59 protein-coding genes (1 of these 59 running past the window's edge) are annotated in these 56,717 nt (G+C 71.6%); 44 read left to right on the forward strand and 15 right to left on the reverse strand.

Annotated elements, in window-relative coordinates; genetic code table 11:
* Together BLV96_RS32800 and BLV96_RS32805 are read right to left on the reverse strand one after the other, a co-directional pair.
* A protein-coding gene (locus BLV96_RS32800; protein ID WP_086678295.1) for a cytochrome P450 crosses the window boundary here: on the reverse strand, window positions 1-1,178 show its 5' portion. Its footprint begins 46 nt before the window's first position; 1,178 of the gene's 1,224 nt are visible here — the first part of the coding sequence; the start codon lies at window positions 1,176-1,178; its stop codon lies beyond the left edge, outside the window.
* A gap of 33 nt (window positions 1,179-1,211) precedes the next feature.
* The gene (locus tag BLV96_RS32805) at window positions 1,212-1,907 is read right to left on the reverse strand and encodes a TetR/AcrR family transcriptional regulator (protein ID WP_086678304.1); all 696 of its coding nucleotides are present in this window, start codon (window positions 1,905-1,907) and stop codon (window positions 1,212-1,214) included.
* Between the two features lie 143 nt (window positions 1,908-2,050).
* Between BLV96_RS32805 and BLV96_RS32810 the strand changes: the two genes are divergently transcribed.
* From BLV96_RS32810 to BLV96_RS32860, 10 genes are all read left to right on the forward strand, one after another.
* A complete protein-coding gene (locus tag BLV96_RS32810; protein WP_086678303.1) occupies window positions 2,051-3,427 on the forward strand; it encodes a replication-associated recombination protein A in 1,377 nt (458 codons plus the stop codon).
* Window positions 3,428-3,670: 243 nt separating this feature from the next.
* Window positions 3,671-4,048: a VOC family protein gene (locus BLV96_RS32815; protein ID WP_086678294.1), complete on the forward strand. Its 378-nt coding sequence runs from the start codon at window positions 3,671-3,673 to the stop codon at window positions 4,046-4,048.
* 26 nt (window positions 4,049-4,074) lie between these two features.
* Complete coding sequence (locus BLV96_RS32820) at window positions 4,075-4,920, forward strand: NAD(P)-dependent oxidoreductase (protein WP_086678293.1); 846 nt, start codon at window positions 4,075-4,077, stop codon at window positions 4,918-4,920.
* A 907-nt stretch (window positions 4,921-5,827) separates the two neighbouring features.
* On the forward strand, window positions 5,828-6,214 hold the full coding sequence (locus BLV96_RS32830; protein ID WP_086678291.1) for a DUF948 domain-containing protein: 387 nt from the start codon (window positions 5,828-5,830) through the stop codon (window positions 6,212-6,214).
* Entirely contained in the window at window positions 6,211-6,516 is a 306-nt protein-coding gene (locus tag BLV96_RS32835) for a hypothetical protein (protein ID WP_086678290.1), read from the forward strand. Before BLV96_RS32830 ends, BLV96_RS32835 begins: the two co-directional genes overlap by 4 nt.
* Before the next feature lie 73 nt (window positions 6,517-6,589).
* Complete coding sequence (alaS, locus tag BLV96_RS32840) at window positions 6,590-9,250, forward strand: alanine--tRNA ligase (RefSeq protein ID WP_086678289.1); 2,661 nt, start codon at window positions 6,590-6,592, stop codon at window positions 9,248-9,250.
* On the forward strand, window positions 9,243-9,743 hold the full coding sequence (ruvX, locus tag BLV96_RS32845) for a Holliday junction resolvase RuvX (RefSeq protein ID WP_086678288.1): 501 nt from the start codon (window positions 9,243-9,245) through the stop codon (window positions 9,741-9,743). The genes alaS and ruvX overlap by 8 nt, the downstream gene beginning before the upstream one ends.
* Entirely contained in the window at window positions 9,740-11,929 is a 2,190-nt protein-coding gene (gene mltG / locus BLV96_RS32850) for an endolytic transglycosylase MltG (RefSeq protein WP_086678287.1), read from the forward strand. The genes ruvX and mltG overlap by 4 nt, the downstream gene beginning before the upstream one ends.
* Entirely contained in the window at window positions 11,919-12,773 is an 855-nt protein-coding gene (locus BLV96_RS32855) for a shikimate dehydrogenase (RefSeq protein WP_086678286.1), read from the forward strand. The genes mltG and BLV96_RS32855 overlap by 11 nt, the downstream gene beginning before the upstream one ends.
* Before the next feature lie 59 nt (window positions 12,774-12,832).
* Entirely contained in the window at window positions 12,833-14,077 is a 1,245-nt protein-coding gene (locus BLV96_RS32860) for a GrpB family protein (RefSeq protein WP_086678285.1), read from the forward strand.
* Here the strand turns inward: BLV96_RS32860 and BLV96_RS32865 are convergent.
* Both BLV96_RS32865 and BLV96_RS32870 read right to left on the reverse strand, forming a co-directional pair.
* On the reverse strand, window positions 14,064-14,723 hold the full coding sequence (locus BLV96_RS32865) for a TetR/AcrR family transcriptional regulator (RefSeq protein WP_086678302.1): 660 nt from the start codon (window positions 14,721-14,723) through the stop codon (window positions 14,064-14,066). The two genes, BLV96_RS32860 and BLV96_RS32865, sit on opposite strands and share 14 nt — an antisense overlap.
* Window positions 14,724-14,748: 25 nt before the next feature.
* Window positions 14,749-15,168, reverse strand: a complete 420-nt coding sequence (locus tag BLV96_RS32870; protein ID WP_086678284.1) for a hypothetical protein — start codon at window positions 15,166-15,168, stop codon at window positions 14,749-14,751.
* A gap of 96 nt (window positions 15,169-15,264) precedes the next feature.
* Between BLV96_RS32870 and BLV96_RS32875 the strand changes: the two genes are divergently transcribed.
* Together BLV96_RS32875 and BLV96_RS32880 are read left to right on the forward strand one after the other, a co-directional pair.
* Window positions 15,265-16,458 carry an endonuclease/exonuclease/phosphatase family protein gene (locus BLV96_RS32875; protein ID WP_086678283.1) on the forward strand — a complete coding sequence of 398 codons (1,194 nt, stop codon included), beginning with the start codon at window positions 15,265-15,267 and terminating at the stop codon, window positions 16,456-16,458.
* A 4-nt stretch (window positions 16,459-16,462) separates the two neighbouring features.
* Window positions 16,463-17,398, forward strand: a complete 936-nt coding sequence (locus BLV96_RS32880) for a D-2-hydroxyacid dehydrogenase family protein (protein ID WP_086678282.1) — start codon at window positions 16,463-16,465, stop codon at window positions 17,396-17,398.
* A gap of 186 nt (window positions 17,399-17,584) precedes the next feature.
* On the opposite strand, the gene BLV96_RS32885 is transcribed toward BLV96_RS32880, so the two are convergent.
* The 5 genes from BLV96_RS32885 to BLV96_RS32905 form a co-directional block, all read right to left on the reverse strand.
* A complete protein-coding gene (locus BLV96_RS32885; protein ID WP_086678281.1) occupies window positions 17,585-19,066 on the reverse strand; it encodes an alpha/beta hydrolase in 1,482 nt (493 codons plus the stop codon).
* Window positions 19,063-19,878, reverse strand: coding sequence for a serine hydrolase domain-containing protein (locus tag BLV96_RS32890; protein ID WP_086678280.1), 816 nt, complete (start codon window positions 19,876-19,878; stop codon window positions 19,063-19,065). Before BLV96_RS32890 ends, BLV96_RS32885 begins: the two co-directional genes overlap by 4 nt.
* Before the next feature lie 74 nt (window positions 19,879-19,952).
* Entirely contained in the window at window positions 19,953-20,219 is a 267-nt protein-coding gene (locus BLV96_RS32895; protein WP_013224593.1) for an HPr family phosphocarrier protein, read from the reverse strand.
* Window positions 20,220-20,259: 40 nt separating this feature from the next.
* Entirely contained in the window at window positions 20,260-21,495 is a 1,236-nt protein-coding gene (locus BLV96_RS32900; protein WP_086678279.1) for a PTS transporter subunit EIIC, read from the reverse strand.
* A complete protein-coding gene (locus tag BLV96_RS32905; RefSeq protein WP_086678278.1) occupies window positions 21,492-22,280 on the reverse strand; it encodes a GntR family transcriptional regulator in 789 nt (262 codons plus the stop codon). The genes BLV96_RS32900 and BLV96_RS32905 overlap by 4 nt, the downstream gene beginning before the upstream one ends.
* 242 nt (window positions 22,281-22,522) lie before the next feature.
* Between BLV96_RS32905 and BLV96_RS32910 the strand changes: the two genes are divergently transcribed.
* Entirely contained in the window at window positions 22,523-22,762 is a 240-nt protein-coding gene (locus tag BLV96_RS32910; RefSeq protein ID WP_167379806.1) for a PTS sugar transporter subunit IIB, read from the forward strand.
* A complete protein-coding gene (locus tag BLV96_RS32915) occupies window positions 22,759-23,214 on the forward strand; it encodes a PTS sugar transporter subunit IIA (protein ID WP_086678276.1) in 456 nt (151 codons plus the stop codon). Before BLV96_RS32910 ends, BLV96_RS32915 begins: the two co-directional genes overlap by 4 nt.
* A 72-nt stretch (window positions 23,215-23,286) precedes the next feature.
* Here BLV96_RS32915 and BLV96_RS32920 read toward each other — a convergent pair whose 3' ends face one another.
* Window positions 23,287-23,721 carry a QcrA and Rieske domain-containing protein gene (locus BLV96_RS32920; RefSeq protein ID WP_086678275.1) on the reverse strand — a complete coding sequence of 145 codons (435 nt, stop codon included), beginning with the start codon at window positions 23,719-23,721 and terminating at the stop codon, window positions 23,287-23,289.
* 105 nt (window positions 23,722-23,826) lie between these two features.
* Here BLV96_RS32920 and BLV96_RS32925 point away from each other — a divergent pair, with 105 nt between their 5' ends.
* From BLV96_RS32925 to BLV96_RS32970, 11 genes are all read left to right on the forward strand, one after another.
* On the forward strand, window positions 23,827-24,195 hold the full coding sequence (locus tag BLV96_RS32925) for a hypothetical protein (protein WP_086678274.1): 369 nt from the start codon (window positions 23,827-23,829) through the stop codon (window positions 24,193-24,195).
* A 4-nt stretch (window positions 24,196-24,199) separates the two neighbouring features.
* The gene (locus tag BLV96_RS32930; protein ID WP_086678273.1) at window positions 24,200-24,712 is read left to right on the forward strand and encodes a sigma-70 family RNA polymerase sigma factor; all 513 of its coding nucleotides are present in this window, start codon (window positions 24,200-24,202) and stop codon (window positions 24,710-24,712) included.
* Entirely contained in the window at window positions 24,709-25,350 is a 642-nt protein-coding gene (locus BLV96_RS32935; protein WP_086678272.1) for an anti-sigma factor family protein, read from the forward strand. The genes BLV96_RS32930 and BLV96_RS32935 overlap by 4 nt, the downstream gene beginning before the upstream one ends.
* Before the next feature lie 198 nt (window positions 25,351-25,548).
* A complete protein-coding gene (locus tag BLV96_RS32940) occupies window positions 25,549-26,487 on the forward strand; it encodes a prepilin peptidase (RefSeq protein WP_091389833.1) in 939 nt (312 codons plus the stop codon).
* Window positions 26,488-26,535: 48 nt separating this feature from the next.
* Complete coding sequence (gene aroC / locus BLV96_RS32945; protein ID WP_086671141.1) at window positions 26,536-27,723, forward strand: chorismate synthase; 1,188 nt, start codon at window positions 26,536-26,538, stop codon at window positions 27,721-27,723.
* Entirely contained in the window at window positions 27,720-28,241 is a 522-nt protein-coding gene (locus tag BLV96_RS32950; RefSeq protein ID WP_208608379.1) for a shikimate kinase, read from the forward strand. Before aroC ends, BLV96_RS32950 begins: the two co-directional genes overlap by 4 nt.
* Before the next feature lie 8 nt (window positions 28,242-28,249).
* On the forward strand, window positions 28,250-29,359 hold the full coding sequence (aroB, locus tag BLV96_RS32955; protein WP_086671263.1) for a 3-dehydroquinate synthase: 1,110 nt from the start codon (window positions 28,250-28,252) through the stop codon (window positions 29,357-29,359).
* A complete protein-coding gene (gene aroQ / locus BLV96_RS32960) occupies window positions 29,356-29,787 on the forward strand; it encodes a type II 3-dehydroquinate dehydratase (protein WP_086671145.1) in 432 nt (143 codons plus the stop codon). The genes aroB and aroQ overlap by 4 nt, the downstream gene beginning before the upstream one ends.
* Window positions 29,784-30,698, forward strand: a complete 915-nt coding sequence (locus BLV96_RS32965) for a GNAT family N-acetyltransferase (protein ID WP_086671146.1) — start codon at window positions 29,784-29,786, stop codon at window positions 30,696-30,698. Before aroQ ends, BLV96_RS32965 begins: the two co-directional genes overlap by 4 nt.
* Window positions 30,695-30,817 carry a hypothetical protein gene (locus BLV96_RS51315; protein WP_279627563.1) on the forward strand — a complete coding sequence of 41 codons (123 nt, stop codon included), beginning with the start codon at window positions 30,695-30,697 and terminating at the stop codon, window positions 30,815-30,817. The genes BLV96_RS32965 and BLV96_RS51315 overlap by 4 nt, the downstream gene beginning before the upstream one ends.
* A gap of 156 nt (window positions 30,818-30,973) precedes the next feature.
* Window positions 30,974-32,455, forward strand: a complete 1,482-nt coding sequence (locus tag BLV96_RS32970) for a glycoside hydrolase family protein (protein WP_086671148.1) — start codon at window positions 30,974-30,976, stop codon at window positions 32,453-32,455.
* A 20-nt stretch (window positions 32,456-32,475) separates the two neighbouring features.
* On the opposite strand, the gene BLV96_RS32975 is transcribed toward BLV96_RS32970, so the two are convergent.
* Window positions 32,476-33,033 carry a B-4DMT family transporter gene (locus BLV96_RS32975; RefSeq protein ID WP_086671149.1) on the reverse strand — a complete coding sequence of 186 codons (558 nt, stop codon included), beginning with the start codon at window positions 33,031-33,033 and terminating at the stop codon, window positions 32,476-32,478.
* A gap of 63 nt (window positions 33,034-33,096) precedes the next feature.
* On the opposite strand from BLV96_RS32975, the gene BLV96_RS32980 reads away from it, so the two are divergent.
* Genes BLV96_RS32980 through nusB form a run of 3 tightly spaced genes read left to right on the forward strand, consistent with a single transcriptional unit; the run spans window position 33,097 to window position 35,247 of the window.
* Window positions 33,097-34,185 (forward strand): M24 family metallopeptidase, encoded by a 1,089-nt coding sequence (locus BLV96_RS32980; RefSeq protein WP_086671151.1) that lies wholly within the window; start codon window positions 33,097-33,099, stop codon window positions 34,183-34,185.
* Window positions 34,186-34,228: 43 nt separating this feature from the next.
* Entirely contained in the window at window positions 34,229-34,792 is a 564-nt protein-coding gene (gene efp, locus BLV96_RS32985) for an elongation factor P (protein ID WP_086671153.1), read from the forward strand.
* On the forward strand, window positions 34,792-35,247 hold the full coding sequence (gene nusB, locus BLV96_RS32990; RefSeq protein WP_086671155.1) for a transcription antitermination factor NusB: 456 nt from the start codon (window positions 34,792-34,794) through the stop codon (window positions 35,245-35,247). The genes efp and nusB overlap by 1 nt, the downstream gene beginning before the upstream one ends.
* An 89-nt stretch (window positions 35,248-35,336) precedes the next feature.
* On the opposite strand, the gene bldD is transcribed toward nusB, so the two are convergent.
* Window positions 35,337-35,825 carry a transcriptional regulator BldD gene (gene bldD, locus BLV96_RS32995; RefSeq protein WP_003096372.1) on the reverse strand — a complete coding sequence of 163 codons (489 nt, stop codon included), beginning with the start codon at window positions 35,823-35,825 and terminating at the stop codon, window positions 35,337-35,339.
* A gap of 248 nt (window positions 35,826-36,073) precedes the next feature.
* Here bldD and pyrR point away from each other — a divergent pair, with 248 nt between their 5' ends.
* From pyrR to BLV96_RS33070, 15 genes are all read left to right on the forward strand, one after another.
* Window positions 36,074-36,676, forward strand: a complete 603-nt coding sequence (gene pyrR, locus BLV96_RS33000; protein ID WP_086671157.1) for a bifunctional pyr operon transcriptional regulator/uracil phosphoribosyltransferase PyrR — start codon at window positions 36,074-36,076, stop codon at window positions 36,674-36,676.
* Window positions 36,673-37,605, forward strand: coding sequence for an aspartate carbamoyltransferase catalytic subunit (locus tag BLV96_RS33005; protein WP_086671159.1), 933 nt, complete (start codon window positions 36,673-36,675; stop codon window positions 37,603-37,605). The genes pyrR and BLV96_RS33005 overlap by 4 nt, the downstream gene beginning before the upstream one ends.
* A complete protein-coding gene (locus BLV96_RS33010; RefSeq protein WP_086671161.1) occupies window positions 37,602-38,888 on the forward strand; it encodes a dihydroorotase in 1,287 nt (428 codons plus the stop codon). Before BLV96_RS33005 ends, BLV96_RS33010 begins: the two co-directional genes overlap by 4 nt.
* Entirely contained in the window at window positions 38,888-39,382 is a 495-nt protein-coding gene (locus BLV96_RS33015) for a PH-like domain-containing protein (protein ID WP_086671163.1), read from the forward strand. Before BLV96_RS33010 ends, BLV96_RS33015 begins: the two co-directional genes overlap by 1 nt.
* On the forward strand, window positions 39,379-40,500 hold the full coding sequence (gene carA / locus BLV96_RS33020; protein ID WP_086671164.1) for a glutamine-hydrolyzing carbamoyl-phosphate synthase small subunit: 1,122 nt from the start codon (window positions 39,379-39,381) through the stop codon (window positions 40,498-40,500). Before BLV96_RS33015 ends, carA begins: the two co-directional genes overlap by 4 nt.
* A complete protein-coding gene (locus tag BLV96_RS33025) occupies window positions 40,497-41,663 on the forward strand; it encodes an AAA family ATPase (protein WP_086671166.1) in 1,167 nt (388 codons plus the stop codon). The genes carA and BLV96_RS33025 overlap by 4 nt, the downstream gene beginning before the upstream one ends.
* On the forward strand, window positions 41,660-42,256 hold the full coding sequence (locus BLV96_RS33030) for a DUF4276 family protein (RefSeq protein WP_086671169.1): 597 nt from the start codon (window positions 41,660-41,662) through the stop codon (window positions 42,254-42,256). The genes BLV96_RS33025 and BLV96_RS33030 overlap by 4 nt, the downstream gene beginning before the upstream one ends.
* A complete protein-coding gene (carB, locus tag BLV96_RS33035; protein WP_086671171.1) occupies window positions 42,256-45,570 on the forward strand; it encodes a carbamoyl-phosphate synthase large subunit in 3,315 nt (1,104 codons plus the stop codon). Before BLV96_RS33030 ends, carB begins: the two co-directional genes overlap by 1 nt.
* Window positions 45,567-46,415 (forward strand): orotidine-5'-phosphate decarboxylase, encoded by an 849-nt coding sequence (gene pyrF, locus BLV96_RS33040; protein ID WP_086671173.1) that lies wholly within the window; start codon window positions 45,567-45,569, stop codon window positions 46,413-46,415. The genes carB and pyrF overlap by 4 nt, the downstream gene beginning before the upstream one ends.
* 107 nt (window positions 46,416-46,522) lie before the next feature.
* Window positions 46,523-46,840, forward strand: a complete 318-nt coding sequence (gene mihF, locus BLV96_RS33045; protein WP_003096398.1) for an integration host factor, actinobacterial type — start codon at window positions 46,523-46,525, stop codon at window positions 46,838-46,840.
* Window positions 46,837-47,490: a guanylate kinase gene (gene gmk, locus BLV96_RS33050; RefSeq protein ID WP_208608380.1), complete on the forward strand. Its 654-nt coding sequence runs from the start codon at window positions 46,837-46,839 to the stop codon at window positions 47,488-47,490. Before mihF ends, gmk begins: the two co-directional genes overlap by 4 nt.
* Window positions 47,487-47,756, forward strand: coding sequence for a DNA-directed RNA polymerase subunit omega (gene rpoZ / locus BLV96_RS33055; protein WP_086671175.1), 270 nt, complete (start codon window positions 47,487-47,489; stop codon window positions 47,754-47,756). The genes gmk and rpoZ overlap by 4 nt, the downstream gene beginning before the upstream one ends.
* Window positions 47,749-48,969 (forward strand): bifunctional phosphopantothenoylcysteine decarboxylase/phosphopantothenate--cysteine ligase CoaBC, encoded by a 1,221-nt coding sequence (gene coaBC / locus BLV96_RS33060; protein WP_167379807.1) that lies wholly within the window; start codon window positions 47,749-47,751, stop codon window positions 48,967-48,969. Before rpoZ ends, coaBC begins: the two co-directional genes overlap by 8 nt.
* Before the next feature lie 93 nt (window positions 48,970-49,062).
* The gene (gene metK, locus BLV96_RS33065; RefSeq protein ID WP_167379817.1) at window positions 49,063-50,265 is read left to right on the forward strand and encodes a methionine adenosyltransferase; all 1,203 of its coding nucleotides are present in this window, start codon (window positions 49,063-49,065) and stop codon (window positions 50,263-50,265) included.
* Window positions 50,266-50,372: 107 nt separating this feature from the next.
* Window positions 50,373-52,472 (forward strand): primosomal protein N', encoded by a 2,100-nt coding sequence (locus BLV96_RS33070; RefSeq protein WP_086671178.1) that lies wholly within the window; start codon window positions 50,373-50,375, stop codon window positions 52,470-52,472.
* Between the two features lie 44 nt (window positions 52,473-52,516).
* Here BLV96_RS33070 and BLV96_RS33075 read toward each other — a convergent pair whose 3' ends face one another.
* Both BLV96_RS33075 and BLV96_RS33080 read right to left on the reverse strand, forming a co-directional pair.
* Window positions 52,517-53,845: a pyroglutamyl-peptidase I gene (locus BLV96_RS33075; RefSeq protein ID WP_086671180.1), complete on the reverse strand. Its 1,329-nt coding sequence runs from the start codon at window positions 53,843-53,845 to the stop codon at window positions 52,517-52,519.
* A gap of 83 nt (window positions 53,846-53,928) precedes the next feature.
* Complete coding sequence (locus BLV96_RS33080) at window positions 53,929-55,272, reverse strand: hypothetical protein (RefSeq protein WP_143051066.1); 1,344 nt, start codon at window positions 55,270-55,272, stop codon at window positions 53,929-53,931.
* 57 nt (window positions 55,273-55,329) lie between these two features.
* On the opposite strand from BLV96_RS33080, the gene BLV96_RS49365 reads away from it, so the two are divergent.
* Window positions 55,330-55,791, forward strand: coding sequence for a hypothetical protein (locus BLV96_RS49365; RefSeq protein WP_143051067.1), 462 nt, complete (start codon window positions 55,330-55,332; stop codon window positions 55,789-55,791).
* Window positions 55,792-55,839: 48 nt separating this feature from the next.
* Here BLV96_RS49365 and BLV96_RS33090 read toward each other — a convergent pair whose 3' ends face one another.
* Window positions 55,840-56,646 (reverse strand): lysozyme, encoded by an 807-nt coding sequence (locus tag BLV96_RS33090; protein ID WP_086671186.1) that lies wholly within the window; start codon window positions 56,644-56,646, stop codon window positions 55,840-55,842.
* Window positions 56,647-56,717 lie beyond the last annotated feature (71 nt).

The following is a 56,717-nucleotide window of genomic DNA, read 5'->3' on the forward strand; positions in this document are numbered from 1 at the left end:
TTGATCTGGAACTTCGGCGGCTCACCCGGGATCGTGCGCAGCGCCGGGTAGCGGTCGAACAGGATGTCCAGCGCCACCCGGCCTTCGAGCCGGGCGAGCGGTGCCCCGATGCAGAAGTGGATCCCGCGGCCGAACGCCAGGTGCGGGTTCGGGTCGCGCAGCGGGTTGAACGTGTCCGGGTCGGTGAACACCCGGTCGTCGCGGTTGGCCGCCGCCACCCAGACCATCAGCATCTGGTCCGCGGGTACCGTCGATTCGCCCAGCCGCACTTCGCGCGTGGTCGAGCGGGCCACGGCCGCGAACGGCGACAGGTACCGCAGCGACTCCTCGATCGCCGGCGGCACCAGCGACCGGTCGGCCCGCACGCGCTCGTCCCACTCCGGGTGCGTGTCCAGGCACAGCACCGCGTTGCCGAGCAGCATCGTCGTGGTGATGTGCCCGGCCAGCAGCAGGACGTTCGCGAAGTTGACGACCTCGTTGCGGGTCAGCTTCTCGCCGTCGACCTCGGCTTCGACGAGCTTCGTCAGCAGGTCTTCCCGGGGCTGCTCGCGCCGTTCGTCGACGTGCACGCCCAGGTACTCGACGAGCGCCTTCTGCCCCTCCAGCGACTTCTTGACCGACTCCTGCCGCCCTTCGGTCTGCTCCTTCAGCGAGAACTGTTCCGAAGAGTCGAACAGCTTGTCCACCCAGCCCTTGAACAGGTGCCGGTCGCTCGCGGGGACCCCCAGCAGCTCCGCGATGACGATCACCGGCAGCGGGTAGGCCAGGTCCTCGACCAGTTCGAGCCGGCCGGAAGACCCCGCCGCGTCGAGCATCTCGTTCGTCACCGCGGCGATGCGCGGCTCGAGGTCCGCGACGACCTTCGGCGTGAACGCCCGGCTGACCAGCTTGCGCATCTTGTTGTGCAGCGGCGGGTCCAGCTGCAGCAGGTTGCCCGCCTGCATCTCCTCGAAGTCGACGTCGAGGTCCTGCCCGGCCATCAGCTCCTTCGGCACGAGCCGGGTGGTGTCCGACGAGTACGTCGCCGGGTCGCGGAGCACCTCTTCGGCCTCCGGGTGCCCGTAGACGTTCCAGAACCCGAGGTCGGCGGCGTGGTGCACCCGTTCCTCCGGCTGCTTCCCCCGCAGCCAGAACTGGGATTCGTGGAGTCCCCAGGTGTCCGCTTGTGTGGTGGTCATGTCCGCCCCTTCTTTCCCCTTGTGGCCCCGGGATCAGCCGGGTGCCCTGATGGGATCGTGTGCGTAGATCCCTTGCCGGTAGCCCGAGACGAGCTCCTCGAGCGCCGAACCGAGTTCCGCCGCCACGTCCGCGACCGCCGCGGGGTCGGGTTCCCCGGCCGGCTCGAACGCCGTGCGGATCAGGTGGGCGAGCACCGTCGCCTTCTCTTCGAGCGGGATGCCGTCGAATTCGTCGGAAAGCGTGTCGCCCAGGTAGAAGCCGAGCGTCGCGGCGTTGAGCGCGTAGGTCAGGTTCGGGACGTCCGAGCGGATCAGCCCGCGCCGGAGCATCGCCTCCTCGAACTGCGCGCGCAGCGCGTCCTGCTGCTTGCGCAGGGCGAGGTCGCCGAGCGAGCCGAACATGTCGGCGTTGCCGCGCAGCATCGCCATCACCAGCGGGCGCCGGTGGGTGACGAGGAACGACGCCGAGATCATCCGGTGCGGGAGGATCATGGCCGGATCGGCCCGGATCCGGCCCAGGATCTCGTCGGTCAGGTCGGCCGACTCGCGCATCATCAGCGCCTGGAACAGCAGCTCCTTGTTGCGCCAGTGCAGGTAGACGGTGCCCTTGCCGATGCCGACCGCGCGCGCGATGTCGTCCACCGCCACCTTGCGGTAGCCCATGCGCAGGAGCAGCTCGCCCGCCGCGTCCAGGATGCGGTCGGCGCGCTCGCGGTTGGGATGGCTCATGCGTTCGTCCACCTGCTGGTTCGTTGAGGATTTGACTTGTTGACCGGATTCGCATTTTCGGTCAACCGGTCATCACGACGGTAGCGCCGATCCGGCGACCGGGGCAAGTGGTTCTGTCGGTGCCGTCGGTTAACGTCAACGGTGTGGCACAGGACGAACTCTTCACCGTGAACGCCGACGTGGCCCCGCCACCGGAGCGCACGACGTCGAACGCGGGCGAACCGCAGGCGGATCCCGCCAGCTCGCCGCTGGCCGTGCGGATGCGGCCGCGCTCGCTCGACGAGGTCGTCGGCCAGCAGCACCTGCTGCGCGAAGGGGCCCCGCTGCGGCGGCTGGTCGAGGGCGCCGCGCCGGCGTCGGTGCTGCTCTACGGCCCGCCCGGCACGGGCAAGACGACGCTGGCCAACCTCGTCTCGATCGCCACCGGCCGCCGGTTCGTCGCGATGTCGGCCCTTTCGGCCGGGGTCAAGGAGGTGCGCGGCGTCATCGAGGAGGCGCGGCGGCGCCGGCAGTACAACACCGAGAACACCGTCCTGTTCATCGACGAGGTGCACCGGTTCTCCAAGACCCAGCAGGACGCGCTGCTCGGCGCGGTCGAGGACCGCACGGTGCTGCTGGTCGCGGCGACCACCGAGAACCCGTCGTTCTCCGTCGTCTCACCGCTGCTGTCGCGGTCGCTGGTGCTGCAGCTGCGCCCGTTGACCGACGAAGACATCACGCAGTTGCTCGAACGCGCGCTGGCCGACGAACGCGGCCTCGGCGGCGAGCTGACGCTGACCGAAGACGCGCGCGCCCACCTCGTCCGGCTCGCGGGCGGGGACGCACGCCGCGCGCTCACGGCCTTGGAGGCGGCGGCGGACGCGGCGTCGGCCACCGAGGCGAAGACGATCGACCTGCCCATCGTCGAGTCCACTGTGGACAAAGCGGCGGTGCGCTACGACCGCGACGGCGACCAGCACTACGACGTCATCAGCGCGTTCATCAAGTCGATCCGCGGGTCCGATGTGGACGCCGCGCTGCACTACCTGGCCCGGATGATCGAAGCGGGCGAGGACCCGCGGTTCCTCGCGCGGCGGCTGGTCGTGCACGCCAGCGAGGACATCGGGATGGCCGACCCGACGGCGCTGCAGTCGGCCGTCGCGGCCTCCCACGCCGTCCAGTTCATCGGCATGCCCGAGGGCCGGCTGGCCCTCGCGCAGGCGACGATCCACCTGGCCACCGCGCCGAAGTCGAACTCGGTCATCACGGGCATCGACGCCGCGCTGGCCGACGTGCGCGCGGGGCTGGCCGGCACCGTGCCGCCGCACCTGCGCGACGGGCACTACGCGGGCGCGAAGAAGCTCGGCAACGCCCAGGGCTACCGGTACCCGCACAACGTCCCGGAAGGCGTGCTGGCCCAGCAGTACCCGCCGGACGAGCTGGTCGGCCGCGACTACTACGAGCCGACCCAGCGCGGAGCCGAGCGCACCCTCGCCGACCGCGTCCCGAAGCTGCGCCGGACCATCCGCGGCGAACGGTGAAAGCGGCTTGAGGAGTTCTTGACCCGGCCCCGCACGGCGGGCCTGCGCACCCGGTACGGCCTCGCGCCGCAGGCGACCGTCACGGGTCTCGGCGCGGACGCCGGCGACGCCTGAGGGGGCGGGAAAATCCCCGCCCCGGTCGTGCACCGGTGACCGGCGCACGGGCCCATGATCGGCTTCCGTACACTCCGCTTCCTCGGGGTGGCCCGGAAACCGGGCCCGGCGACGGCAGGAGGCGTGCCCGTGCCCGCGACGCTGCAGTGCATCGTCCTGGATTGTCCGGAACCGGTCGTGCTCGCCCGGTTCTACCAGGCCCTGCTCGGTGGCGAGGTGGACCGGCCGGACCCGCGCTGGCGGGTCGACGAAGACTGGTCGACGCTGCACGTGAACGGGATGGTCCTGGGCTTCCAGCGGGCGCCGGACCACCAGCCGCCGCGCTGGCCGAACCCCGGGTTCCCGCAGCAGTTCCACCTCGACTTCGAGGTGGACGACTTCCGCGAGTCCCACCACGCGGTCCTGGTCAACGGCGGCCGGCTGCTCGACCCCGACCTCGGCGGCCGCGGGTGGCGCGTCTACGCCGACCCGGCGGGTCACCCGTTCTGCTTGCTCGGCGATTACTGAGCGCGTTCCGTGGGCACGTGGAGAGCATGAGCGTCGCGTTTCTCGGAACCGGAATCATGGGCGCCCCGATGGCGGCCAACATCGCGAAGGCGGGCCTGGAGGTCCGGGTCTGGAACCGGACCCGGGCGAAGGCCGAGCCCCTCGCCGACGTCGCCACGGTCGTGGATTCGGCGGCCGCGGCGGCCGAGGGCGCGGATACCCTCGTGACGATGCTCGCCGACGGCCCCGCGGTGGCCGAAGCGTTCGAAGCGGCTTCGCCCGCGTCGGGCACGTTGTGGCTGCAGATGAGCACGGTCGGCCTCGACTGGACCGACCGGCTCGCCGAGCTGGCCGAAAAGGCGGGCGTCGTGTTCGTCGACGCGCCGGTGCTGGGGACCCGCCAACCCGCGGAGCAGGCGCAGCTGCAGGTGCTGGCGTCCGGCCCGGAGGAAGCCCGCCCCAAGTGCACGCCGGTGTTCGACGCGGTCGCCGTGAAGACGCGGTGGCTCGGCCCGGCGGGCAACGGCAGCCGGCTGAAGCTGGTCATGAACGCGTGGGTGCTGGCGCTGACCAACGGCACGGCCGAGAGCCTCGGGCTGGCCCGCGGGCTGGGCCTGGACCCGGCGCTGTTCCTGGAGACGATCGAGGGCGGCGGCCTCGACGTCGGGTACGCGCACGTCAAGGGCGGCGCGATGCTGTCCGGCGAGTACGCGCCGTCGTTCCCGGCGGGCTTGGCGGCGAAGGACGCGCGGCTGGTCGTCGAGGCCGCGGGCGACGACGTCGACGTGGCGGGCGCCCGGGCGGTGCTGGCGCACCTGGAAGCCGCGGTGGAGGCGGGCCACGGCGACGAAGACATGGCGGCGCTCTACCGCGCGGTCGTGAAGGAGCGTTAAAGGAGGGTGGCCACGCGGTCGATCCCGAAAGCCGCGTACACCTGTGAAGCACAGCCCTTCGTAATACCCGCCGCGGCCGCCTTCGCGGTCCGGGAACGGGTGGACCGGCACTTCGACCGCGTCGAGCAGGTCTTCGAACCGCGGGTCCAGCACCGTCACGCCGAGCGAGAAGTCCGTCGCGCCCAGCGCGCGGCACCCGGCGGCCATGAGCCGCGCGTGCTCGGCCAGTGCCGCCCGTTCGAACGCGAGGTTGCCGGTGTCCCGGCCCGCCGTCACCGCGCCGAACAGCGAGAAGTGCGCGAACATCCCCGCGGCGATCTGCTGGGCGCGCACCACCCGCTGCACCGTCGCCAGGCGGACCACGGAAGCCGAAGCGCGCCGGACCGCCGCCTCGAGGGCCAGCCCCGCCGTCGGATCCGCGGCGACCTCGGCGCCGCGGCCGGTCGGGACCACCCGGGCTGGGCCGGCCCGGCCACCGCCGAATGGGTCCCGAGCGGCGCCAGCGGTGAAAGCGCGACCGGCTCGAACGAAGCCGCCGCGCCGATGAGCGCGTCCTCGACGCGGCGCAGCAGCGCGAACGGCAGCGGGCTCGGCGCCGCGAACCGGTCTTCGCGGTGGCCGCGCAGCACGTCCGGACCGGACAGCCGGGCTGCCCGCCGCCGCGCGACCTCTAGCTGGACCGTGGTGAGGTCGGCGCCGGGCAACGCGGCCGGCACGTCGGCCGCCGTGCCGCCCGGCCCGGAAAGGACCCGGCGGCCGGGTCCGTCGTCGTGTCCACCGCCCAGGTGTACCGCCCGGCGACCACCCCGGGCGACACTTTTCCGGCCCGCGCGGGGTGACACGGTCGGGAACCCGGCCAGGCGGTAACCTCACCAGCACCCGAAACCCGTTGATCCGAGGAGGGCCCGTGTCGGCAGGGCAGATCGCCGCGTTGATCGCCGCAGGAGCATTCGTGGTGCTGGTCGTCCTGCTGGCGATCCCGCTGATCAAGCTCGGCAAGACGCTGGACGCGGCCACCGAGGCGATCGAGCGCACCAACAGCAACACCGACCCGCTGCTGATCGGCGCGAACCAGACGATCACCCACGTCAACGCCCAGCTCGAGCGGGTGGACGGGATCACGTCGAACGCGCAGGCCGTCACCGGCAACGTCTCCGCGCTGGCGTCGGTGTTCACCGCGACGCTGGGCGGCCCGCTGGTCAAGACCGCGGCGCTGTCCTACGGCCTGTCGAAGGCGATCAAGGCGCGCAAGAAGAAGAGCGCGCTGAAGGCCGCGAAGAAGGCCGCGAAGTGAAGCGGCTGTTCTGGCTCGGCGTCGGCGTGGTCGCCGGCGTCGCGCTGTCCCGCAAGGCCGCCGAAACCGCTCGTCAGGCCACTCCGGCCGGGTTAGCATCGAACCTGGGCGAGGCCGTGCGCGAGCTGGCCGGCGCCGTGGGTTCGTTCGGCGCCGAGGTGCGCGCGGGCATGAACGAGCGGGAGCAGGAGTTGCACGACATGGTCGAGGAGCGGGCGGGCGTGACCCCGCCCCGAGCCGAGGGGCGCCACGCGGCCGCCGCCCGGCGCCCGGTCCGGCGAGCTCGCCGGGCGGAGGGCTGATCCGGGCCTGCCCGGACCCCTTCCGCCGTCGACGTCCGACCTCGTTCGCAGCCACCAGTACAAGGACTGACCCGTGGACACACACGAAATCACCGATCGTTTCCTGCGCCATTTCGAGAGCAAGGGCCACACGCGCGTGCCCAGCGCGCCGCTGATCCTCGACGACCCGAACCTGCTGTTCGTCAACGCCGGCATGGTCCAGTTCAAGCCGTACTTCCTCGGTGAGGCACCGCCGCCGTACCCGCGCGCGACCTCCGTGCAGAAGTGCGTGCGCACGCCGGACATCGACGAGGTCGGCAAGACCACCCGGCACAACACGTTCTTCCAGATGGCCGGCAACTTCTCCTTCGGCGACTACTTCAAGGAAGGCGCCATCGAGTACGCCTGGGAGCTGATCACCAAGCCCCAGAGCGAAGGCGGCTACGGCCTCGACCCGAACCGGATCTGGGCGACCGTCTACAACGACGACTCCGAGGCGGCCGGTCTGTGGCGCAAGCTCACCGGCCTGCCCGGCGAGCGCATCCAGGAGCGCGACGGCAAGGACAACTACTGGGACATGGGCGTGCCCGGTCCCGGCGGTCCCTGCTCGGAGATCTACTACGACCGCGGCCCGGCGTACGGCCGCGAGGGCGGCCCGGTCGCCGACGAGGACCGCTACATCGAGATCTGGAACCTCGTCTTCATGCAGGACGTCCGCGGCGACCTGAGCCCCAAGCTCGGGCACAAGCCGATCGGCGAGCTGCCGAAGAAGAACATCGACACCGGCATGGGCGTCGAGCGCGTCGCGACGATCCTGCAGGGGGTCGAGAACGTCTACGAGACCGACCTCGTCCGTCCGGTCATCGGCCGCGCCGAGGAGTTCTCGGGCCGCCGCTACGGCGCCAACCACGCCGACGACGTCCGCTTCCGCGTCATCGCCGACCACGCCCGCACCGGCGTGCTGCTGATCGGCGACGGCGTGACCCCGGGCAACGACGGCCGCGGCTACGTGCTGCGCCGCCTGCTGCGCCGCATCGTCCGCTCCACGCGCCTGCTGGGCGTGCAGGAGCCGGTGCTGCAGGAGTTCGCGAAGGTCGTGCGCGACACGATGGGCCCGACCTACCCCGAGCTGGTCTCCGGCTTCGACCGGATCAACGAGGTCGTCCGGATCGAAGAGGAGGCGTTCCTCTCGACTCTCACGAGTGGCTCGCGCATCTTCGACATGGCGGCCGAGGAGACCAAGCGCGGCGGCGGCGACGTGCTGGCCGGCGACAAGGCGTTCCAGCTGCACGACACCTACGGCTTCCCGATCGACCTGACGCTCGAGATGGCGGCCGAGCAGGGCCTGACCGTCGACGAAGAGGGCTTCCGCACGCTCATGAACGAGCAGCGGACCCGCGCGAAGGCGGACGCGGCGGCCCGCAAGACCGGCCACGGCGACCTCTCGGAGTACCGCAAGGTCCTGGAGCAGCACGGCGAGACCGAGTTCCTCGGCTACACCGACCTGCAGGCCGAGGCGAAGGTCGTCGCGCTGCTCGAAGACGGGCAGCCGGTCCGCAGCGTCGCCGCGGGCAAGAAGGCGGAGCTGGTCCTCGACCGGACGCCGTTCTACGCCGAGAGCGGCGGCCAGGTCGCCGACACCGGTGTGCTGCTCGGCGACGGCGTCGAGCTGAAGGTCCTGGACGTCCAGAAGATCGTGCCCGGCCTGTACGTGCACCGCGTCGAGGTCGAGCAGGGCGAGGTCGGCCTGGACACGAAGCTGACCGGCTCGGTCGACGCGCACCGCCGCCTGTCCATCGAGCGCTCGCACTCCGCGACGCACCTCGTGCACGCGGCCGTCCGCGGCGCGTACGGCAAGCGCGCGGCGCAGGCGGGCTCGCTGAACTCGCCGGGCCGCATGCGGTTCGACTTCACCACGCCCGGCTCGGTCTCGGCCGACGTGCTGACCGAGGTCGAGCAGGAGGTCAACGACTACCTGCAGACCAACGTCGAGGTGCAGAGCTACACCACGACCAAGGACAAGGCCCTCGAGCTGGGCGCGGTCGCGCTGTTCGGCGAGAAGTACGGCAACGACGTCCGCGTGGTCGACATGGGCGACTACTCCCGCGAGCTCTGCGGTGGCACGCACGTCGAGCGGATCGGCCAGCTCGGCCTGGTCAAGCTCGTCTCCGACGCCTCCATCGGCTCGGGCGTCCACCGCGTCGAGGCGCTGGTCGGCACGGACGCGCTGAAGTACGTCCGCAAGGAGCAGCTGCTGGTCTCGCAGCTGGCGAACACCTTCAAGGTGCCGTCGGACCAGCTGCCCGGCCGCATCGAGGACGTCCTGAGCCGGCTGAAGAACGCCGAGAAGGAGATCGCGCAGCTCAAGACCCAGCAGGTGCTGGGTTCGGCGGGCGCGCTGGTCGACAAGGCCCAGGAGATCGGCGGCGTGACCGTGGTGGCCGAGGTCGTCCCGGACGTCGACGGCAACGGCCTGCGCGCGCTCGCCTCCGACATCCGCGGCCGGCTCGGCTCGCGTGCCGGCGTGGTGGCGCTGTTCTCGCCGGCCGGGGAGAAGCTGAGCTTTGTCGTCGCGACGACCAAGGCGGCCCAGGACAAGGGCATCGCCGCGGGCAAGCTCGTGCCGTCGTTCGCCGAGAAGATCGGCGGGCGCGGGGGCGGCAAGCCCGACATGGCCCAGGGCGGTGGCACCAACCCGGCCGGCGCGGCCGACGCGGTCACGGCCCTGCGTTCGGCGATTGCCGGCATTGGTTAACCGCGGAAACCGCGGCCCGGACCGGCCGGGAGAGGCCGATCCGGGCCGAGGCCGTCGCCTCGGCGTCGATGTCGGATCGGTCCGGGTCGGGGTGGCGCTGAGCGATCCGGCCCCCGTGCTCGCGTCGCCATTGGTTACCCTCTCCCGCGATGCGACCGACGACAGTGATCTGGACCAGCTGGCCGCCCTCGTCACCGAACACGAGGTGGTCGAGGTGATCGTCGGCCTGCCGCGAACGCTCGCCAACCGGCAGGGTCCGGCGGCCGAGCTGGCGATCGCGTATTCTGAACGCCTGGCCGGGCGGATAGCGCCCGTGCCGGTCCGGCTGGGCGACGAGCGGCTGACCACGGTCACCGCATCCCGCATCCTCTCCCAGCGCGGGGTCAAAGGCCGCAAGCAGCGTGCGGTGGTCGACCAGGCCGCCGCCGTGGAGATCCTGCAGGCCTGGATCGACGCCGCCGCTGCGCACCGCGCCCGGGAGGGAGACCGATGAACGAGCAGCCACCTGAGCCCCCTCGCGGGCGCAGGCGACTCCGCGAACCGGGACCGGCCACGCCGGCCCAGCCCGATCCCCGCGCGAGCGGGTACCAGGAGCTTCCGCAGCCGTCGCGGCACAGCGGCTCCCACGAGCTGCCCCAGCCGTCGCGCCGGGCGCGGCCGGAGCCGGGCTACGACCCGCGCCGCGACGCGCCGCCGGCCGGCCGCCGTCGCCGGCTGGAGCCGCCGGGCACGCTGCCCCCGACCGACGACGACTTCGACCCCCGGGACGCCGAGCGTTCGGCACCGGTGCGCGCCCGCCACGGGCTCGACGACGGTGCCGACGGCCCGCCCCCGCGCCGCGCGGCTCCCGAGCCGGGGCGCCGCCGCGCGGCCCCCGAGGAGCCGCCGCGCCGCCGCCGTCCCGCGCCGGTCCCGGACGAGGGCGCCGACGCGCGCCGTCGCCGGCCGAGTCCCGAGGAACTGGCCGAAGCCGACGCGGCCCGCCGGCACCAGGCCATGCTCGACCTGGAGGAGGCCGCCGAAGCGCAGGCCGCGCGCCTGCGCGGGGCCCCGGACGAAGGCCAGGTCCCGCGGCGCCGCCGCCGGGCCGAGCCCGAGCCGGTCGAAGCCGCCGAACCCCCGCCCGGACGTCGTCGCCGGGCCGAACCCGAGGCCGTCGAGCCCCCGCCCGGACGCCGTCGGGGCGCGCCCGACCCGACCGAAGCCGAGTCGCACCGGCGTCGCGCGGCGCTCGATCCCGACGCCGATCCCCGTCGCGGTGTGCCGGAATCCCCGCGGCGGCCCGTCCAGCCGGGTGACCGGTCCGTCGGCGTGCCCGAACCCGGCCTGGAGCCGCCGCGGCGGCGCCGCCCGCCGCCCCCGCCGGTGCGCGAGGACCCGCCGACCGACATCATCCCCGCGCAGACCGCGCCGGAACCCGAGCACGAGGAGCCCGAAGAGTTCTTCGCCGAGGGCGACGAGTACGCGGAGTACGACGACTACGACGAGGCCTACGAGGACTACGACGACGCCGAGTACGACGAGTACGAGGACGAGCCGGAACAGCCGCGCAAGAAGAAGAAAAAGGGCAAGCGCGCCATCGGCTGGGTCGCCGCGCTCGTCGTGATCGTGCTGCTCGCCGGCGGCGCCTACTACGGCTTCAACAAGATCTTCGGCTACGACGACTTCGACGGCGCCGGCGACGGGGACGTGCTGTTCCAGGTCGACGACGGCGACTCGACGTCGGCGATCGGCGCGAAGCTCGCCACGGCGGGTGTCGTCGCCAGCGGCAAGGCGTTCGTCAAGGCCGGCGAGGACAACCCGAAGCTGGCCCGGATCCAGCACGGCTTCTACGTGATGAAGTCGCACATGTCGGGGGCCAGCGCGGTCGACCGGATCACCGGCACGGCCGCGCGCGTCGGCCAGCTGGAGGTCCGGCCGTACACGCAGTTCGACGACATCACCCAGCCCGACGGCAAGGTCACGCCCGGCGTGTACAGCCTGATGGCGAAGGCGTCGTGCGCGCAGATCAACGGCAAGAGCACCTGCGTGACCGCCGACGACCTGCGCAAGGTGGTCGACAGCGCGGACCTGAAGACGCTCGGCGTGCCGGACTGGGCGATCGAGCCGGCCAACAAGGCCGACCGCAAGGACCGCCGGCTCGAAGGCCTCATCGCGCCCGGCCTCTACGACGTCCGGCCTGGCGCGTCCCCGCAGGAGATCATCGGGCAGCTGGTGCGCAGCTCCACCGAGGCGATCCAGAACGCCGGCCTGAGCCCGCAGTCGACCGGCCCGGGGATGACGCCGTACCAGACGCTGATCATCGCCTCGATCATCGAACGCGAAGCCGTGAAGAACGACTTCGGCAAGCTGTCGCGGGTCATCTACAACCGCCTGGCCATCAACATGCGGCTGCAGATGGACTCCACGGTCAACTACGTGCTGGACCGCCCGACCCTGGCGACCAACGACGACGACCGGAACCGGGCCGGGGCGTACAACACCTACAAGAACGCGGGCCTGACGCCGACCCCGATCTCGGTGCCCAGCGCCGACGCCATCCAGGCGGCGGTGCACCCGGCGGCCGGCGACTGGGTCTACTTCGTCAAGTGCGAGAAGAACGGCCTCTCCTGCTTCGGCGTCACGTTCGACGATCACAAGAAGAACGTCGAGAAGGCCAAGGCGAACGGTGCCTTCTGAGCCCCGGCGGGCCGCGGTGCTGGGCAAGCCGGTGGCGCACTCGCTGTCGCCGGTGCTGCACGGCGCCGCGTTCGCCGCGCTCGGCCTGACCGGCTGGACGTACGAGCGCATCGAGACGGGCGCCGACGAGCTGCCCGGCCTGGTCGAGCGCCTCGGCCCCGAATGGGCCGGGCTGTCGGTCACCATGCCGGGCAAGCGCGCGGCGCTGGACCACGCGGACGAGGTGACGCCGCGCGCGGCCGCGGTCGGCGCGGCCAACACCCTGGTCCGCACGGCGAAGGGCTGGCTCGCGGACTGCACCGACGTCGACGGCGTCACCGGGGCACTGCGCGCGGCGGGCGGCTACGAGCCGTCGCCGGCGGACACCGCGGTCGTGCTCGGCGCGGGCGGCACGGCGGCCGCGGCGGTCGTCGGGCTCGCGGCGCTCGGCGTGCGGCAGGTGCGGCTGGTCGTGCGAGAACCCGCGCGGGCCGGCGAGACCCTCGATGCGGCGAAGCGGGCTTCGCTCGACGTCGAAGTGCTTCGGTGGGCTGACACGGACTTCGCTTCCCTGGGGTCCTCCGCGGTCCTGGTGAACACCGTGCCGCCGGACGCGGTCGTCCCGCACGTGGCCGAGCTGGCGGGGGTCGCGCACGTCCTCGACGTCATCTACCACCCGTGGCCGACGCCGCTGGCCGAAGCGGTCGCGGCGCGGGGCGGCCGGCTCGCGACCGGGCTGGACATGCTGCTGCACCAGGCGTTCGGGCAGGCCGAGCACTTCACCGGGCAGCCGGCTCCGCGCGCGGCGATGCGCGACGCGCTGCGCGAAGCGACCGGGAACCTGCTGCCGCTGCCGATCTCCTGAAAACCGGTTGCGCCGGCCGATATTCTGGCGGACTGCCTTCATGAAGGGGGTCAACCGGAATGACCAGTCAAGAAGCGTTGAGCGAGGCCGAGATCCAGGCGATCTCGGTCGGCGGTGCCGCGCAGCTCAACTCGACCGTCACCCTCGCCGACTACGACCCGGAGTGGCCGGAGCTCTTCGAGCGCGAGGCCGAGCGGGTCCGGGGCGCGCTGGGGGAGCGGGTGCTCGTCCTCGAGCACGTCGGCTCGACGTCGGTGCCCGGGCTGTGCGCCAAGCCGATCATCGACATCCTGCTCGTCGTGCCGGACTCCGACGACGAGGACACCTACGTGCCGGCGCTGGAGGCGGCGGGCTACCGGCTCGTCATCCGCGAACCGGACTGGGAGAAGCACCGCTGCTTCAAGGGCCCGGACACCAACGTCAACCTGCACGTGTACTCGCCCGGCAACGGCCAGACCGAGCGCTACCGGCTCCTGCGCGACCGGATGCGCGCGCACCCGGAAGAGCGGGACCTGTACGCGGCGAAGAAGCGTGAACTCGCGGCGAAGGAGTGGAAGTACATCCAGAACTACGCCGACGCGAAGACCGACGTGATCGAACAGATCCTCGGCCGGGCGCGGGCGGCGCAGTACGACGCGTTCAGCGACGCCTACGCCGACCACGCCGAGAAGAACGTCACGAACGCGCTGTACGACCGGCCCGCGATCCTGGACCTGGCCGGTGACGTGGCGGGCCGGCGCGTGCTGGACGTCGGCTGCGCGGCCGGGCACCTGAGCGCGCTGCTGGCCGAGCGGGGCGCGGACGTCCTGGGCGTCGACGCGAGCGCGGGGATGGTTTCCGTGGCCCAGCGGAAGTTCGGCGACGTGGCGCGGTTCGAGGTCGCCGACGTGACCCGGCCGCTCGCGCTCGAGGCGGGCTCGATCGACGTGATCACGGCATCACTCGTGCTGCACTACCTGAAGGACTGGGGGCCGACGCTCGCCGAGTTCCGCCGGGTCCTGAAACCCGGTGGCGCGCTGGTGTTCTCGGTGCACCACCCGGGTGAGGACTGGCACTGGTTCGACAAGGAGAACTACTTCGAGCTGGAGCTGCTCGAAGACGAGTTCCCGCCCGGGCAGCGGGTGCGCTTCTACCGGCGCCCGCTGAGCTGGACGTTCCGGGCGGTCCGCGACGCGGGCTTCGCCGTCGACGACCTGGTCGAGCCGATGCCGGCCCCGGAGGCGGCCGGAACCGATCCGAAGTGGGCGGAGAACCTGCGGACCAAGCCGCGGTTCCTGTACTTCCGGGCGGTCAATCCCGCTTAGCGAGCTCCTGGACTAGATCGACGATCTCCCGGCTGACCGGGCGGAACACCCGCAGCCGGGAGAGCGCGGCCAGCCGCGCAATCAGCGGGACGCTGCGCTCCACCAGCATCCGGCTGCGTTTCGTGCCGGCCGAGCGGTCGTGGATCCAGTACAGCACCACGCCCATCTGGTAGAGCCAGAGCAGTTCGGGCAGCTGGGCGCGCAGCTCCGGGTCGAGTTTGACGTCGGAGCCGTCGACGACCTCGCGCATGAGGCCGATCGACGCTTCGCGGGCGGCCGAGGAGTCGTCGCTGAACGGGCTCAGCGGCGACTCCGGGTCGGCCGCGTTGACGAAGAACTGCGTGCCGAAGCGGTGGTAGGGCTCGGCGATGTCCAGCCAGCACAGCAGCACGGTCTTCAGCCGGGCCGCGAAGGCGCTTTCGCCGTCGATCCGGGCGCGGCCCTCGTCGAGGTGCCGGCGGGCGATCTCGTCGTAGAAGCCCTGGATGAGCTGTTCCTTCGACGAGAAGTAGTAGTACGCGTTCCCGACGGAGACGCCCGCTTCGGCGGCGATCGCGCGCATCGTCGTGCGGTCGTAGCCGTTCTCGGTGAACAGCCGCATCGCGGTCGTGACGATCAGGGACCGCGTTTCCTCGCTCTTGGCCACGTGCGGCACGTTAGCGCCGGCCACGTCAGGGCGCGGGGAAGGGCGGCACCTGCGGCATGCCGGGGTACGGCATGGGCGCCGGTCGCGGCTCGGGCTTCGGCGCCAGGTGGCGGCGCCGGATGCCGTTGAAGACCAGCACGTTGGTCAGGTGCATCACGCCGAGGATCAGCGCGACGACGCCGACCTTCACCGAGAGCAGCTCGAACACCGCCCGCGCGGTGGCGACGTCGGCGTGGCTGGTCAGGAAGAGCGTCACGAACCCCAGGCTGACCAGGTAGAAGCCGACGACCAGCAGCTGGTTGACGGCGTTGGCCAGGCCGGGGCTGTCGGCGAAGACCTCGGCCAGGAAAGTCCGGCCGTGCTTGCTCAGCGTCCGGGCCACGAGCACGGTCAGCGGGATGCTGATCAGCAGGTAGAGCGCGTAGGCGACGACTACTCGGTCCATGGTTCCTCCTCTTTTGAACGTGTTCAAGAAGCACCGTAGCGCCGTTTTTGAACATGTTCAAGAGGGTAGGGTGGCCGCCGACTGGGAGGTATCACCGTGAAACGCATCGCCGCCGGGTTGACGGCTGCCGCGCTCATCGCACTCTTCGTGCCCGCCACCGCGTCCGCGAGCTTCGGGACCAACGTCCGCTTCGCCACCTTCAACGCTTCGCTGAACCGCGCCGCGGCCGGGCAGCTGGTGACCGATCTCTCGACGCCGGGCAACGCCCAGGCGCGGAAGGTCGCCGAGGTCGTCCAGCGCAACCGCGCCGACGTCCAGCTGATCAACGAGTTCGACTACGTGCCCGGCAACCGGGCCGCGGACCTGTTCCGGAAGAACTACCTCGCCGTCGGGCAGAACGGCGCGAAGCCGATCGACTACCCGTACGCCTACACCGCGCCGGTCAACACCGGCGTCCCGACGGGCTTCGACCTCGATCGCGACGGCACCGTCGGGCTCGGCAACGACGCCCAGGGCTTCGGCACCTTCGAAGGCCAGTACGGCCTGCTCGTGCTGTCGAAGTACCCGATCGACCTGGCGCACGTCCGCACGTTCCAGAAGTTCCTCTGGAAGGACATGCCGGGCGCGCTGCTGCCGGACGACCCGGCCACGCCGGCGCCGCACGACTGGTACCGCCCGGCGGAGTTGAACGTGCTGCGGCTGTCGTCGAAGTCGCACTGGGACCTGCCGCTGAAGATCGGCCGCTCGACCGTGCACTTCCTGGTCTCGCACCCGACGCCGCCGAGCTTCGACGGCCCCGAGGACCGCAACGGCACCCGCAACAACGACGAGATCCGCTTCTGGGCGGACTACGTGACCCCGGGCAAGGGCCGCTACATCTACGACGACCGCGGCCACTTCGGCGGCCTGGGCGCGTCGGAGCGGTTCGTGGTGGCGGGCGACAACAACTCCGACCCGCTCGACGGCGACAGCGTCCCGGGCGCGATCGAGCAGCTGCTGAACGCGCGTCGCGTGATCCAGACGCATCCGGGCAGCCGTGGCGCGGTGCTGGCGTCGCAGGCCCAGGGCGGGGCGAACGCCGGCCAGCAGAGTGACCCGTTCTACGACACGGGCGACTTCAACGACGTCGCGCCGGGCAACCTGCGGACCGACTACGTGCTGCCGTCGAAGGGGCTGCTGCCGTGGCACGCGGAGGTGTTCTGGCCGGTGCCTTCGGACCCGCTGTCCCGGCTGAACGACGCCTCCGACCACCACTTGGTCCGCGTGGACGTCCTGGTGCCACTACGGTGAGATCATGCGCATCGCGATCCTCGACGACTACCAGGACGTCGCTCTGACCTTCGGTGACTGGGACTCGCTCGAGGCCGACATAACGGTCTTCACCGAGCCCCTCACCGACGTCGTCGAGCAGCTGAAGGGCTTCGAAGTGATCGTCGCGATGCGCGAACGGACCCGTTTCCCGGCCGAGGTGCTCGACCGGCTGCCCGACCTGAAGCTGCTGGTGAGCACGGGCCCGCGCAACGCGGCCATCGACGTCCCGGCCGCGCGGCGCAACGGCGTCGTCGTGTCGAAGACGGGGTATCTCGGCGAGCCGACCGCCGAGCACACGTGGGCGCTCATCCTGGCCGCGTCGCGGAACCTGCCGCAGGAGTTCCGGTCCATGCGCGAAGGCGGCTGGCAGACGACCGTCGGGACCATGCTGCACGGCAAGACGCTCGGCCTGCTCGGCCTCGGCCGCCTCGGGGCCGGCGCGGCGAAGATCGGACAGGCGTTCGGCATGGAAACGATCGCCTGGAGCCAGAACCTGACCCGGGAGAAGGCCGATCCGCACGGCGTGACGGCGGTGTCCAAAGAGGACCTCTTCGCGCGTTCGGACGTGCTGTCGATCCACCTGGTGCTCAGCGGGCGCACCCGCGGCCTGGTCGGCGCGGCCGAACTGGCGGCGATGAAGCCGAGCGCGCTGCTGGTGAACACCTCCCGCGGCCCGATCGTCGACGAGGCCGCACTGGTGGACGCGTTGCGGCGCAAGGAGATCCGGGCGGCGGCGCTGGACGTGTACGACGTCGAGCCGTTCCCCGCCGACCATCCACTGAGGACGATGGACAACGCGGTCCTGACCCCGCACCTGGGGTTCGTGGCGCGCGAGACGTACGAGATCTTCTACGGCGACGCGGTGGCGGACATCGCGGCCTACCGGGCGGGGGAACCGATCCGCGTCATGGAGGGTTAGGCGTGCGGCCCGCCGGGGCCCGAGGTCCCCGCACCGGCCCGGCGGCGGGCCCGCACGAGAACCATGACACCACCCGGGCACCGCGCCGGGCAGGGTCCAAAGACCCTGGTCACGGCGTCCGTTCGGCTGAACGGAAAGCGCTCGCTGCTCGTGAGTGAGAAACAGGGCCAGAACACTGTTTCCCGTTCACGAGAACGGAACCGAGTCCGGCGCGCAGGTCGCCCCTTCGGCCGGCGCCGCCAGCTCCGTCAAATACCGCGTCACAGCCGCCGAAGCGCACGCGCTCGGCGCGTCCAGGGACGTGTGGCCGTACCCGTCGACCACGAGCACCCGGCCGTCACCCAGCTCCGCCGCCGTCGCCTGGGCGTTGTGCAGCGGCGTCGCCGGGTCGAACCGGTTGTTCAGCACCAGGACCGGGTTCTTCCGCGGCCGGTTCCACGGCCCGGTGTACCGGTCGGCGTCGTGCGCCGGCCAGCCGACGCACTGGGCCATCGAAAACACCGCACCCAGCCCGAAATACGGCTGACGCGCGCTCTCCCGGGCGGCGAGTGCCGCATAGTCCGCCGGCGACGACGGGTTGTCGCTGTCGACGCACTGGACCGCCAGGAACGCCGCCGAATGCGTCGGGACGTACGGGTCGAGCACCGGCGAAGCGGGCCCTGCGTCGGAAGGCATCGCCGCAAGCGTCTGCGCGAGCCGTTTCCACCGGCCGGACTGGTACAGCGCGCTGTCGACCGTCCGCATCAGCGAGCCGACGCCCGTGGTGCGCGACGCCCGCGCGAAGACCCCGGCGAACTTCGCCTTCGGGTCGCCGCCGGAGAACGCGCACTTCGGCCCGGCCGCCGCGCACACGGCGAAGAACTGGTCCAGCTCCTGCTGCTGCGCCCCGGCGACGTCGGCGCGGACGTCGACCGGCTCCTTCTCCTGTCCCGGCTTGCCCGTGGCGTTGGCGACCAGGTCGAGCGTGCCGTCGAGGACCAGCGCGCGCACCTTGTCCGGGAACAGGTTCGCGTACGTGCCACCGAGGTAGGTGCCGTAGGAGTAGCCGTAGAAGTTCAGCGCGGGGTCGCCGACGGCCTGGCGCAGCAGCTCCAGGTCGCGCGCCACGTTCGCCGTCGACAGGTGGCTCAGCAGCGCACCCGAGGCGGCGCAGGCCCGGCCGGTCGCCGCGCTCGCCGCGAAGTACGCGTCCGGCTGCCGCAGCGGCGATCCGGGCGCCGGTGCGTGGTCGGCGCCGGGACAGCTGATCGGCGCGGACCCGCCGATCCCGCGCGGGTCGAAGCTCACCAGGTCGAACCGGGCCCGCAGCTCGGGCGGGTAGCGGTCGGCGAACCGCGTCAGCTCGCCGACGCCGTCGGTGCCCGGCCCGCCGAAGTTGAAGAACAGCGAGCCGAGCCGCCGGCCCGGGTCACCCGCCGGCAGCCGGATCACCGAGAGGGTGATCGCCGCACCGCGGGGCTCGCGGTAGCTCAGTGGCACGGACGCGGCCGCGCACTGGAACTTCCCGTGGCACGGCGTCCAGCGCAGGGCCGGCACGGCGGCGCCGTTGGTGCCGAGCGCCGGCGGAACCGGGACCGCGGGAGCGGACGACGGTGGGGGAGCGGGCGCCGCGGCAGGAGCGCTGCAGGCGGCGAGCAGGAGCAGCAGCGCGGCGAGAAGCGGCTTCACGCGCTCAATTCCGCCAGCACGGCGTCGGTGTAGCGCGGCCAGACCTCGGCGGCCCACGGGCCGAACGCGCGGTCGGTCAGCGCGACGCAGGCCGCGCCCGCGTCCGGGTCGACCCAGAGGAACGTGCCCGACTGGCCGAAGTGCCCGAAGGTGCGCGGCGAGCTGTTCGCGCCCGTCCAGTGCGGGCTCTTGTGGTCGCGGATCTCGAAGCCGAGGCCCCAGTCGTTGGGCTTCTGGTGCCCGAAGCCGGGCAGCACGCCGGACAGGCCGGGGAACACGACGTTCGTCGCCTCGGCGACGGTGGCGGGGTCGAGCAGCTTGGGGGCCTGCAGCTCGGCGGCGAACGCGGCCAGGTCGTCCACAGTGGACACGATGTCGGCGGCGGGCGAGCCGTCCAGGGTCGTGTTCGTCATGCCGAGCGGGGCGAACAGCGCCTCGGCCTGGTACTGCGCGAAGGGGATGCCGGAGTGCTCGGCCAGCGCGTCGGCGAGCTCCTCGAACCCGGCGTTGGAGTAGAGCCGCCGCGTGCCCGGCTCGGCCATGGCCTTGTGCGCGTCGAACGCGAGGCCGGAGGTGTGGGCCAGCAGGTGCCGCACGGTCGAGCCCTCGGGCCCGGCCGGGGTGTCCAGCTCGACGACGCCCTCTTCGACCGCGATGAGCGCGGCGTAGGCGGTGAGCGGCTTGCTGACCGAAGCCAGCCGGAACTTCCGCGCGGTGTCGCCGTGGCTGCCCACGACGCCGCCGTCCGCCGTCACCACGGCCGTCGCGGCGGTGTCCACCGGCCAGTCTTCGACCAAGCGCACGCTTTCCATGCGCCCACCTTACGAAACGAAGGCCTCCGCACCGGTGTCGGGGACCGGTGCGGAGGCCTTCGCGGGTGTGTCGATCAGGCGTCGAGGTCGGTGGCGACGAGCTGGGCGACCGCTTCCACGGCCTCCTCGGCACCCTCGCCCTCGGCGCTGATCACGACCTCGTCGCCGTACCCGGCGGCGAGCGTCATCAGGTTGAGCACGCTGCCGGCGGCCACCGGGCTCCCGCCGGCCTTGGCGATCTGCACCGCGACGGGCTGCGCCGCGGCCGCCTTCGCCACCAGCGCGGCCGGCCTGGCGTGCAGGCCCACCTTGCTCGCCACGGCGACGCGTTTCTCCGGCATGTTCGTCCTCTCGCTTCTGGGGTCTACGTCGGTGGAGATGTTACGCGGCGGCCGTGCGGTCGAGGTCGGCCTCGATCGAGTCGTCCTCGCGGCCGGGGGTCCGCAGGTTGAACTTGACGATCGCGAACCGGAAGACCACGTAGTAGATCACCGCGTAGACCAGGCCGATCGGCACGAGCAGCCACGGCTTCTGCGCCGCCGGGGCACCCAGGTTCAGCAGGAAGTCGATGCCGCCCGCGGAGAAGTTGAAGCTCTGGTGGATGCCGAGCGCGTTGCAGATCGCCAGCGAGGTGCCGGTCATGATCGCGTGGAAGAGGTACAGCGGCCACGCGACGAACATGAACGAGAACTCGATCGGCTCGGTGACACCCGTGATGAACGAGGTCAGCGCGCCGGCGATCATCACACCGCCGACGACCTTCTTCTGCGCCGGGCGGGCCGTCTGCCAGATGGCCAGGGCGGCGGCGGGCAGCGCGAACATGAAGATCGGGAAGAAGCCGGTGGTGAACGCACCCGCCGACATCTTGCCCGCGACGAAGTTGTTGATGTCGCCGCCGTCGAAGATGAACCACACCGGGACGTTCAGCAGCTGGTGCAGACCGACCGGGATGAGCAGGCGGTTCAGCGCGCCGTAGATGCCGCCACCGACGACCGGGGACGCCGTGACCGCGTCACCGGCGGCCTGGATGCCCTGGTCGACCCAGTGGAAGACCAGGCCGAAGAGCACGCCGAGGATCAGCATGACGAAGGCGGTGATGATCGGGACGAACCGGCGGCCGCCGAAGAACGCCAGGTAGGCCGGCAGCTTGATGCGGTGGTAACGCTGCCACAGCAACGCGGCCACGATGCCGACGACGACGCCGGCGAGCACCGAGTACGGCCACTTGATCGGCGCGAGCTCGGTGGCACCCGCCTTGTAGCCGGGCAGGTCGCTCAGCGGGGCGAACACCTGGACGACGGCGCTGAAGACGAAGAAGCCGACGACCGCCGCGACACCGGTCGAGCCGTCGCCCTTGCGGGCGAAGCCGACGGCGATGCCGACCGCGAACAGCAGGGGCAGCCAGTTGAACAGCGTGCCGCCCGCGGCGCCGAGCACCGAGGCGACCTTGTTCCAGCCCAGGCCGTCCTTGCCGAGCATGTCGTCCTGCCCGAACCGCAGCAGGATGCCCGCCGCCGGGAGGGTGGCGATCGGAAGCATGAGGCTACGGCCGAAGCGCTGAAGACCGGCGAGACCGCCGCCGCTCTTCTTCGCCCCCTCCGCGGTGGTGGAGCTCATCTGGAACCTCCATAGTGGGGTGGTTGACCGGGTTCCGGGGTGTTCCGGTCCAACTGCATGGTCACCTGGTAGTGATCTCCCCGGTACCAGGACGTGATGTCTTCTATCGGGTCCCCGCCTGCGCTGGAGACCCGGCGGAACACGAGCAGGGGACTGCCGGCGCGCATGCCGAGCAGCCGGGCCGTCTCGCGGTCCGCTCCTTCGGCCCAGACCGTCTGCCACGCCTGGTCGGGACGCACGTCGTACGTCTCGGCCAGCTGCGCGTAGATGGACTGGGTCAGGTCGAGCTCGAGCAGGCCGGGAGCCCGGCCCGCGTGGTACCAGCCCCGTTCGACGGCCAGGGGCACGCCGTCGGCGTGGCGCAACCGCACCAGGTGGTGCGCGGGGGCGCCCTCGGTGAGGCCGAGGGCGTGCGCCGATGCGGTGGGCGGGACCTCGGTGGCCGCGGAGACCACCTCGGTCGTCGGGGTCAGCCCGCGCCGCCGCATGTCATCGGTGAACGACATCAGGTAGAGCTGCAGCTCCATCCGCCGGGCCGCGGTGAACGTGCCCTTGCCGCGGACGCGGGCGAGCAGCCCTTCCTCGACCAGCTTGCCGATCGCCGATCTGACCGTGAGCCGCGACACGCCGTAGCGCTGGGCGAGCTCACGTTCCGACGGGATCGGCGCACCCGGCGGGAGTTCCCGTTCCACCGTGCGGCGGAGGATCTCCCGCAGCTGGGCGTGCTTGGGCGTGGGCCCGTTCACGACCCGGTCGGGTGGCGGGACGTGCGCTGCCGCGCTCATCGGCGTCACCCTCCTCGTTCTCGCGGCACCGGGGACCGGTGCTCGCGTCCGGCCCGGAACATTGGTACGTTCCGGTCTAGACCAATGATCTGATGGGGCAGGATGCTCCGCCGTGCGGACGGGTGTCAACCACCGTTATCCGTTCGTGGCCCGCGGCGGGGTGCATGCCGACGAACGGCGTAGTACAGGTGGACACGCGGTTCGCGTCAGGTTGGGAACAAACAGTGATCAAGGAGACCGCGATGGCGGATGACAGGCCCGAAAAGATCCTCGCCGCACTCGGCGGCACGGAGAACCTCACCGAGATCGAGGGCTGCATCACGCGGCTGCGCTGCGAGGTCGAGGACATGAGCCTCGTCGACGAGGCGGCGCTGAAGAAGGCCGGTGCGATGGGCGTCGTCAAGATGGGGTCGTCGGCGCTGCAGGTGATCGTCGGGCCGGAGGCGGACACGATCGCCAGCGACATCGAGGACCTGCTGTGAGCCTGGAGATCCTCAGCCCGGTCGCCGGGCGCGTGGTGCCGATCACCGAGGTCCCGGACCCGGTGTTCGCGCAGGCCATGGTGGGTCCGGGCATCGCGGTGCAGCCCTCGGGCGGCCGGTCGGACGCGGTCGCGCCGGTCGACGGCACGGTCGCGACGCTGCACCCGCACGCCTACGTCGTCGCGACCGAGGACGGCAAGGCCGTGCTGGTCCACCTGGGGATCGACACGGTCAAGGAGAAGGGTGAAGGCTTCACGCTGCACGTCGTCAAGGGCGAGCAGGTGCGGGCCGGCCAGCCGATCGTCAGCTGGGACCCGGAAGCGGTGACCGCGGCGGGGTATTCGGCGATCGTCCCGGTCGTCGCGCTGGACGCGTCGGCGGACGTTCTGTCCGGTTTGGACGCCGAGCGCGACGTCACGGCCGGCGAGAAGCTGTTCGGCTGGGACGCCTGAGTCGCTTCTGTCACACGGAGAGCCCTTGTGGACGGTGTTCGTCCCCAAGGGCTCTCCGGCGTTGCCGGCCCGTCAGCCGGCGACGACCTTGCCGTTCTCGACCTTGACCGGCACGCTCGGCAGCGGCTTGTTCGCCGGGCCCTGCTTGACCTCCCCGGTGAGGGCGTTGAACACCGAGCCGTGGCACGGGCAGACGAGGTCGGCGCCCTTCGGCGCGACCGTGCAGCCCTGGTGCGTGCAGATCGCGCTGAACGCGGCGCAGGCGGATTCGGACGTCCGGGCCACGATCACGTCGGAGCCGTCGGGGGCCTTGGCGGCCTTCGCCTGCCCGACCGGGACGTCGGCGAGCGCGACCAGCGGCGTCCCGGCGGCGATCGGCGCCTGCGCGGTGCCGGACTTGGCGTCGTCCGAAGAGCAGGCGGAGAGCGCGACGGCGCCGACGGCGGCACCGGCGACGGCGGCACCCGTGGTCAGGACGGTGCGGCGGGAGTGCAGTTCGGCAGTCATGCCCTTATGAACGAGATCGACACCGCATCGGTTCAATCCGCGGTGAACCCGATCGGCCTCTGTTCCGTGTATGTACCCGAGTGGGTGTGGAGTGGAGGATCGATCATGGTGGGTTGGGTTCTGCGCATCGTCGTGGCGGCCGCGTTGCTGGGCTCGGCGGGCGTGCACTACTTCCTGTGGACCGAGGACTACCCGGGCATCGTCGGGCCGTTGTTCCTGCTGGACGCGATCGGCGGCCTCGTCATCGCGATCGCGGTGCTGGCCTGGCGGCACTGGCTGCCGGCGCTGGGCGCGGTCGGGTTCGGCGTGCTGACGCTCGGCGCGTACGTGCTGGCCGCGACGGTCGGGTTCGCCGGGAACCACGACCAGTTCAACAGCCAGCCGGAGTACTGGGGCGTGATCACGGAGGCGGTCTGCATCGTCGGTGGCCTCGCGCTGCTGTTCGTGAAGGACCGGCGCCGGGTCTCGGCCTGAGTTCGTGGGCGAAGTCGCCGAAGACGCGTTGATGCGCGCGCTCCACGAGGAGCACGCCGCGGCGCTGTGGTCGTACGCGCTCCACCTGACCTCCGGGGACCGGATCCGGGCCGAGGACGTCGTCCAGGAGACGCTGCTGCGCGCCTGGCGGTCGACGACGGTGCTGGACCAGTCGACGGGCTCGGCGCGGGCGTGGCTGTTCACGGTGGCGCGGCGCATCGCGATCGACGGCTGGCGCTCGGCGTCGGCCCGCTCGGAGGTGGTCACCGACCAGCCGCCGGAACGGGCGGTCGCGGACGGCACCGACCGCGCGGTGCAGGGCTGGCTGGTGGCCGAGGCGCTCGCGGAGCTGTCGGAGCGGCACCGCGAGGTGCTGCTGCTGTGTTACTTCCAGGGCTATTCCGTGGCGGACGCGGCACAGCGGCTGGGCGTGGCCGAAGGGACGGTCAAGTCGCGCACGCACTACGCGTTGCGCGCCCTGCGCCTGGTGCTCGAGGAGAGGGGGGTGACCCAGTGAGCGAGGACCCGTTCGCGACGTTCGACGCGGCGTACGTCCTCGGGGCGCTGTCCCCCGAGGACCGTCAGCGCTTCGAGGCGCACCTGCGGACGTGCGACCGTTGCGCGGCCTCGGTGCGCGAGCTGGCGGGGCTGCCGGGGCTGCTGGCGAGGGTGGACGCCCCGGCGGTCGTCCCCGAGTTGTCGGCACCCCCACCGGACTTGTTGCCGAAGGTGCTCCGCCGGGTCCGCCGCGGCCGCCGGATCCGGCTGGCGGTGACGTCGGCTTCGGCGGCGCTGGCGGTGTCGGCGTGCGTGGCGTTGGCGGTGGTGGCGTCGTGGCCGGCGCCCGCGCCCCCGCCGTCGATCGCGATGACGTCGCTGGGCGAGTTCCCGGTCCGCGCGGACGCCCGGCTGGACGCGTTCGAGTGGGGCACGCAGGTCGACATGTCGTGCAGCTACACGGGCGAGCGCAGCAGCGGCGAGTACGTGCTGGTGGCGATCTCGCATTCGGGGGTCGAGACGCAGCTGGCGACGTGGAAGGCGGTCCCGGACAACACGGCCCGCATCGTGATCGGGACGGCGTTGAAGCGGACGGACCTGGCGGCGTTGGAGGTGCGCGGGGGGAGCGGGCGTCCGTTGCTGCGGCTGACGTTGTGACCGGGGTGGGGGCTCGGCCGGGACGCAGGGGGTCCCGGACGAGCCCCTTGTTTTGCCGGTCCGGCGTTCCTGGGGCCGGCGTGCCGTCTGCCTCGACTGTCGCCCACAGGAGTGAAACCGGGGCCGGAGCGTCGCGAACGGACCGTTCGCGACGCCGGACATTTGCGCTGCTCAGCCACCCGGCAGCACCCTGGGTCCATGTCCCCGACGATCTTGCTCCCCCTCGCCGCGGCGGCCACCGCACCCTTCACCGCCCGTGCTCTCGACCGGGCCCGAGCCCCGATCCCCGGCAAGCTCGCGGCCATCCTCACCGCGCTCGCGACGGCCGCGGTGACTGCCGGCCGGGCGGCCGGAGCAACGCCGGTGTGGTGGCTCCCGATCCCCATCGCCCTCACGGTCATCGCGGTCCCGCTGGCCCTGGCCGACCTGCGCCACCTCCGCCTGCCGGACATCCTGACCCTGCCGGCGTACCCGCTCATCGGAGCGGCGATCGGAGCGGCCGCGTTCGGCGGTGGCGGCCCATCGCCGATCGCGCGCGCGGCCGCCGGCGCCCTGCTGTTCGGCGGCGCGCACGCACTGGTGGCCCGCCTGGCACCGGGCAGCCTGGGCGCGGGAGACGTGAAGCTGTCCGGCAGCCTGGGCATGGTCCTGGGCGCGGCCGGCTGGCCCCACCTCGCGCTGGCGGCGGTCTTGGCGGCCCTGCTCAGCCTGGCCTTCGCGATGGTCCGCACCGCCCGAACCCGAGCCGGCGCCCGAGCACGCCGAGCGGCTGCCCGGCGCCCGGCCGTACCGCCGGCAGCCGGCCCGCGCCCGGCTGCCGCCCCGGGCCGGGCGGAGTCCGAGCCGGCTTTCGATCCGGACTCCGCCAGGCCGGTGGTCGGGTCGGGCCGACCGGAGTCCGCCCGGGTGCCCGGCCCGCATCTCGCCGGGCCGGCAGCCGGCCCGCGTCCGGCGCCCCTTCCGGGCCAGGCGGAGTCCGCGTCAGCCGCCGACCCGCGCTCCGCCAAGCCCCCAGGCGGCCCGCCACCAGCACTCCCCCCGCGCCCCACTGCCCCCTTCAGCGGCCCGCGCGTCCCCCACGGGCCCGCGCTCCTCGCCGCCACCTGGCTGTGCGCCCTCTTCCCCGGTGCGCCATGACCGGAACACTCTTCGGGCTCGCCCGGCCCCCGTGACAGGATTGAGCCCATGTTGCGCTGGATCACCGCAGGTGAATCGCACGGACCCGCGCTGGCCGCCGTGCTCGAAGGCATGCCCGCCGGCGTCGGCGTCACCACCGCCGACGTCACCCAGCAGCTCGCCCGCCGCCGCCTCGGCTTCGGCCGCAGCCCGCGGATGGGCTTCGAGACCGACCACATCGACTTCCTCGGCGGCGTCCGCCACGGCCTCACCCAGGGCGGACCCGTCGCGATCCAGATCGAAAACGCCGAGTGGCCCAAGTGGGAGCAGGTCATGGCGGCCGACCCCGTCGACCCGCAGATCCTCGACGGCCTCGCGCGCAACGAACCGCTCACCCGCCCCCGCCCGGGCCACGCCGACCTGCCCGGCATGCAGAAGTACGGCTTCGACGAGGCCCGTCCCGTCCTCGAGCGCGCCAGCGCCCGCGAGACGGCGTCGCGGACCGCGCTCGGCACCGTCGCGCGCAACTTCCTGAAGCAGCTGCTCGACGTCGAGATCCTCAGCCACGTCGTCTCCATCGGCGCGGCCGACGCCCCCGAGGGGCCGCTGCCCAAGCCGGAAGACCTCGCCGCCATCGACGAGAGCCCGGTGCGCTCCTTCAGCCAGGAGGGCACCGACGCCATGGTCGCCGAGGTCGACGCCGTGCGGAAGGCGGGCGACACCGTCGGCGGCGTCATCGAGGTCCTCGCCTACGGCCTCCCGCCGGGCCTCGGCTCCCACGTCCACTGGGACCGCCGGCTCGACGCGCGGCTCGCCGGCGCGCTGATGGGCGTCCAGGCCATGAAGGGCGTCGAGGTCGGCGACGGCTTCACCACCGCCCGCCGCTGGGGCAGCCAGGCGCACGACGAGATCGACCGCGGCACCGGCCCGGTCGGCGTCACCCGCCGGTCCAACCGCGCGGGCGGCCTCGAAGGCGGCATCACCAACGGCGAGCCGCTGCGGGTGCGCGTCGCGATGAAACCGATCTCGACCGTCCCCAAAGCACTGTCCACAGTGGACGTCAAGACCGGTGAGCCGGCCGTCGCGATCCACCAGCGGTCCGACGTCTGCGCCGTGCCGCGCGCCGGTGTCGTGCTGGAGTCGGTGGTGGCGCTCGTGCTCGCCGACGCCGCGCTCGAGAAGTTCGGCGGCGATTCGCTCACCGAGAGCAAGCGCAACGCCGAGGCGTACCTGAAGGCCCTCGAGGAGCGCTGGTGAGTCCTCGCGCGGTGGTCGTCGGGCCGCCCGGCTCGGGCAAGAGCACGGTCGGCCCGCTGCTCGCCCAGGCGCTCGGCGTCGGATTCCGCGACAGCGACGACGACATCGTCGCGCGCGCCGGGCGCAGCATCGCCGACATCTTCGCGGAAGACGGCGAACCTGCTTTTCGTGCCCTGGAAGAAGAAGCGGTCGCGACGGCGCTGACCGAGCACGAGGGCGTGCTGTCCCTCGGCGGCGGTGCCCCGCTCACCCCGGGCACCCGCGCGCGGCTGGCCGAGCACACCGTCGTGTTCCTCAACGTCGGCCTCGCCGCCGGCGTGCAGCGCACCGGGCTCTCGAGTGCGCGGCCCCTGCTGGCCGGGGTGAACCCCCGCGCCACGTTCAAGAAACTGCTCGACGAGCGCGTGCCCGTCTACCGCGAGGTCGCCACCGTCGAGGTCGTCACCGACGACCGGACGCCCGCCGAGATCGTCGCGGACCTCGCCGCGCGGCTCGCCCCCGCCGAAGCCAAGGAGTGATCTTCCCCGTGTCCGATCCGGTGCGCATCCCGGTCGCCACCGCCCATCCCTACGACGTCGTGGTCGGCCGCGGCCTGCTCGGCGACCTCACCACGCAGCTGGCCGACGCCTCGAAGATCGCGCTGATCCACCCGCCGACGCTGACCACGACGGCCGAGGCCATCCGCGACGAGCTGATCGCGGCCGGGCTCGACGCCCACCGCGTCGAAATCCCGGACGCCGAGGACGGCAAGGCGCTCTCCGTCGCGAGCTTCTGCTGGGAGGTGCTCGGCCGGATCGGGCTGGACCGGCGCGGGGTCGTCGTCGGGCTCGGCGGCGGCGCCGTCACCGACCTCGCCGGGTTCGTCGCGGGCACGTGGATGCGCGGGGTCCGGCTGGTCAACGTGCCGACGACGTTGCTCGGCATGGTCGACGCCGCGGTCGGCGGCAAGACCGGCATCAACACCGACGCCGGCAAGAACCTCGTCGGCGTGTTCCACGAGCCGAGCGCGGTCTTCGTCGACCTCGCGACGCTGGAGACGCTGCCGCCGAACGAGCTCGTCGCCGGGATGGCCGAGGTCGTGAAGACCGGCTTCATCGCCGACCCGCGGATCCTCGAGCTGATCGAGGCCGACCCCGCGGCGGCGCTCGACGCGACCGGCGAGGTGCTCGGCGAGCTGGTCCGCCGGTCGATCCAGGTGAAGGCCGACGTCGTCGCCGCCGACCTGCGCGAGTCGGACCTGCGGGAGATCCTCAACTACGGCCACACGCTCGGCCACGCCATCGAGCGCCGCGAGCGGTACCGGTGGCGCCACGGCGCCGCGGTGAGCGTCGGGCTGGTGTTCGCCGCCGAGCTGGCGCGCCTCGCGGGGCGGCTCGACGACGCCACCGCCGAGCGGCACGCCGCCGTGCTGAAGCTGCTCGGCCTGCCGACGACGTACGACGCCGACGCGTTGCCGCAGCTGCTGGAAACCATGAAGGGCGACAAGAAGACCCGGTCGGGGGTGCTGCGGTTCGTCGTCCTCGACGATCTCGCCAAGCCCGGCCGGCTCGAGGGCCCGGACCCGTCGCTGCTGGCGGCCGCGTACTCGGCGATCGCGGCGGACGCTCCGAAGAGTGGGGGGAGTGTCCTGCTGTGAAGGCGTTCGTGTTCAACGGCCCCAACCTCGGGCGGCTCGGCAAGCGCGAACCGTCGGTGTACGGCTCGACCACCCACGACGACCTCGCGGCGCTGTGCGTCAAGACGGGGGAGGAGCTGGGCATCGAGGTCGAGGTCCGGCAGACCGACCACGAGGGCGAACTGGTCGGCTGGCTGCACGAAGCGGCCGACGGCGGCAACCCGGTGGTGCTGAACGCGGGAGCGTGGACGCACTACTCGATCGCGGTGCGCGACGCCGCGGCGCAGCTGTCCGCGCCGCTGATCGAGCTGCACATCTCGAACGTGCACAAGCGGGAGGCGTTCCGGCACCACAGCGTGCTGTCGGACATCGCGACGGCGGTGATCGCGGGCCTGGGCGTCGACGGCTACCCGCTCGCCCTGCGGTGGCTCGCCGCGCACCCGGGATGACCCTGCCGACGCTGACGACGCCGCGCCTGACGCTGCGCCGCTTGGTCGAGACCGACCGCGAAGCCGTCGTGAAGGTGTTCTCCGACCCGGAGATGAGCCGGTACTTCGCGGCGGACTTCTCGGACCCGGCCGCGGCGAGCGCGATGGTCGACCGCCGGCTGGCCTACCGGGGTCCGGCGGGGCAGGGCCACTGGGTCATCGAGCGGGCCGGCGAGGTGATCGGCGTCGCGCACCTGCGTCCGTCGTGGGAGCTGCCGGGCGGGGTCGCCGAGCTGGGCTACTACGTAGCGAGCGCGCACGCGGGCCAGGGGCTGGCGACCGAGGCGGCCAGGGCGGTGCTCAGCCACGGCCTCGACGCGCTCGGGCTCCCGGCGGTCTGGGCGCTGGTGCACGAGAACAACGCGGCGAGCCGGAAAGTGGCCGCCCGCTTGGGTTTCCTCGACGTGGGCAGCGGCGTCCACTACGGCGACCTGCACCGGGTCCTGGTCGCGTTGGCGCCGGTGGCCGGGCGGCCGCACCACATCGAGCTGTGGGTGCCGGACCTGGCGGAGGCGGAGCGGAGCTGGGGCTGGCTGCTGCCCGAGCTGGGCTGGCACGAGTTCCAGCGCTGGCCGGCGGGAGTCAGCTGGCGCCGCGGCGGGACGTACCTGGTGGTCGAGGCCTCCCCGGCGATGAGCGCACCGGACCACGAGCGCACGCGCCCGGGGCTGAACCACTTGGCACTGCACGTGGCAACGCGCGCGGAGGTCGACGGCTTGGCTGGGCGCGCTGTCGACCACGGCTGGCGCGAGATGTTCGCCGACCGCTACCCGTACGCGGGCGGCGACGCCCACTACGCCGCTTACCTCGAGAACGAGACCGGTTTCGAGGTCGAGCTGGTCGCCCTCGAAGGCCCGCCGGCAAGGGGTTGACCCGGTTCGCGATCGGGCGCCGCGACGTGATGAAAGAGTCGTTCACCTCGCCCGACGTCATGAACGACTCGTTCATGACGTTCTGGGCGGCCGCCGCTCGCCCGCGCTACCTCGCCTGACCGGCCCGTACCCTGGAAACCCTTGTCTCGCCCGCGATCTTGCCCACGACCGGGGGACCGTCGACCAGGCGTGCCGTCGCCCGATCGATTCAGCTCTCGCTACACTCCGGTGTCGTGCACCCGTTTCGTCGTGGGGGTCGGCGACCCGCTCGTGCCTTGCTCGCCAGTGTTCTGGCCGGGCTGCTCGTCGCGGGGTGCACCGAGGGTTACGCCCAGCCCCAAGCCGCGGGGGAGAACCCCGCCATCGCGGGCGGCAAGACCTCCTCGCCGCCGCGGCCCGTCGACGTCAAGCTCGCTTCGGGTGACCCCCGGCAGAGTGGCGGCGTGATCGCCGCCGGTGGGGCGGACGCCGTCTACAACTACGGGCCCTCCGTCATGCTCGACCGCGGGCAGACCCGGATGTGGTGGTGCAGCCAGTACGGCGGCGCCGGACCCGCCGGCGACGACATCCTCTACGCCCAGGCCCAGTCGATCGACGGGCCGTTCGCCGGGCCCGGGGGCGGGATCCCGGCCGCCGTCTTCTCCGGGGCGCCCGGGCAGTTCGACGGCATGCACACCTGCGACCCGTCCGTCCTGCGCGTCGGCACGACGTACTACCTCTACTACACCGGGGCGGCGGGCGACCACGCGCTCGGCAACGCCGTCGGGCTCGCGACCAGCCCGGACGGCGTCCACTGGACCCGCGCCGCGGGCGGGAAACCGATCCTCGGGCCGTCGCACGACGTGCACCGCGCCAACGTCTACGGCGCCGGCCAGCCCTCGGCCGTCTACCTCGACGGCTGGTTCTACCTGATGTTCACCGACACGACCGGCCGCGCCGCGGCGTGGAACGGGGCCGGGCAGTTCGTGCTCCGGTCGCGCGACCCCGCGTTCGGCTCCGGGGTGCAGGCGCTGGACGTCGGCGGGTTCGTGCCGGTGGCCACGACGTCGGCGCCGCGCGGGCGTTCGGTCGTCGAGGGGTTCAGCGCCGACCTGATGTGGGTGGGTGCGCTGGACGCGTTCGTCATCGCGCACGAGACCGACACCGGGACGACGCTGACGTTCTGGACCGCCGACTTCACCGAGAACCCGTACCGGCCGGTGGTCGTCCCGGGTCCGTGGAAGGAAGGGCCGGGCCTGGTCCGCCGCGCGGACGGGCACGCGCCACTGTCGTCGGCGGCGCCGTGCGACCGGGTGCCGTTCGACGTCGTGCGCGCGACCGTCATCGGCGCCGCCGCGGCCCCGACCGACCTGCGGCACTACGGGCTCGACCTGCTGGGCAGCCAGTCCTGCGCGAACCCGTCCCGGGTGGCCGCGACCTTCGACGGCGTGACGATGCCCGCGCCCGACCGCACGATGGACCTGGTCCGCTCCGGCCAGCGGGTGCGAGTCGACCGGCGCGGGGTGGCGACGGCCCTGGCGGGCGAACTGCTGGAGAAGGAGCCCCGCGAGGTGGCGGCGCTCCCGGTGGCGACGCGGCTGCGCTCCGGCGCGGACGCGCTCCAGGCCCCGGGGCGCGGCCTGGCCCTGGTCCTCGACGACCGCCGCCTGTGGCCCATCCCGGACGGCGGCATCGCGGCGGGCAACGGCTCGGCGACGAAGCCGGTGACGGACGCCCAGTGGGACAGCGCCCCGCGAGGCCCCTCACTGGTCGGCTGAAGCCGCGACGGGGAGACAGGCTAGACCCGGGGTTCGCCGCTGCGCGGCCCGAGCCGCCGAGGCCTGGGCGAGGGCGCCGCACCCGAACGCTCGGCCGGCCGCGGCGAAGGTGACTTCCGAGGCCGCGGCGAGGGCACCTCACGAGCCACCGCCGGCTCCTCCGGAGCTTCGTCCTCGTCCGCCGCCCGGGTCCGCCCGATGCGGCCGCCGACGAACAACCCCAGCCCCGCCGGCACCAGCACCAGCAACGCCGAAAACGCCGCCCCGCCGGTCAGCGCCCCGCCCAGCTCGGACACGCCCGTCTGGTCGACGAAAACCGCCCGTCCGACGACGTACAGGATTCCCGACACCACGCCCGCCACGAGCGCCGCGATGAACCACGCGCGGCCGCGGTCGGGGAGGCCGCGCCAGCCGTCCAGGGCGCTCCACAGCGCGGCCGCTCCCACCAGGACCGCCAGGGCCACCGAGGTCATCAGCGTCTGGTCCGTCGGGTGGTAGACGGCGTACTTGGCCAGCAGCGTCAGCGCCACGCCGTGCAGCAGCGCCATCCCGAGACCGCGGATCACCCAAGCGCTCATCCTGCGGAGTGTAGGCCAGGTTACTGACGAGTTGCCCAGCACGCGCCCACTAGGCTGGGAGCCGTGCCTGAAACCCATGGACGACGCCGGGCGGCGCTGCGCGGGCTTCTGACCGAAGCCGGCCTGGACGCGCTGCTGGTCACCGATCTGCTCAACATCCGCTACCTCACCGGGTTCACCGGCTCGAACGCCGCCGTGCTGCTGCACGCCGAGGGTGACGCCAAGACGCTCTTCTGCACCGACGGCCGCTACACGACCCAGTCGACCGCCGAGGTGCCCGACCTCGACACGGTCGTCGACCGGGCCAGCGCCGCCGCCCTCGTCGCCAAGGCCGCGAAGGACGCCAAGACCTACGGCCGCGTCGGCTTCGAGAGCCAGCACGTCAGCGTCGAAGAGTACGAGTCGCTCCGTGAAAAGGTGCAGCTAGAACGCACCCCCGGCCTGGTCGAGCGGCTGCGCCTGGTCAAGGACGAAGCCGAGGTCGACGCGCTGCGCCAGGCGTGCGCCGCCGCCGACCGGGCGCTCGACGACCTGCTCGCCGCCGGCGGCCTGCGGCCCGGGCGGACCGAGCTGGACATCGCCCGTGACCTGGAGAACCGGATGCTGGAGCACGGTTCGAAGGAGCCCAGCTTCGCCTCCATCATCGCCGCCGGCGCGCACTCGGCCATCCCGCACCACCAGCCGACGCACGCCGAGCTCAAGCGCGGCGACTTCGTGAAGATGGACTTCGGCGCCACGGTCGACGGCTACCACTCCGACATGACCCGCACCTTCGTCCTCGGCGAGCCCGCGGACTGGCAGCGGGAGGTGTACGACCTCGTGCACGCCGCCCAGGCGGCCGGCGTCGACGCCGTCGTGCCGGGCGCCGAGGTGTCCGATGTGGACGCCGCGGCGCGGAAGGTGATCGCGGACGCGGGCCACGGCGAGCACTTCGCGCACGGGCTCGGGCACGGCGTCGGCCTGCAGATCCACGAGGCGCCCAGCTTCGCCGCCACGGGCGTCGGTACACTGTCCGCCGGTATGGCGGTCACCGTCGAGCCCGGCGTCTACCTCGCGGGGCGCGGTGGCGTGCGCATCGAGGACACGCTCGTCGTGCGGGCTGGGGAGCCCGAACTCCTCACCCTGAGCACCAAGAACCTCGTGGTCGTCTGACAGCGGCCGCGAACCGTAGATCGACACAGGAGACTGCAAGCTCGTGGCCACGACCAACGACCTGAAGAACGGGCTCGTCCTCAACCTGGACGGCCAGCTCTGGACCGTCACCGCGTTCCAGCACGTCAAGCCGGGCAAGGGCGGCGCCTTCGTGCGCACGACGCTCAAGCACGTGCTCACCGGCAAGGTGGTCGACAAGACGTTCAACGCGGGCACGAAGGTCGAGACGGCCACGGTGGACCGCCGGAACATGACCTACCTGTACAAGGACGGCCAGGACTTCGTGTTCATGGACGGCGACACCTACGACCAGATCACGGTGCTGGCCGCGGTCGTCGGCGACAACGCCAACTACATGCTCGAGAACACCGAGGTCCAGGTCGCGGTGCACGAGAACGAGGCGCTCTACATCGAGCTCCCGACCTCGGTCGAGATCGTCATCCAGCACACCGACCCGGGCCTGCAGGGCGACCGCTCCACCGGCGGCACCAAGCCGGCGACGCTGGAGACCGGCGCGGAGATCCAGGTCCCGCTGTTCCTGTCCACCGGCGAGAAGATCAAGGTCGACACCCGCGACGGCCGTTACCTGGGCCGCGTCTCCAACTGATGCCCACTTCGAAGCCCCACCCCAACCGCGGCGGCGCGATCAGCCGGCGGCAGGCGCGCCGTCGCGCGGTGGAGATGCTGTACGAGGCCGCGCAGCGCGACACCGACGCGGTGACGCTGCTGGCCGACCGCGTCGGCGCGACCGAGGTCGACCCGATCGCGGACTACACGATCAGCCTGGTCGAGGGCGTGACCGGCCGGAAGACGCAGATCGACGAGCTGCTGGCCGAGCACGCGCAGGGCTGGACCCTGGAGCGGATGCCGAAGGTCGACCTCGCGGTGCTGCGGGTCGGTGTCTACGAGCTGCTCTGGGCCGAGGACGTGCCGGACCCGGTGGCGATCGACGAGGCCGTGGGCCTCGCGAAGGAACTGTCCACGGACGATTCACCGCGGTTCGTCAACGGCGTGCTGGGCCGGATCGGCACGATCGCCGATCGCCTCCGCGCCGTTCTCTAGGCCTGCTGCGAGCCCCCCGACGAGTCAGTGAGCGTCTCCGGTGCCCCCACCGGGGGACGCTCACTGCGTCGGCACAGCAACACCCGGAATCAGTCCTCCTTGGAAGGACGCGCCTCCGGCGGGAGCACACCCCAGTCGATGAGCTGCTCGGTCAGCTCGCCCGGGGTCATGTCGTAGATGATCGCCAGGGACCGCAGGTCCTCGGTGCGGATCGAGAGCACCTTGCCGTTGTAGTCGCCGCGCTGGCTCTGGATCGTCGCCGCGTAGCGGGCCAGCGGGCCCACCTTTTCGGCAGGCAGCTGCTGCAGGCGCTCGAGGTTGATCACGATCTTGGTGGCGGGCTCCGCACCGGAGGGGACCCGGCCCTCGGGCAGCAGCTCGACCACCGGCACGCCGTAGAAGTCGGCCAGCTCGGCCAGCTTCTGCACGGTGACGGCACGGTCGCCACGCTCGTACGAGCCGACGACGACGGCCTTCCAGCGCCCACCGGACTTCTGCTCGACCCCGTGCAGGGACAGGCCCTGCTGCTGGCGGATCCCGCGGAGCTTGGCCCCGAGCGCCTTGGCGTAATCGCCCATCTGGTCGTTCTCCGTTCTCCACCCCCTCCCGGTCGGGGTGACCGGTCCAGGGGACTCTTCGAGTCGAATACTCAGAGTAATGGTTACGCATTGTTGTCACCAGGTCAAGCAGGAGCTTGCCGCGAATCACGCCACACCACCCGTAAGACTGAGCAAAGTGCCTGCTACTGTCGGTGCGAAAGCCCCGACCAGCAGGGGAACAGACGTCCTTTAAGGACCCGTCCGGTGAGGCGGGGAAGGAGTCCGAAGTGTCGTCACGTCCGCGTGGCGCGGCTGGTTCGGCCGGGGAGCGCGAGCTCCTGACGGCCGGCGATGTCGCGCGCACGATCGCCCGAATGGCCCATCAGGTCATCGAAAAGACCGCGAACGGTGCGGAGAGCACTACCCCGCCCGTGTTGCTCGGGATCCCCAGCCGCGGCACTCCGCTCGCGGCCCGCCTGGCCGACAAGATCGGCGAGTTCTCCGGGGTCCGCCCGCCGACCGGCGCCCTCGACGTCACCCTCTACCGGGACGACCTCCGCCGCCGCCCGCCGCGCGCGCTCGAACAGACGCAGCTGCCGCCGGACGGCATCGACGACCGGGTGGTGATCCTGGTCGACGACGTCCTCTTCTCCGGCCGCACGATCCGGGCCGCGCTCGATGCCCTCCGTGATCACGGCCGCCCCCGCGCGGTGCAGCTGGCCGTCCTGGTCGACCGCGGCCACCGTGAGCTGCCGATCCGCGCCGACTACGTGGGCAAGAACGTGCCGACCGCCCGCACCGAGGGTGTGTCGGTCCTGCTGGCCGAGATCGACGGCCGTGACGCGGTGCTGCTCCGCGCCGCGGCGGAAGCACCGGGAGAAGAGTCTTGAAGCACCTGCTCGCCACCGACGGGCTGGACCCGGCGCTGGCCACGGCCGTGCTGGACACGGCCGACGAGCTGAAGCACACGCTGCTCGGCCGCGAGGTCAAGAAGCTGCCGACGCTGCGCGGCCGCACGGTGATCACCCTGTTCTACGAGAACTCGACGCGCACGCGGGTGTCGTTCGAGATCGCCGGGAAGTGGATGAGCGCCGACGTGATCAACGTCTCGGCGTCCAGCTCCTCGGTCAACAAGGGCGAATCCCTGCGTGACACGGCGCTGACGCTGGCCGCCGCGGGCGCCGACTGCGTGATCGTCCGGCACCCGGCCAGCGGCGCCGCTCAGCGGCTCTCGGAGTGGCTGGCCGAGCCCGGCACCTCGGTGGTCAACGCCGGCGACGGCACCCACGAGCACCCGACACAGGCGTTGCTCGACGCGGCCACGCTGCGGGAACGCCTCGGCTCGCTCAAGGACCGCCGGATCGCGATCGTCGGGGACGTCCTGCACAGCCGGGTCGCGCGCTCGAACATCCACCTGCTCTCGGCCCTCGGCGCCGAGGTGGTGCTCGTCGCGCCGCCCACGCTGCTGCCCTACGGCGTCGAGAGCCTGCCGGTGACCGTTTCGCACGATCTGGACGCCGAGCTGCCCGCGGTCGACGCGGTGATGATGCTGCGGGTCCAGGCGGAACGCATGCACGGCGGGTTCTTCCCGTCAGCGCGCGAGTACTCGATCGCCTACGGCCTCTCGGAAAAGCGGCAGAAGCTGCTGCCGGAGCACGCGGTCGTGCTGCACCCCGGCCCGATGCTGCGCGGGATGGAGATCGCGAGCGCGGTCGCCGACTCCCCGGCCTCGGCCATCACCGAACAGGTCCGCAACGGCGTTCACGTGCGCATGGCGGTCCTCTACCACCTCCTGGCCAGCGAAGGAGCCGCCGCGTGAGCACGGTGATCAAGGGCGCCCGCCCCTACGGCGAAGGCGACCCGGTCGACGTCCTGATCGAGGACGGGGTGATCACCGGGATCGGCACTGTCCAAGCACCCGAGGACGCCGAAGTCATCGAGGCGAACGGTCAAGTGCTGCTGCCGGGCTTCGTCGACCTGCACACCCACCTGCGCGAACCCGGCCGCGAGGACACCGAGACGATCGACACCGGCTCGGCCGCGGCGGCGCTCGGCGGCTACACCGCGGTGTTCGCCATGGCCAACACCGACCCGGTCGCCGACAACGCCGTGATCGTCGACCACGTGTGGCGGCGCGGGCAGGAGGTCGGCCTGGTCGACGTCCACCCGGTCGGCGCGGTCACCGTCGGGCTCAAGGGCGAGAAGCTCGCCGAGTTGGGCACGATGGCGAACTCGCAGGCTCGGGTCAAGGTGTTCTCCGACGACGGCCTCTGCGTCGCCGACCCGCTGTTGATGCGCCGCGCGCTGGAGTACTCGACCGCGCTCGACGTCGTCATCGCGCAGCACGCCGAGGAGCCGCGGCTGACCGTCGGCGCCCAGGCGCACGAGGGCGAGCGCGCGGCCCGGCTCGGCTACACCGGCTGGCCGGCCGCCGCGGAAGAGTCCATCGTGGCCCGTGACTGTCTCCTGGCGCTGCACGCCAACGCGCGGCTGCACGTCTGCCACGTGTCCACTTCGGGCACGGCGGACGTCCTGGCCTGGGCGAAGGACCGCGGCACCAAGGTGTCGGCCGAGGTCACGCCGCACCACCTGCTGCTGACCGACGAGCGCCTGGCCACCTACGACCCGGTCAACAAGGTGAACCCGCCGCTGCGCACGGAATCCGACGCCGAGAAGCTGCGGACCGCGCTGGCCGAAGGCGTCATCGACTGCGTCGCCACCGACCACGCCCCGCACGCGGTGCAGGACAAGGACACCGAGTGGACCGCGGCCCGGCCGGGCATGCTCGGGCTGCAGACGGCACTGTCCATCGTGGCCGAGACCATGGTCCGCACCGGCCTGCTCGACTGGCGCGGCGTCGCCCGCGTCATGAGCGAGCGCCCCGCCGAGATCGGCAACCTGGCCGACCAGGGCCGCCCGATCGCGGTCGGCGAGCCCGCGAACCTGACGCTCGTCGACCCGGACGCCGAGTGGACGGTCCGGGGCGCGGAGCTCGCCAGCATCGCCGCCAACACCCCGTACGAGGGAATGCGGCTCCCCGGTGTGGTGACCGCGACGCTGCTGCGCGGGCGGCTCACCGCGCGGGACGGGAAGGTCTGCTGATGGAACGCCTTTGGCTGGTGCTGGCGATCGTCGCCTTCTTCCTGCTCTGCCTGTGGGGCATGTACGTCGGCTGGCGGCGCAAGGCGCGCTCGCAGAGCGTGCGGGTGCCGCCGTTCCCCGCCATCCCCGACGGCCTCGGTGACGCGCTGCTGGAGTCCACCGGCGTCTACGTCGCCACGACGTTCGCGGGGGAGTGGCAGAACCGGGTCGTCACCCGCGGCGCGGGCCTGCGCACCGGCGCGGTCCTGCGGCTGCACGACGGCGGGATCGCGGTGGAACGCGGGGGAGCGCCCGACTTCTGGATCCCGCGCGACGCCGTCACCGGGGTCCGCCGCGACTCGAAGATCGCCGGGAAGGTGATGGGCACGGACGCACTGCTCGTCCTCACCTGGCGGGCCGGCGAAACCGAGCTCGACACCGGCTTCCGCGGCGACGAACTCGACGACTATCCACAGTGGATCGAACAGCTCAAGATCAAGGGAGGTGCCCAGTGAACGCGCGCGCTCAGGCCGCACTGGTACTCGAAGACGGCCGGGTGTTCCGCGGCGCCGCCTACGGCGCACAGGGGCGGAGCCTCGGCGAAGCGGTGTTCTGCACCGGCATGACCGGCTACCAGGAGACGCTCACCGACCCGTCCTACCACGGGCAGATCGTGGTGCAGACCGCGCCGCAGATCGGCAACACCGGCTGGAACGACGAGGACGACGAGTCCTCGAAGATCTGGGTCAACGGCTACGTGGTGCGCGACCCCGCGCGCACGCCGTCCAACTGGCGCTCTCGCCGGACGCTGGACGAAGAGCTGGTGAACCAGGGCATCGTCGGCATCGCCGAGGTCGACACCCGCTCGCTTACGCGGCACCTGCGCGAGCTCGGCGCGATGCGCGCCGGCGTCTTCTCCGGCGACGCGCTGGGCACCGTCGACGAGATGGTCGCCGAGGTGCTGGCGAGCCCGAAGATGGAGGGCGCCGACCTGGCCGGCCAGGTCACCACGCCTCGCCCCTACGTGATCTCGCCTTCCGGTGAGACGCGCTTCCGGGTGGTCGCGCTCGACCTGGGCATCAAGTCCAACACCCCGCGCCAGATGGTCCAGCGCGGCATCGAGGTGCACGTCCTGCCCTCGACGTCGACCTTGGACGAGCTGCTGGCGATCGAGCCGGACGGCGTGTTCCTGTCCAACGGCCCGGGCGACCCGGCCACCACGGTGCACGCCACCGAGCTGACCAAGCAGGTCCTCGGCCGCGAGATCCCGCTGTTCGGCATCTGCTTCGGCAACCAGGTCCTCGGCCGCGCGCTCGGCCTGGGGACGTACAAGATGCGCTACGGCCACCGCGGCATCAACATCCCGGTGATCGACGTCGCCACGAAGTCCGTGGCGATCACGGCCCAGAACCACGGGTTCGCACTGGAAGGCGAGCCAGGGCAGCGCTTCGAGTCGCCCTTCGGCGCGGCTCAGGTCAGCCACTACTGCGCCAACGACGGCGCGGTCGAGGGCCTGCGGGCCTTCGACGTCCCGGCGTTCTCGGTCCAGTACCACCCCGAAGCCGCGGCCGGCCCGCACGACGCGGCCCCCCTGTTCGACGATTTCGTTTCGCTCATGGAGAAGCGGTCGTGAGTCTCACGACCGGCATCGAGCGGCTCCGGATCCGGAACTTCCGGGTACTCCGGGACGTCGAGCTGGACGGCCTCACGCCGGTGACGGCGCTGCTCGGGCCGAACGGGAGCGGGAAGTCGACCGTGTTCGACGCGCTGGACTTCCTCTCCGAGTCGTTTCGAGTCGGGCTGCGCTCGGCATGGGACCGTCGCGGGGGTGCCGCCGAAATCGTCACGCACGGCGCAGCCGGGCCGGTCGAGATCGAGGTGATCTGCCGGATTGTGAACTCGGTTGGTGGGTATCGGCTCGTCATCGAGCACAATGATGACGAGCCGATGGTCCGCGAAGAGAAGCTGACTTGGCAGCCGGAGGGTGCGGAGGCTCCTTACGACCTCCTGCACTTCCGGCAAGGGGTGGGCGGAGTCGCCCGTGCCGGAGCGTGGGAACTCATCGAGCTGGCCGGGCCCGATCTGCTCGGTGTGAGTGTGGTCAGCCAACTGGCCAGAGATGCCGAAATCCGTAGGTTCCACCGATTCATGATCGGAGTCGGCCTCTCGGATCTGAGCCTCGATGCGATGCGTAAAGGCGCTAAGGATGACAAGACCTTCCGGCTGAAGCCGGAAGGCCAGAACCTCGGCGCCGTTATCCGGCAGCTACGCGGGTCCTCCCGCGAGTGGGAGGGCATCCGGGCTTCTCTGCGCAGGTATGTGCCGGGATTCGATGACATCGAACCCCTGCGGCAGGGCGACGGAGCCTGGATCGTCCGCCTACGCGAGCAGGGTTCGGAAGAGCTCATCGCCCCGGAGAACATCTCCGACGGAACACTTCAGCTGCTCGGCTATCTGGTCGCGCTCCAGAGTGATACCTCAGTGTTGCTGGTCGAAGAGCCGGAAAAGCAGGTTCACCCGAGACTGCACTACCGACTCGCCGAGGACATGCGAGGTGCGGAAGCCGGCGGCCAGTTCATGGTTGCCACACATGCGCCTGAGTTCGTCGACGCTCTGCACCCGGACGAGGTCTGGATGCTGTTTCGCGACGAGTCCGGCTTCGCTCAGGCTCGGCGAGCGGCGGACATCCCCCAGCTGATGGCCATGGTCGACAGCGGAGGACTGCTGGGAAGTCTCTGGACCGAGGGGTTCTTCGGCATCGGTGATCCCCTCGACCGGCCGGGGCGGCCACAGTGATCCACGTCGAGATCCTGGTGGAGGAGCCTTCGGCGGAAGCAGTGTTGAAGACGCTGGTTCCGAAGATCGTCGGTGAGGACGTGTCCTTCGCCGTCCGGCGCTTTCAAGGCAAGCAGGATCTGCTGAAGCGGTTGCCCGGAATTCTGCGCGGGTTCGCGGCCAGGATCGCGTGGGAGGCGCTTCGGGTCGTCGTGCTCATCGATCGGGACGCCCAGGACTGCCGGGAACTCAAGCGCCATCTCGTCGCGGCGAGTGAGGAAGCGGGACTCCCATCCGAGTTCGTCCTGCATCGCGTGGTGATCGACGAGCTGGAGTCCTGGTTTCTCGGCGACGTCCCGGCCCTGTGCGAGGCATACGACAGGGTTCCGAAGGATTTGGCCAAACAAGCGCGCTACCGCGATCCCGACGACACCGGTAAGGCGTCGCGTGCGCTGGAGGACCTCCTCCGGTCCAAGGGATACCTCCGCGACCGCTTGCCGAAGGTGGCAGCAGCTGAGGCGATCGCGCCCCACATGGACATCGAGAACAACCGATCCAAAAGCTTTCAGGTCTTCCGCGACGGCTTGCGGCGCCTGGTGAAAGAAGGAAACTGATGCCGAAGAGGACGGACATCCAGCACGTGCTGGTGATCGGCTCCGGGCCGATCGTGATCGGGCAGGCCGCGGAGTTCGACTACTCCGGTACCCAGGCCTGCCGGGTGCTGCGCAGCGAAGGCCTGCGCGTCTCCCTGGTGAACTCGAACCCGGCCACCATCATGACCGACCCCGAGTTCGCCGACGCCACCTACATCGAGCCGGTGACGCCGGACTTCGTCGAGAAGGTCATCGCGGCGGAACGCCCCGACGCCATCCTCGCGACCCTCGGCGGGCAGACCGCGCTCAACTGCGCCGTCGCGCTGCACGAGCGCGGGGTGCTCGACAAGTACGGTGTCGAGCTGATCGGTGCCGACATCGACGCCATCCAGCGCGGTGAGGACCGGCAGAAGTTCAAGGACATCGTGCGCACCATCGGCGCCGAGGTCCCGCGCTCCCGCGTCTGCCACGACATGGACGAGGTCCGCGAGACGGTCAAGGACCTCGGGCTGCCCGTCGTCATCCGGCCGAGCTTCACCATGGGCGGGCTCGGGTCCGGCATGGCGCACACGCCCGAGGACCTCGAGCGGCTCGCCTCCACCGGGCTCACCGAATCTCCCGTCACCGAGGTGCTCATCGAGGAGAGCGTGCTCGGCTGGAAGGAGTACGAGCTCGAGCTGATGCGCGACAAGAGCGACAACGTCGTGGTCGTCTGCTCGATCGAGAACGTCGACGCGATGGGCGTGCACACCGGCGACTCGGTCACCGTCGCGCCGACCATGACGCTCACCGACCGCGAGTACCAGGTCATGCGGGACGTCGGTATCGCCGTGCTGCGCGAGGTCGGCGTCGACACCGGTGGCTGCAACATCCAGTTCGCGATCAACCCGGCCGACGGCCGGATGGTCGTCATCGAGATGAACCCCCGCGTGTCCCGAAGCAGCGCCCTCGCCTCCAAGGCGACCGGCTTTCCGATCGCCAAGATCGCCGCGAAGCTCGCCATCGGCTACACCCTCGACGAGATCCAGAACGACATCACCGGTGAGACGCCGGCGTCGTTCGAGCCCGCGCTGGACTACGTCGTCGTGAAGATGCCGCGGTTCGCCTTCGAGAAGTTCCCGGGCGCGGACCCGACGCTGACCACGACGATGAAGAGCGTCGGCGAGGCGATGTCGTTCGGCCGCAGCTTCCCCGAGGCGCTCGGCAAGGTGATGCGGTCGATCGAGACGAAGGCGACCGGGTTCTGGACGCTGCCCGACCCCGAAGGCGCGACGGTGGAGTCCACTTTGGACTCCCTGCGCACCGCGCACGAAGGCCGGCTGTACGAAGTGGAACGCGCGCTGCGGCTGGGCGCCAGCGTCCAGCAGGTGCACGAAGCGAGCGGCATCGACCCGTGGTTCATCGACCAGATCGCCCTCATCGGCGAGGTCGGCGCCGAGGTCCGCGACGCGCCCGTGCTGGACGGCGATCTGCTGCGCCGCGCCAAGCGCACCGGGCTCTCGGACCGCCAGGTCGCCGCCCTGCGCCCGGAACTGGCCGGCGAGGACGGCGTCCGCGCGCTGCGGCACCGCCTCGGCGTGCGGCCGGTGTTCAAGACCGTCGACACCTGCGCGGCCGAGTTCGCCGCCAAGACGCCGTACCACTACTCGGCCTACGAGTCGGATCCCGACGCGCAGTCCGAAGTGGCCGTCCAGAGTGCCAAGCCGAAGGTGCTCATCCTCGGCTCGGGCCCGAACCGGATCGGCCAGGGCATCGAGTTCGACTACTCCTGCGTGCACGCGGCGATCGCGTTGCGCGAGGCCGGGTTCGAGGCCGTCATGGTCAACTGCAACCCGGAAACCGTGTCCACCGACTACGACACGTCCGACCGGCTGTACTTCGAGCCGCTGTCCTTCGAGGACGTCCTCGAGGTCGTGCACGCCGAGCAGGCGTCCGGCACGGTCGCCGGCGTGATCGTGCAGCTCGGCGGCCAGACCCCGCTGGGGCTGGCGAAGAAGCTCGCCGACGCCGGGGTCCCGGTGGTCGGGACGCCGCCGGAGGCGATCAACCTGGCCGAGGACCGCGGCGCGTTCGGCGAGGTGCTGACCGACGCCGGGCTGCCCGCGCCGCGCTACGGCACGGCGACGTCCTTCGAGGGCGCCAAGCGGATCGCCGACGAGATCGGCTACCCGGTGCTCGTCCGGCCGTCGTACGTCCTGGGCGGGCGCGGCATGGAGATCGTCTACGACGAGGAGACCCTCGCCGGGTACATCAGCCGCGCCACGGAGATCAACCCCGAGCACCCGGTGCTCGTGGACCGCTTCCTCGACGACGCCATCGAAATCGACGTCGACGCGCTCTTCGACGGCGAGGAGCTCTACCTCGGCGGCGTCATGGAGCACATCGAGGAGGCCGGGATCCACTCCGGCGACTCCTCCTGCGCGCTGCCGCCGATCACGCTCGGCCACACGGACCTGCAGGCCGTCCGCCGCTCCACCGAGGCGATCGCGCGTGGCGTGGGCGTGCGGGGGCTCCTGAACGTCCAGTACGCGCTCAAGGACGACGTCCTGTACGTCCTGGAGGCCAACCCGCGCGCGTCGCGCACGGTGCCGTTCGTGTCCAAGGCGACGGCCGTGCCGCTGGCCAAGGCCGCCGCGCTGATCATGACCGGCTCGACGGTCAAGGACCTGCGCGAGAGCGGCGTCCTGCCGGCCGAGGGCGACGGCGGGCAGCTGCCGGCCGACTCGCCGGTCGCGGTCAAGGAAGCGGTCCTGCCGTTCCACCGCTTCCGCACGCCGGAGGGGCACGGCGTGGATTCCCTGCTGGGCCCGGAGATGAAGTCCACCGGCGAGGTGATGGGCGTCGACGTCTCCTTCGGCAAGGCTTTCGCCAAGTCCCAGAGCGGTGCCTACGGCTCGCTGCCGACGTCCGGGCGCGTGTTCGTCTCGGTCGCCAACCGCGACAAGCGTTCGCTGGTGTTCCCGGTGAAGCGCCTGGCGGACCTCGGGTTCGAGATCCTCGCCACGTCCGGCACCGCGGAAGTGCTGCGGCGCAACGGGGTCGCGTGCACCGTGGTGCGCAAGCACTACGAGGGGTCGACCGAAGCCGAGCCGAACATCGTGGACGTCATCCTCGACGGCGACGTCGACATGGTGATCAACACCCCTTACGGGAACAGTGGTCCGCGCGTCGACGGCTACGAAATCCGCACCGCCGCGGTCTCGCGCGACATCCCGTGCGTGACGACCGTGCAGGGCGCCGCGGCGGCCGTGCACGGCATCGAAGCGCTGATCCGGGGCGACATCGGGGTCAAGTCCCTGCAGGAGCTCCAGGCGGCGCTGAAGGCGCAGTCGTGAGCACGCGGGAGCGGTTCGGGGCGCGGCTGGCGAAAGCCGTCGCGGCCCGGGGCCCGCTGTGCGCCGGGATCGACCCCCACCCGGGCCTGATCGAGGCCTGGGGGCTCCCGGTGGACGCCTCGGGCCTGGAACGGTTCGCGCTGTCCGCCACGGAGGTCCTGGCGGCCCGCGCGGCGGTCGTGAAGCCGCAGTCGGCGTTCTTCGAAAGTTTCGGAGCGGCCGGCGTCCGCGTGCTGGAGCGGGTCGTCGAGACGGCCCGCGAGGCGGGCGCGCTGGTGCTGCTGGACGTCAAGCGCGGCGACATCGGCTCGACGATGGCGGCGTACACGGCGGCGTACGTGGCCGACGGGGCGGCGATCGCGGCCGACGCGATCACCGTTTCGCCGTACCTCGGGTTCGGCTCTTTGGCCCAATGCGCCGAAACGGCCGTTTCGGCGGGGCGCGGCATCTTCGTGCTTGCGCGGACTTCGAACCCGGAAGCGGCCGCGGTGCAGAACGCGAAGCTGCCCGACGGGCGCACCGTGGGGCAGTCGATCGTCGATTCCGCGGCGGCGCTCAACGCATCCGCGGCACCGCTCGGCGATGTAGGGGTCGTCGTCGGCGCCACCGTCGCCCCGGGTGACCTGGACCTCTCCGCGCTGAACGGTCCGGTGCTGGCCCCCGGTTTCGGGGCCCAGGGAGCCACTGTGGCCGATTTGAAGGCGCTTTTCGGAGCGGGACTGCCGGGTGTGCTGCCCGCGTCGTCCCGGGACATCCTGAAGCACGGTCCGGAGCAAGCGGCTTTGCGCCAAGCGGTCGAACGCGTCGCCGAAGTGCTGGCCGACCCGCAGGAAAACGGCCAATAGCAGGGCCCGGAACCGGGTCCCACCAGGCACCCCCGCATTGTGGCCGGTGCTCACGGGTGGGTACCGTCGCGTCACCCACCCAGATTTGAGAACTACCGGAGGAAAACGTGGCACTTCCCCAGCTGACAGAGGAACAGCGCGCTGCGGCGCTGGAGAAGGCCGCCGCCGCTCGCCGCATCCGTGCTGAGCTGAAGGAGCGGCTGAAGCGGGGCGGTACCACTCTGGTCGACGTGCTGAAGCAGGCCGAGGAGAACGAAGTCCTCGGCAAGATGAAGGTTTCGGCTCTGCTCGAGGCCCTCCCGGGCGTCGGCAAGGTCCGCGCGCAGCAGACCATGGAACGACTGGAGATCGCCCCCAGCCGTCGCCTTCGCGGCCTCGGCGACCGGCAGCGCAAGGCGCTGCTGGCCGAGTTCAGCGGCGAGTGAACGGCGCCGGTCGTGACTACCCGGTGAACCCGGGCACCGACCGCGGCAGTGAGCCGGTGGCGGGGGACATCCCCCGGCACCGGCTCACCGTCGTATCGGGGCCTTCGGGGGTCGGGAAGTCGAGCGTGGTGGGCGAGCTGCGGAAGCTGGAGCCCGACGTCTGGTTCAGCGTCTCGGTGACCACGCGCCAGGCACGCCCCGGTGAGGTCGAGGGGGCGCACTACCACTTCGTCGACCGGGCGGAGTTCGACGCCATGGTCGCCGACGGCAGGCTGCTGGAGTGGGCCGAGTTCGCGGGCAACCGCTACGGCACCCCGCGCGAGCCCGTCGAGAAGGCCCTCGCCGAGGGCCGCCCGGCCGTCCTGGAGATCGAGCTGCAGGGCGCCCGCCAGGTCCGCGCGGCGATGCCGGAGGCCCGGCTGGTGATGCTGATGCCGCCGTCGTGGGAGGAACTGGTCGGCCGGCTCACCGGACGCGGCACCGAAAGCGAGGCCGCGGTGCAGGCCCGGCTGGCCGAAGCGGAGCGCGAGCTGGCGGCGGCGGGGGAGTTCGACCACCGCCTCGTCAACGCCGACGTGCGGGAGGCCGCCGAGCACTTGCTAAACTTGATAACTGATCAGTCTTCCGACGAATCGGAGCACCACGCGTGACCAGCCAGATCGCTTTGACCGAAGAACTCGAGGGCATCACCAACCCCCCGATCGACGACCTGCTCGAGAAGGTCAGCTCGAAGTACGCGCTGGTGATCTATTCGGCCAAGCGCGCCCGCCAGATCAACGACTACTACGCCCAGCTGGGCGAGGGCCTGCTCGAGTACGTCGGCCCGCTCGTCGAGCCGGGCCCGCGCGAGAAGCCGCTCTCGATCGCGCTGCGCGAGATCCACGGCGGCCTGCTCGAGCACACCGAGGGTGAGTAAACCCAAGGTCGTCCTGGGCGTGGGCGGCGGGATCGCCGCCTACAAGGCCTGTGAGGTCCTGCGCGGGCTGACCGAGTCCGGTCACGACGTCCGCGTGGTCCCCACGGAAGCCGCGCTGAACTTCGTCGGCGCGGCGACCTTCGAAGCCCTCTCCGGGCACCCGGTGCACACGGGCGTGTTCACCGAGGTACCGGAGGTCCAGCACGTCCGCGTCGGCAAGGAAGCCGACCTCGTCCTGGTCGTCCCGGCCACGGCGAACCTCCTCGCCAAGGCCGCCCACGGCCTCGCCGACGACCTGCTGACGAACACCCTGCTCACCGCCCGGTGCCCGGTCGCCTTCTTCCCGGCGATGCACACGGAGATGTGGGAGCACCCCGCGACCCGCGACAACGTGGCCCTGCTGCGTTCGCGCGGCGCGATCGTCACCGAGCCGGACTCCGGCCGGTTGACCGGCGTCGACACCGGCAAGGGACGCCTCGCGAACCCCGCCGAGATCGTCGACCTGGCGCGCCTGCTGCTGGCCCGCCCCGACGCCCTCCCGCGCGACCTCGAAGGCGTCCGCGTCGTCGTGTCGGCCGGCGGGACGCGCGAGCCGCTCGACCCGGTCCGCTACCTGGGCAACCGCTCGTCCGGCAAGCAGGGCTACGCGCTGGCCCGCGTCGCCGCCCAGCGCGGCGCCGAGGTCACCCTGGTCACCGCGCACACCGTCGCGCTGCCGGACCCGGCGGGCGCGACCGTTTCGCACGTGTCGACGGCGGAGGAGCTGCGGCAGGCCGTGCACGCGGCGTCCGAGAGCGCCGACGTCGTCGTGATGGCCGCCGCCGTCGCCGACTTCCGGCCGGCGAACCGGGCCGACCACAAGATCAAGAAGTCGGACGACCAGCCCGACCCCGTCATCACGCTCGACCGCAATGCCGACATCCTCGCGGAATTGGTGCGAAACCGGCGTCCCGGTCAGGTCGTCGTGGGATTCGCCGCGGAAACCGGGGACGAGCACGGCGACGTTCTCGACCACGCTCGAGTCAAACTCAAGCGCAAGGGCGCGGATCTGCTGGTCGTGAACGCCGTCGGCGACGGAAAGGCGTTCGGCACGGAGGACAATTCGGGCTGGTTGCTCGGGTCCGACGGCACGGAAATCCCCATCCCCCTCGGCGCGAAAGCCGAACTGGCGTCCACTCTGTGGGACGCTGTTGTGAGCTTCATGAAGCGTTGACCGTCCCCCGAGCGATAGTCAGTACGCTTGCACAGGTAAGGGGTGCCTAACTTTCGGGGCATCCGACGACAAGGTGAGGAAGTGACGGCCACCGTGACCGCGTCTAGCAGCAGATTGTTCACCTCGGAGTCGGTGACCGAAGGGCACCCCGACAAGATTTGCGACGCCATCAGCGACTCGATCCTCGACGGCCTGCTCTCGAAGGACCCTCGAAGCCGCGTCGCGGTCGAGACCCTGATCACCACCGGTCAGGTGCACGTCGCCGGCGAGGTGACCACGGAGGCGTACGCCGACATCCCCACGATCGTCCGCGACGTCATCCTGAAGATCGGCTACGACTCCTCGGCCAAGGGCTTCGACGGCAACTCCTGCGGCGTCAACGTCGCGATCGGCTCCCAGTCGGCCGACATCGCCCAGGGCGTCGACACCGCCTACGAGTCGCGGGTCGAGTCCGACGAGGACGAGATCAACCGCCAGGGCGCCGGCGACCAGGGCCTGATGTTCGGGTACGCCTGCTCGGACACCCCCGAGCTGATGCCGCTGCCGATCGCGCTCGCGCACCGCCTCTCGAAGCGGCTGACCGCGGTCCGCAAGGACGGCGTGCTGCCGTACCTGCGTCCGGACGGCAAGACCCAGGTCACCATCGAGTACGCCGGCGACCAGCCGGTGCGCCTCGACACGGTCGTCGTCTCCTCGCAGCACGCCGACGGGATCGACCTCGACCGGATGCTCAGTGTCGACGTCAAGGAGCACGTGGTCGGCCCCGAGCTCGAAGGCCTGGGCATCGACACCTCCGGCGCGCGCCTGCTGGTCAACCCGACCGGCCGCTTCGTCATCGGCGGCCCGATGGGCGACGCGGGCCTGACCGGCCGCAAGATCATCGTCGACACCTACGGCGGCATGGCCCGCCACGGTGGCGGCGCGTTCTCGGGCAAGGACCCGTCGAAGGTCGACCGCTCCGCCGCGTACGCGATGCGCTGGGTGGCCAAGAACGTCGTCGCCGCGGGCCTGGCCCAGCGGACCGAGGTGCAGGTCGCGTACGCGATCGGCAAGGCGGCCCCGGTCGGCCTGTTCGTCGAGACGTTCGGGACCGAGACGGTCGACCCGTCGAAGATCCAGCAGGCCATCACCGAGGTCTTCGACCTCCGGCCGGCGGCGATCATCCGCGACCTCGACCTGCTGCGCCCGATCTACGCCCCGACGGCGGCGTACGGCCACTTCGGCCGGCCCGAGCTGGACCTCCCCTGGGAGAGCACGGCCCGAGCCGAAGCCCTCAAGGCCGCGGCCGGCGCCTGAGACCCGCAAGTCCGTGAATGGCACATTGAGGGACTAAGTGTCCCTCAATGTGCCATTCACGGCTTCTGGCGTGAGGGTTGTCGGAGGGGTCTGGTAGAGATCGTGGCGTGAGTAGCTCCGAGCCCGCCGCTCTCTGGGACCTCCCGGAGACGCCGCCCGCACCCAAGGCGGCCCCCTCGCGTGCCCGGAAACCGTCGAAGCCGGGGGCGAAGGCCAAGGGGGCGCAGAAGCCCGCACCCGAGCGGCCGGTCGCGCGGATCGTCGTCGACATCCCCCTCGCCCACCTGGACCGCACGTTCGACTACCTCGTGCCGGAGAAGCTGCACGAGACCGCCGTGCCCGGGTGCCGCGTCCGCGTCCGGTTCGCCGGGCAGCTCGTCGACGGCTACCTGATCGAACGCGGCGAGACCAGCGACTACGGCAGCAAGCTGGCCTTCCTCGACCGCGTCACCTCACCGGAGCCGGTGCTGCCGCCGTCGTTGCACGCGGTCTGCCGCGCGGTCGCCGACCGCTACGGCGGAACGCTGTCCGACGTCCTGCGCCTCGCGATCCCGCCCCGGCACGCGAAAGCCGAAGGGGAGCCGGCCGTGGCGCCGGCGGCGGCTTCTTCTGATGAGCCCGATACGGCGGCTTGGACGCGCTACCAGCGCGGTCCGGCGTTCCTGGAGGCACTGGGGGAGGGCAAGCCCGCCAACGCCGTCTGGCAGGCCTTGCCGGGCGAAGACTGGCCACGCCGGCTGGCCGAGGCCGCCGGAGTCGTGGCCGCGGCCGGCCGGGGCGCGGTGCTCGTCGTGCCGGACCACCGCGACCTGACCCGGGTCCACGAGGCGTGCGCGGCGGTCGTGGGGGAGGACGCCGTCGTGGCGCTGATCGCCGGCCTCGGGCCCGCGGAGCGCTACCGGCGCTGGCTGGCGGTGCTGCGCGGCGCGGTGCGGGTGGTGGTCGGCACGCGGGCGGCGATGTTCGCGCCGGTCCACGACCCCGGCCTGTTCGTGGTCTGGGACGACGGCGACGACCTGCACCTCGACCAGCACGCGCCGTACCCGCACGTGCGGGACGTGCTGATGGACCGCGCGCACGCGGCGAAGGCGTCCCTGCTGGTGGGGGGCTTCGCCCGGACGGCGGAGGCGCAGCTGCTGGTCGAGTCCGGCTGGGCGGCGCCGGTGCTGGCGGACCGCACGGTCCTGCGCTCCGCGGCGCCGCGCGTGACGCCGGTGGGCGAGGACTTCGACGTCGCCCGCGACGAGGCGGCGCGGGTGGCGCGCCTGCCGGCGGTGGCGTTCGAAGCGGCGCGCCAGGCGTTCGCGGCGGGCCACCCGACGTTGGTCCAGGTCCCGCGGCGCGGGTACGTCCCGGGCCTGGCCTGCGGCAACTGCCGCACACCGGCGCACTGCCGCCGGTGCGCGGGACCGCTGTCGCTGCCGGGCGGGTCGGTGGACGGGCAGCCGAAGCCCCCGGCGTGCCGCTGGTGCGGCGTCCCGGAGACGGCGTTCCGTTGCACGGCCTGCGGTTCGGTGCGGTTGCGAGCGGTGATCGTCGGCGCGAAGCGGACGGCGGAGGAGCTGGGCCGGGCGTTCCCGGGCATCCCGGTCCGCACGTCGGGAGCGGCGGAGGTGCTGGCCTCGGTTCCCGGGAAGCCGGCGCTGGTGGTGTGCACGCCGGGAGCGGAGCCGGTGGCCGAGGGCGGCTACGGCGCGGCGCTGCTGCTGGACGGCTGGGCGTTGCTGGGGCGTCAGGACTTGCGGGCGGGCGAGGAGGCGTTGCGCCGCTGGATGGCAGCGGCGGCGTTGGTGCGCCCCGCGTCTTCCGGCGGGCGAGTCATCGTCGGGGCGGAGGCGGGCATGCCGGTGGTCCAGGCACTGGTCCGCTGGGACCCGGCGTGGCACGCGGGTCAGGAGCTCGCGGAGCGGAGGGAGCTGGGCTTCCCGCCGGCGATGCGGATGGCGAGCGTGGAGGGAAGCCCGGACGCGGTCGCCGGGCTGCTGGCGGACTTGCCGTTGCCGTCGTCCGGCGAGGTGCTGGGCCCGGTACCGCTGGGCGAGATCGACGAAGAGGGCAACTCGGAGCGCGAGCGGGCGCTGGTCAGGGTTTCGCGCGCCGAGGGCAAGGCGTTGTCATCGGCGATCCACGCGGCGGCCGCCCGGCGGGACGCGAAGAAGGCCACGGAACCGATCCGCATCCAGCTGGATCCGCTGGACCTGATCTGATCGGCAGGACCGGAATCCGTGGCATACGCGCGAAATCCGCCGGATCAGCGGCCCAGCACCGTGCCCGGCAACGCATCCATCGCCGCCTGCGCGGATTCCTTGACCGGCAACGGAACCGCCGGACTGGTGCCGCCGGCCGCGGCGGCCGCGAGATCGATCACCTCGGCCGCGATCGCCTGGCGGCGGCCCTCGAAAGCCGGGTCCGTCAAGCCCGTCGGCTGGCCCAGCACCGGTGTGTGCAGGTGCCCGCCCGCCACCGACGTCAATCCGAGGCCGAGCCGGACCCGGTTCGCGCGGAACATCGATTCATTGCTGAGGTAATCTCCGCCACCCCCCGAAGCCGCGATTTCGCCCGGGGCGGGCGCGTCCGAGCGGCACACCGGCGTCCCCACGCCCGGTTGCGCGGGCCACACGCAGAACGCCTGGTTGAAGTTGACCGGGTACGCGCCGGTGACGGTCAGCATTCGCGGGTACGGCAGCGTCGTCTCGATGAACTGGACGTCCGGCTGGGGCCAGCCCGCGGCCGGCGGGACCCCGCCCGTCACGGAAACGTTGTTGTTGTCCGGGAAACCGCCGCGCCAGGCGCCCGCCCAGCGTTCGACGTCGAAGCGGCCCGGACGGCCCTGGCTGATCGTCATGACCACGTCCGGCCGCCGGGCGCGGTCGCGCAACGCCGTGCCGTACGCCGCTTCCACGATCCCCTCGTCGAAGTAGCCCCACACGACCGGGAAACTCACCGCCTGCACGACGGCGGGGCCGGCCGCCGTGTCGAGGACGCGGCCGTCCAGCTGCAAGGCCGACGCTCCCGCCGGGTTCGAGATGGTGATGCCGGAGCCGTCGAGCTGGAACGGGTCGAAGCCGCTCACCAGGACCCGCCGCGTCTTCCCGAGCGGGAACCGGACGTCGTCGAGACCGCGCGAGCCGCGGTCGAACGCGGTCAGCAAGCTGTCCCGCCGGGAGGGGAACGACGCCAGCTGCCGGATCGCGCTGCAGAGCTGCAGCCGCGCCCAGTAGAGCGGCCGGTCGTCGAACCGGTCGAGCGTCCCGAGATCCGGCCGCCGGCCCTGCGCCCGATCGACGGCCGTCCGCCACAGCCGATCGCCGGCTTGGGTGACAACGCGTTCGGCCCGGCGCGGAGTCCGTGCGGCGCAGAGGTCGTGCTTCACGTCGGCGACGAGCGGATCGAGCCCGGCGAGCCGGACGAGCTCGGGCCCGACGGCGGGGCCACCGGAGGGCAGGGTCGCGGTCAGGCGCTGTTCCTCGACGGTCAGCGGAACGGCCGGGTCGAAGCAGCCCGGCGCGGCGGTGGCCACCCCGGGGAGCGCGATCAGCGGAAGAGCGGCGAGCAGGGGGAGCAGAGCGGTCAGGCGCACGGGTTTCCCTCCACGGCGTGGGTGACGCGGTCGAGTCTTCCGCCGACCGCGCCACCCGCGTAACCCGCATTGGTCGGGAAGCGTCAGAGGGCCGCGCTCGCCGAGGCTTCGGTGGGCAGCCGCAGCCACCAGTTCGCGCGGGCCCGGATGACGGGCGCCCGGGCCCGCAAGAGCCGCAACCCGGCGCGGTCGCCCCTCATCCCCACCGCGTAGAGCGCGGCTCGCTGGGTGCTCCCGCCGGTCGGGTGGGCGGTGAGGACGTGGTGCCAGAGACGCAGGTCCGTCCGCCCGGGGAGGTGGGCCAGCGCCACGGCCGCCGCATTCCGCGCCGAGCTCCGCCGCAGCAGGTTCTCGACGACCGCGCGGTGCCGGAGGTCGCCGAGGCTGCCCAGCAAGTCCACGAGCACGTCGGGGCTCGTCGTGCGCCCACCGGTCAGCAGCGACGCGACGGAGTCGGCGAGGACTCCGCGAAACGGCGACGCGTGCAGGACGTTGACGGTGAGGATACGCAGGTCGCTGTCGGTGCTGGCCAGCGCTTGACGGAGAATTCGCGGGCCGAGCAGGTCTAGTTCGTGGTGTCGGGTCTGACTTCTGGCCAAGGCGGCGTGCAGTTCGGTAAAAACGGCCTCTCCCGCACGTCCCAGCGGTGCCGACCGCGCGCTCGGGCGGTGCCGGAGCAGCACGTCCGAAGCTGCTTCCCGCACCGGCGATGATGTCGACGCCCCGGCGCACAGCTCACGGGCGACGGCTTCGAGCCGGCGAACCGAGCCGGGTGTGTCAGGCGGCCGGGCCGCCCACGCGAAGAGGGCACCAAGCTGTTCGGCCTCGTTGCGCGGTTCGCACAGCAGGCGAAAGAGGCGGCGGGAGGCCGTCGGTGCCCGATTCGCGGCGAGCAAGGCGATCGGGTCGATGATCAGCTGGCAAGCCGGCTCGGTGACGAATTCTTCGGTCACCGCGACGAGCGCGGCGCCTCCCGCCGGGTGCTGGTGGACGCGCTGGAGTGCGGACAGCCGGAGCAAGTATCGCCAGCCCACGGAAAGGCACATTTCGGTGAGCAGCCGGTGGAGGAGGGTGTCCCAGACCGGCCGAGTGACTTTGCGCCGCGGCTGGGTGAGGGAAATGATGAGGTCGGCCCATTCCGCTGCGGAAACGGGATCGCGGCCGAGACATTTGTCGAGCAGTTCGTCACACCGCGGCGCGGTCCGCCGTCCCGCGGGGCGGTCCCGGTCGAGTGCGGTGATCACGGCCACCAACTCGCCTTGCGGGAGGTCGAAGAGCCGCTCGTACTGGCGTAGCGCCGGTGTCGGCACGGTGGACCGGGAGTTCTCCCAGCGGGAGATGGTGGCGTTGTCGACTGGTGGTCTGCGCACTGCCGCCGCCAGCTGACGGATGGTCAGGATGTCGGTTTCGCCGTACAGGCGCCACATCTTGAGCAACCAGGCCGCCAGTTGGCTTCGCTCAACTCGTGGCCACGGGTCGCGTCCTTGGTCATCGCCGAGCGAGGTCGGTCGTCCGCGGCTGACCGGTGGCATGAGGAGATTTCCCGAGCCGGCGGGCCGGGGAACGCCGCCGAACGGGTGCACCGGTTTCGCAGCAAAAGGCTTGAGGACGGCGCGCGCGGTTTACGGTTGGCCTTCGCCCTCGGAAGGAATCCGGTCATGGCTGTGAAGCGTGGGTTCATCTACAAATGCCCGTTCGGGAGCAACGGCTTCACCTCTCGAAAAGGTGATGAGGTGGTCGTCGTCCTGGTCGAGAAGTACGGCGACGGCGGCAAGGAATGCCTGGTCGCCGGCGCGCGGCAAAACGGTCCGACTTGGGAAGCGGATCTCGACCACGTCTACACGGTCGTGTCTGACAAGCTGAAGGGCGTTCAGCCGCTCCTCTCGGATCGCGACGTGGTTGAGGCGAAGAAGCACCTGGGAGAGCGCATCAGGACCACAAAATGATCCGAGAACGGGAGCACGCCCTGCGGAGTGGCGTGCTCCCGCTCGGGATCAGCCCGTCGCGAGGACCTTCAACCGCGAAATGTCCGCGCTGAACTGGTCCTGGTCGATAGGCGAAGAGCTGTACTGCCAGAACGTGTAGAAGCCCCAGTTGTACGGCAAAGTCCCCGCCGAAGACGCGTACCGCGCCACCCACAAGGGATTCGTCGAGCTGAAGTCACCCGTGTTGCCGGTGCACTGGCTCCACCAGCTCGTCGCCGTGTAGATCACCGGCCAGCGGGTCGTCTTCGCGTGGTACTCGTCGCTGAACGCCTTGATCCACGCCACCATCTGGGCCGGCGTCTTGCCGTAGCACGCGTTGTTCGGGCCCCACTCGATGTCGAGCGTGCCCGGGAGCGTCTTGCCGTCCTTCGACCAGCCGCCGCCGTGGGCGACGAAGTAGTCGGCCTGCGCGGCGCCGCCGGCCCCGTCCGGGCGGCCGTAGTGGTAGGCCCCGCGGATCATGCCGACGTTGTACGAACCCGTGTACTGCTGGCTGAAGTAGGCGTTCTGGTAGCTGGTGCCCTCGGTCGCCTTGACGTAGGCGAACTTCTTGCCCGCGCTCCAGTACGACGCCCAGTTGACGTTGCCCTGGTAGGAGCTGACGTCGATGCCGGGGACGCTCGCGTCCACCGACGCCGGCGCGAGTCCCGCCGGGGCCACCCCGTCGTGGGCGCGGATCGACGCGCCCATCTCGTGGTTGTCCGACGCGTCCGGGCCCGGGGAAGCCTGGGCGCCGGGGGCGGTCACGGCCAGCAGGGAGGCCGAAACCGCGACAGCGGCGCCGAGCAGGCGGCGCCACCTCCGTGGTGCAGTCATCTTCGGTTGTTCCTTTCGGTTGCCCTCGCGAACGCGCGGTGTGCAGGCCGCGCCGCATGATTCTGTTACAT

The sequence above is a fragment of the Amycolatopsis pretoriensis genome (assembly GCF_900107925.1).
In the GTDB taxonomy this organism is placed as follows: domain Bacteria; phylum Actinomycetota; class Actinomycetes; order Mycobacteriales; family Pseudonocardiaceae; genus Amycolatopsis; species Amycolatopsis pretoriensis.

What these genes read in the sequence shown, in the direction of transcription:
- BLV96_RS32805 (WP_086678304.1), bottom strand. Translation starts at nt 1,907, where the DNA reads ATGAGCCATCCCAACCGCGAGCGCGCCGACCGCATCCTGGACGCGGCG.
- BLV96_RS32820 (WP_086678293.1), top strand. Translation starts at nt 4,075, where the DNA reads ATGAGCGTCGCGTTTCTCGGAACCGGAATCATGGGCGCCCCGATGGCG.
- mltG (WP_086678287.1), top strand. Translation starts at nt 9,740, where the DNA reads ATGAACGAGCAGCCACCTGAGCCCCCTCGCGGGCGCAGGCGACTCCGC.
- BLV96_RS32860 (WP_086678285.1), top strand. Translation starts at nt 12,833, where the DNA reads ATGACCAGTCAAGAAGCGTTGAGCGAGGCCGAGATCCAGGCGATCTCG.
- BLV96_RS32870 (WP_086678284.1), bottom strand. Translation starts at nt 15,168, where the DNA reads ATGGACCGAGTAGTCGTCGCCTACGCGCTCTACCTGCTGATCAGCATC.
- BLV96_RS32880 (WP_086678282.1), top strand. Translation starts at nt 16,463, where the DNA reads ATGCGCATCGCGATCCTCGACGACTACCAGGACGTCGCTCTGACCTTC.
- BLV96_RS32890 (WP_086678280.1), bottom strand. Translation starts at nt 19,878, where the DNA reads ATGGAAAGCGTGCGCTTGGTCGAAGACTGGCCGGTGGACACCGCCGCG.
- BLV96_RS32895 (WP_013224593.1), bottom strand. Translation starts at nt 20,219, where the DNA reads ATGCCGGAGAAACGCGTCGCCGTGGCGAGCAAGGTGGGCCTGCACGCC.
- BLV96_RS32900 (WP_086678279.1), bottom strand. Translation starts at nt 21,495, where the DNA reads ATGAGCTCCACCACCGCGGAGGGGGCGAAGAAGAGCGGCGGCGGTCTC.
- BLV96_RS32905 (WP_086678278.1), bottom strand. Translation starts at nt 22,280, where the DNA reads ATGAGCGCGGCAGCGCACGTCCCGCCACCCGACCGGGTCGTGAACGGG.
- BLV96_RS32910 (WP_167379806.1), top strand. Translation starts at nt 22,523, where the DNA reads ATGGCGGATGACAGGCCCGAAAAGATCCTCGCCGCACTCGGCGGCACG.
- BLV96_RS32920 (WP_086678275.1), bottom strand. Translation starts at nt 23,721, where the DNA reads ATGACTGCCGAACTGCACTCCCGCCGCACCGTCCTGACCACGGGTGCC.
- BLV96_RS32925 (WP_086678274.1), top strand. Translation starts at nt 23,827, where the DNA reads ATGGTGGGTTGGGTTCTGCGCATCGTCGTGGCGGCCGCGTTGCTGGGC.
- BLV96_RS32940 (WP_091389833.1), top strand. Translation starts at nt 25,549, where the DNA reads ATGTCCCCGACGATCTTGCTCCCCCTCGCCGCGGCGGCCACCGCACCC.
- aroC (WP_086671141.1), top strand. Translation starts at nt 26,536, where the DNA reads ATGTTGCGCTGGATCACCGCAGGTGAATCGCACGGACCCGCGCTGGCC.
- BLV96_RS32965 (WP_086671146.1), top strand. Translation starts at nt 29,784, where the DNA reads ATGACCCTGCCGACGCTGACGACGCCGCGCCTGACGCTGCGCCGCTTG.
- BLV96_RS32975 (WP_086671149.1), bottom strand. Translation starts at nt 33,033, where the DNA reads ATGAGCGCTTGGGTGATCCGCGGTCTCGGGATGGCGCTGCTGCACGGC.
- nusB (WP_086671155.1), top strand. Translation starts at nt 34,792, where the DNA reads ATGCCCACTTCGAAGCCCCACCCCAACCGCGGCGGCGCGATCAGCCGG.
- bldD (WP_003096372.1), bottom strand. Translation starts at nt 35,825, where the DNA reads ATGGGCGATTACGCCAAGGCGCTCGGGGCCAAGCTCCGCGGGATCCGC.
- BLV96_RS33015 (WP_086671163.1), top strand. Translation starts at nt 38,888, where the DNA reads ATGGAACGCCTTTGGCTGGTGCTGGCGATCGTCGCCTTCTTCCTGCTC.
- carB (WP_086671171.1), top strand. Translation starts at nt 42,256, where the DNA reads ATGCCGAAGAGGACGGACATCCAGCACGTGCTGGTGATCGGCTCCGGG.
- BLV96_RS33080 (WP_143051066.1), bottom strand. Translation starts at nt 55,272, where the DNA reads ATGTGGCGCCTGTACGGCGAAACCGACATCCTGACCATCCGTCAGCTG.
- BLV96_RS33090 (WP_086671186.1), bottom strand. Translation starts at nt 56,646, where the DNA reads ATGACTGCACCACGGAGGTGGCGCCGCCTGCTCGGCGCCGCTGTCGCG.